This window comes from Myxococcus sp. CA051A, assembly GCF_013336705.1.
Lineage (GTDB): Bacteria > Myxococcota > Myxococcia > Myxococcales > Myxococcaceae > Myxococcus > Myxococcus llanfairpwllgwyngyllgogerychwyrndrobwllllantysiliogogogochensis.
In genome coordinates, this window is record NZ_JABUMS010000032.1 from 1 (window position 1) to 53,563 (window position 53,563).

Annotated in this window: 41 protein-coding genes; 25 read left to right on the forward strand and 16 right to left on the reverse strand. The window is 69.0% G+C overall.

Annotated elements, in window-relative coordinates; genetic code table 11:
- Positions 1 to 1,571: 1,571 nt before the first annotated feature.
- From HUA74_RS43150 to HUA74_RS43160, 3 genes are read left to right on the forward strand one after another with little or no spacing between them, the layout of a single operon-like run.
- A complete protein-coding gene (locus HUA74_RS43150; protein WP_141645227.1) occupies positions 1,572 to 2,771 on the forward strand; it encodes an HlyD family secretion protein in 1,200 nt (399 codons plus the stop codon).
- A 3-nt stretch (positions 2,772 to 2,774) separates the two neighbouring features.
- Positions 2,775 to 5,474: an ATP-binding cassette domain-containing protein gene (locus HUA74_RS43155; protein WP_174459239.1), complete on the forward strand. Its 2,700-nt coding sequence runs from the start codon at positions 2,775 to 2,777 to the stop codon at positions 5,472 to 5,474.
- On the forward strand, positions 5,471 to 7,660 hold the full coding sequence (locus tag HUA74_RS43160; RefSeq protein ID WP_174459240.1) for an ABC transporter ATP-binding protein: 2,190 nt from the start codon (positions 5,471 to 5,473) through the stop codon (positions 7,658 to 7,660). The genes HUA74_RS43155 and HUA74_RS43160 overlap by 4 nt, the downstream gene beginning before the upstream one ends.
- Positions 7,661 to 8,383: 723 nt before the next feature.
- Here HUA74_RS43160 and HUA74_RS43165 read toward each other — a convergent pair.
- Both HUA74_RS43165 and HUA74_RS43170 read right to left on the reverse strand, forming a co-directional pair.
- A complete protein-coding gene (locus tag HUA74_RS43165) occupies positions 8,384 to 10,183 on the reverse strand; it encodes a hypothetical protein (RefSeq protein WP_174459241.1) in 1,800 nt (599 codons plus the stop codon).
- Positions 10,184 to 10,392: 209 nt separating this feature from the next.
- On the reverse strand, positions 10,393 to 11,982 hold the full coding sequence (locus tag HUA74_RS43170; protein ID WP_174459242.1) for a cytochrome-c peroxidase: 1,590 nt from the start codon (positions 11,980 to 11,982) through the stop codon (positions 10,393 to 10,395).
- 662 nt (positions 11,983 to 12,644) lie between these two features.
- Between HUA74_RS43170 and HUA74_RS43175 the strand changes: the two genes are divergently transcribed.
- Positions 12,645 to 13,472: a hypothetical protein gene (locus tag HUA74_RS43175; RefSeq protein WP_174459243.1), complete on the forward strand. Its 828-nt coding sequence runs from the start codon at positions 12,645 to 12,647 to the stop codon at positions 13,470 to 13,472.
- Between the two features lie 95 nt (positions 13,473 to 13,567).
- The gene (locus HUA74_RS43180) at positions 13,568 to 14,962 is read left to right on the forward strand and encodes a di-heme oxidoredictase family protein (protein ID WP_174459244.1); all 1,395 of its coding nucleotides are present in this window, start codon (positions 13,568 to 13,570) and stop codon (positions 14,960 to 14,962) included.
- Positions 14,963 to 14,980: 18 nt separating this feature from the next.
- Here HUA74_RS43180 and HUA74_RS43185 read toward each other — a convergent pair whose 3' ends face one another.
- The 5 genes from HUA74_RS43185 to HUA74_RS43205 form a co-directional block, all read right to left on the reverse strand.
- Entirely contained in the window at positions 14,981 to 16,000 is a 1,020-nt protein-coding gene (locus HUA74_RS43185; RefSeq protein WP_174459245.1) for a hypothetical protein, read from the reverse strand.
- An 87-nt stretch (positions 16,001 to 16,087) separates the two neighbouring features.
- On the reverse strand, positions 16,088 to 17,125 hold the full coding sequence (locus HUA74_RS43190; RefSeq protein WP_174459246.1) for a hypothetical protein: 1,038 nt from the start codon (positions 17,123 to 17,125) through the stop codon (positions 16,088 to 16,090).
- A gap of 94 nt (positions 17,126 to 17,219) precedes the next feature.
- Positions 17,220 to 18,530: a hypothetical protein gene (locus HUA74_RS43195; protein ID WP_174459247.1), complete on the reverse strand. Its 1,311-nt coding sequence runs from the start codon at positions 18,528 to 18,530 to the stop codon at positions 17,220 to 17,222.
- A gap of 99 nt (positions 18,531 to 18,629) precedes the next feature.
- Positions 18,630 to 19,133, reverse strand: a complete 504-nt coding sequence (locus HUA74_RS43200) for a hypothetical protein (protein ID WP_371817403.1) — start codon at positions 19,131 to 19,133, stop codon at positions 18,630 to 18,632.
- A 3-nt stretch (positions 19,134 to 19,136) separates the two neighbouring features.
- Positions 19,137 to 19,748 carry a hypothetical protein gene (locus HUA74_RS43205; RefSeq protein ID WP_174459248.1) on the reverse strand — a complete coding sequence of 204 codons (612 nt, stop codon included), beginning with the start codon at positions 19,746 to 19,748 and terminating at the stop codon, positions 19,137 to 19,139.
- 202 nt (positions 19,749 to 19,950) lie between these two features.
- On the opposite strand from HUA74_RS43205, the gene HUA74_RS43210 reads away from it, so the two are divergent.
- On the forward strand, positions 19,951 to 20,715 hold the full coding sequence (locus HUA74_RS43210; RefSeq protein WP_141645216.1) for an RNase H family protein: 765 nt from the start codon (positions 19,951 to 19,953) through the stop codon (positions 20,713 to 20,715).
- Here the strand turns inward: HUA74_RS43210 and HUA74_RS43215 are convergent.
- Positions 20,700 to 21,677, reverse strand: coding sequence for a bifunctional 2-polyprenyl-6-hydroxyphenol methylase/3-demethylubiquinol 3-O-methyltransferase UbiG (locus tag HUA74_RS43215; protein ID WP_174459249.1), 978 nt, complete (start codon positions 21,675 to 21,677; stop codon positions 20,700 to 20,702). The two genes, HUA74_RS43210 and HUA74_RS43215, sit on opposite strands and share 16 nt — an antisense overlap.
- 254 nt (positions 21,678 to 21,931) lie before the next feature.
- Between HUA74_RS43215 and HUA74_RS43220 the strand changes: the two genes are divergently transcribed.
- Complete coding sequence (locus HUA74_RS43220) at positions 21,932 to 22,813, forward strand: hypothetical protein (protein ID WP_141644689.1); 882 nt, start codon at positions 21,932 to 21,934, stop codon at positions 22,811 to 22,813.
- A 33-nt stretch (positions 22,814 to 22,846) separates the two neighbouring features.
- On the opposite strand, the gene HUA74_RS43225 is transcribed toward HUA74_RS43220, so the two are convergent.
- Positions 22,847 to 23,743, reverse strand: coding sequence for a DMT family transporter (locus HUA74_RS43225; RefSeq protein WP_174459250.1), 897 nt, complete (start codon positions 23,741 to 23,743; stop codon positions 22,847 to 22,849).
- 128 nt (positions 23,744 to 23,871) lie between these two features.
- Here HUA74_RS43225 and HUA74_RS43230 point away from each other — a divergent pair, with 128 nt between their 5' ends.
- From HUA74_RS43230 to HUA74_RS43250, 5 genes are all read left to right on the forward strand, one after another.
- A complete protein-coding gene (locus HUA74_RS43230) occupies positions 23,872 to 24,795 on the forward strand; it encodes a LysR substrate-binding domain-containing protein (protein ID WP_174459251.1) in 924 nt (307 codons plus the stop codon).
- 10 nt (positions 24,796 to 24,805) lie between these two features.
- Entirely contained in the window at positions 24,806 to 26,338 is a 1,533-nt protein-coding gene (locus HUA74_RS43235; protein ID WP_174459252.1) for an aldehyde dehydrogenase family protein, read from the forward strand.
- A gap of 85 nt (positions 26,339 to 26,423) precedes the next feature.
- Positions 26,424 to 27,038: a PH domain-containing protein gene (locus tag HUA74_RS43240; protein ID WP_141644685.1), complete on the forward strand. Its 615-nt coding sequence runs from the start codon at positions 26,424 to 26,426 to the stop codon at positions 27,036 to 27,038.
- 266 nt (positions 27,039 to 27,304) lie between these two features.
- On the forward strand, positions 27,305 to 27,523 hold the full coding sequence (locus HUA74_RS43245) for a hypothetical protein (RefSeq protein ID WP_141644684.1): 219 nt from the start codon (positions 27,305 to 27,307) through the stop codon (positions 27,521 to 27,523).
- The gene (locus tag HUA74_RS43250) at positions 27,520 to 28,407 is read left to right on the forward strand and encodes a hypothetical protein (protein ID WP_174459253.1); all 888 of its coding nucleotides are present in this window, start codon (positions 27,520 to 27,522) and stop codon (positions 28,405 to 28,407) included. Before HUA74_RS43245 ends, HUA74_RS43250 begins: the two co-directional genes overlap by 4 nt.
- 49 nt (positions 28,408 to 28,456) lie before the next feature.
- Here HUA74_RS43250 and HUA74_RS43255 read toward each other — a convergent pair whose 3' ends face one another.
- The 4 genes from HUA74_RS43255 to HUA74_RS43270 all read right to left on the reverse strand — a co-directional run bounded on the left by HUA74_RS43255 (position 28,457) and on the right by HUA74_RS43270 (position 33,505).
- A complete protein-coding gene (locus HUA74_RS43255) occupies positions 28,457 to 29,890 on the reverse strand; it encodes a glycoside hydrolase family 43 protein (protein WP_174459273.1) in 1,434 nt (477 codons plus the stop codon).
- A 100-nt stretch (positions 29,891 to 29,990) separates the two neighbouring features.
- The gene (locus HUA74_RS43260) at positions 29,991 to 30,263 is read right to left on the reverse strand and encodes a DUF2277 domain-containing protein (protein ID WP_174459254.1); all 273 of its coding nucleotides are present in this window, start codon (positions 30,261 to 30,263) and stop codon (positions 29,991 to 29,993) included.
- Between the two features lie 257 nt (positions 30,264 to 30,520).
- On the reverse strand, positions 30,521 to 31,792 hold the full coding sequence (locus tag HUA74_RS43265) for an RNA polymerase sigma factor (RefSeq protein WP_174459255.1): 1,272 nt from the start codon (positions 31,790 to 31,792) through the stop codon (positions 30,521 to 30,523).
- A gap of 378 nt (positions 31,793 to 32,170) precedes the next feature.
- Positions 32,171 to 33,505, reverse strand: coding sequence for a replication-associated recombination protein A (locus HUA74_RS43270; protein WP_141644678.1), 1,335 nt, complete (start codon positions 33,503 to 33,505; stop codon positions 32,171 to 32,173).
- A 265-nt stretch (positions 33,506 to 33,770) separates the two neighbouring features.
- Here HUA74_RS43270 and HUA74_RS43275 point away from each other — a divergent pair, with 265 nt between their 5' ends.
- The 3 genes from HUA74_RS43275 (at position 33,771) to poxB (ending at position 37,291) form a co-directional block, all read left to right on the forward strand.
- A complete protein-coding gene (locus HUA74_RS43275; protein WP_174459256.1) occupies positions 33,771 to 34,127 on the forward strand; it encodes a YciI family protein in 357 nt (118 codons plus the stop codon).
- Positions 34,128 to 34,387: 260 nt separating this feature from the next.
- Positions 34,388 to 35,452: a hypothetical protein gene (locus HUA74_RS43280; RefSeq protein WP_174459257.1), complete on the forward strand. Its 1,065-nt coding sequence runs from the start codon at positions 34,388 to 34,390 to the stop codon at positions 35,450 to 35,452.
- 111 nt (positions 35,453 to 35,563) lie between these two features.
- The gene (poxB, locus tag HUA74_RS43285; protein WP_174459258.1) at positions 35,564 to 37,291 is read left to right on the forward strand and encodes a ubiquinone-dependent pyruvate dehydrogenase; all 1,728 of its coding nucleotides are present in this window, start codon (positions 35,564 to 35,566) and stop codon (positions 37,289 to 37,291) included.
- Between the two features lie 5 nt (positions 37,292 to 37,296).
- Here the strand turns inward: poxB and HUA74_RS43290 are convergent, their stop codons facing one another.
- Positions 37,297 to 37,761 (reverse strand): 2,4'-dihydroxyacetophenone dioxygenase family protein, encoded by a 465-nt coding sequence (locus tag HUA74_RS43290; protein WP_174459259.1) that lies wholly within the window; start codon positions 37,759 to 37,761, stop codon positions 37,297 to 37,299.
- A 110-nt stretch (positions 37,762 to 37,871) separates the two neighbouring features.
- Here HUA74_RS43290 and HUA74_RS43295 point away from each other — a divergent pair, with 110 nt between their 5' ends.
- Positions 37,872 to 39,299: a PLP-dependent aminotransferase family protein gene (locus HUA74_RS43295; protein WP_174459260.1), complete on the forward strand. Its 1,428-nt coding sequence runs from the start codon at positions 37,872 to 37,874 to the stop codon at positions 39,297 to 39,299.
- Positions 39,300 to 39,456: 157 nt separating this feature from the next.
- Here the strand turns inward: HUA74_RS43295 and HUA74_RS43300 are convergent, their stop codons facing one another.
- On the reverse strand, positions 39,457 to 39,840 hold the full coding sequence (locus HUA74_RS43300; protein ID WP_174459261.1) for a VOC family protein: 384 nt from the start codon (positions 39,838 to 39,840) through the stop codon (positions 39,457 to 39,459).
- Positions 39,841 to 39,949: 109 nt separating this feature from the next.
- Between HUA74_RS43300 and HUA74_RS43305 the strand changes: the two genes are divergently transcribed.
- From HUA74_RS43305 to HUA74_RS43320, 4 genes are all read left to right on the forward strand, one after another.
- A complete protein-coding gene (locus tag HUA74_RS43305; protein WP_174459262.1) occupies positions 39,950 to 40,549 on the forward strand; it encodes a DUF998 domain-containing protein in 600 nt (199 codons plus the stop codon).
- Between the two features lie 184 nt (positions 40,550 to 40,733).
- Positions 40,734 to 42,077: a hydroxymethylglutaryl-CoA reductase, degradative gene (locus tag HUA74_RS43310; protein WP_174459263.1), complete on the forward strand. Its 1,344-nt coding sequence runs from the start codon at positions 40,734 to 40,736 to the stop codon at positions 42,075 to 42,077.
- A complete protein-coding gene (locus tag HUA74_RS43315; RefSeq protein WP_174459264.1) occupies positions 42,074 to 44,329 on the forward strand; it encodes an MMPL family transporter in 2,256 nt (751 codons plus the stop codon). The genes HUA74_RS43310 and HUA74_RS43315 overlap by 4 nt, the downstream gene beginning before the upstream one ends.
- On the forward strand, positions 44,326 to 45,525 hold the full coding sequence (locus HUA74_RS43320; RefSeq protein ID WP_174459265.1) for a glycosyltransferase: 1,200 nt from the start codon (positions 44,326 to 44,328) through the stop codon (positions 45,523 to 45,525). Before HUA74_RS43315 ends, HUA74_RS43320 begins: the two co-directional genes overlap by 4 nt.
- Here HUA74_RS43320 and HUA74_RS43325 read toward each other — a convergent pair.
- A complete protein-coding gene (locus HUA74_RS43325) occupies positions 45,468 to 46,874 on the reverse strand; it encodes an NAD(P)/FAD-dependent oxidoreductase (protein ID WP_174459266.1) in 1,407 nt (468 codons plus the stop codon). The genes HUA74_RS43320 and HUA74_RS43325 overlap by 58 nt on opposite strands.
- 62 nt (positions 46,875 to 46,936) lie before the next feature.
- Here HUA74_RS43325 and HUA74_RS43330 point away from each other — a divergent pair, with 62 nt between their 5' ends.
- The 5 genes from HUA74_RS43330 (at position 46,937) to HUA74_RS43350 (ending at position 53,133) form a co-directional block, all read left to right on the forward strand.
- Positions 46,937 to 47,983: a squalene/phytoene synthase family protein gene (locus HUA74_RS43330; RefSeq protein WP_174459267.1), complete on the forward strand. Its 1,047-nt coding sequence runs from the start codon at positions 46,937 to 46,939 to the stop codon at positions 47,981 to 47,983.
- Entirely contained in the window at positions 47,980 to 49,953 is a 1,974-nt protein-coding gene (locus tag HUA74_RS43335) for a 2,3-oxidosqualene cyclase (protein ID WP_174459268.1), read from the forward strand. The genes HUA74_RS43330 and HUA74_RS43335 overlap by 4 nt, the downstream gene beginning before the upstream one ends.
- Before the next feature lie 144 nt (positions 49,954 to 50,097).
- Positions 50,098 to 51,006 carry a DUF6310 domain-containing protein gene (locus tag HUA74_RS43340; protein WP_174459269.1) on the forward strand — a complete coding sequence of 303 codons (909 nt, stop codon included), beginning with the start codon at positions 50,098 to 50,100 and terminating at the stop codon, positions 51,004 to 51,006.
- A gap of 1 nt (position 51,007) precedes the next feature.
- Complete coding sequence (locus tag HUA74_RS43345; RefSeq protein WP_174459270.1) at positions 51,008 to 51,766, forward strand: DUF5953 family protein; 759 nt, start codon at positions 51,008 to 51,010, stop codon at positions 51,764 to 51,766.
- Between the two features lie 713 nt (positions 51,767 to 52,479).
- Positions 52,480 to 53,133 (forward strand): restriction endonuclease, encoded by a 654-nt coding sequence (locus tag HUA74_RS43350; RefSeq protein WP_174459271.1) that lies wholly within the window; start codon positions 52,480 to 52,482, stop codon positions 53,131 to 53,133.
- Positions 53,134 to 53,563: the final 430 nt, after the last annotated feature.

Below are 53,563 nucleotides of genomic sequence, written 5' to 3' on the forward strand. Positions count from 1 at the left end.
ATTCTCCGAGTGAAACGGGTGGAGTGAACGACTACGCCAGCACGTCGGTGCTCAGCACGGGGATCTGACCGCCACCGCCGCAACCACGAGGACCGCCACGAACCTTGGTCTTGATCTGCATGATGTGTGCTCCTGGTGAGAGATCTTGAGGAAGGTACAGCCGGAATCGTCTGGCGACCGCCAGCGACGACTACGGGATCTGCGTACGAACCGTGCCGGTCACCACGGGCAGGGAACCGCCGCAACCACGGGGACCGCCACGAACCTTGGTCTTGATCTGCATGATGTGCTCCTGGTGAGAGTACTGCGTTGCTCCAGACAACCTGGAGAGTGGGAAAGGCAGAGACAACTACGGAATCTGGGTGCCGGGACGAGTCGGGAGAACGACCGTGCCGCCACCACAACCACGGGGACCGCCACGAACCTTGGTCTTGATCTGCATGTGCTTGCTCCTTCCAGCGAGCAGAACAATCAAGCACACCCCTCTGACATCCGAGCCGTTGAGACACTCGCTGTCTAAACGCCGCCACCTGATTCTCGTCGCGCTCGCGGGCTCGACCATCCCCTCAACCTGCCGCCCGTCTCGCTATTCCCAGACCACCTGGAACCTACGCCGTGCCTCGCTCGCCATTGCCTTCGCTTCGAGACACCAGATTCGCGCCGGAACTGGAATCATTAAAGACGGGCGTAATCGGTCAGTCAAGCCATGCCGTAAAGATTGCGGAGAAAGTCATTGTAACTTCTGGCGCTACAACCAATCTCAAACTTCGCGAAACACGAAAATACATGACGCGTGGCGCTGCAGTGGAAATCGCCGGCGGACGATGCGCTTCCCGCTGACGAATCCGAGCCACATCCGGGCAAATACAGCCCAGGTGAAGACCACGGGGCCTGCGTCAGCGCGTCGTACGCAACCAGTGGTCAGTGCCATTGGCGCCGCAGCTCCGGGGGCCGCCACGAACCTTGGTCTTGATCTTCATGATGTCTACTCCCTGATGGAGGACAGCGAAGTTCCGGGTGGCGAGGGGCGAGCCCATACACACCCTGAGTAGAATCATTAAAAATCGATGGAAAATGGGAGTCAAGCCTTCAACAGAAAAACCCGTCATCCCTTTTAAATCCGCAGACTTGGATATTTCGCCCAATTTACCAAAACGCGAGAATGACCCAGGATCCTGAAATCCACCAGGTCTGCCTCTCGCATCCATGCTGGCGCGCGCCGCGCCGTGAGACGCGCCAAGCCCTGCTCACGGTTCCATCTACGTGGAGACCGCATCGCGCCATGCGTCGCAATACCTTTAAAACATGTTTTCACGCACAAGCGCGCCCGCTCCAATAAATAGGATTCGCTTGGACAACCCTTGACTGGGGATGCCCGGGCGGTCACGGCCCTGGCCCCCGAGCCGGACAGGCAGCGCATGCGCGGCGTGAAGACACCGCATCCCGCGCCCCCGGAGCCAGTCCCCCGAGTCCACGGTGCCGGTGCGGCGTCAGTCCATTGGGCGAGAATGCGGGGAGTCGGTCGGACAACGGCGATGAGGTAGGCTTCATCCATGCGAGTTGGTGAAGGAATGTTCCCGCGCACCATGCGCGCGCTGGTGCGGGGACGAGGGCGCTCGGCGCTCTGGTTGTTGCCGGTGGGGCTGTTCGCCGTGTGGGGCGGCTGGTTCGTCCGGGCGCGCATCACCGTGTACGAGCCCAGCGTGCAGGCGCGGCTGGAGGTCCACCGGGAGGTCTACGCCGTCGACGCCCCGGTGGAGGGGCGGCTGGTGAAGACGCGGGTGGAGCTGCACCGTCAGGTGACCGCGGGCGAGGTGCTCTTCGAGCTGGCGCATGAGCAGGAGGCGCGGCTGCTCGCGGAGGCGGAGGCCCTGCTGCAGGGCGTGGGGCCGCAGCTGGTGGCGGCGCGCGCGGAGCTGGACGCGGAGCAGAGCGCGCTGGTGGCCCAGCAGGAGCGCGGCGCGGCGGGCGTGGACGAGGCCCGCGCCCGGCTCGCCGAGGCCGAGGCGCTGGCCCGCCGGGCACTGGAGGAGAAGACGAGCACCGAGCAGCTCTGGACGCGGCAGCTGGTGAGCGAGTCGGAGTGGAACCGGGTGCGCACGGAGCTGGAGCGGGCGCAGGCGGTGGAGCAGGCCTCTCGCGCGGGGCTCGCGCGCGTGAAGATGGACGGCACCATGCAGACCACCGAGCGGCGCATCCGCGTCGCGGCGCTGCGGCGGGAAATCGCGGAGCTCGAGTCCGGGGAGAACGTGGCGCGCGCCTCCGTGGAGCGGCTGCGCGACGAGTTGGAGCGCCGGGTGGTGAAGGCGCCCGCGGACGGCATCCTCGGGGAGACGAGTTCGGTGCGAGTGGGCGCGCAGGTGCGAGCCGGAGACCGCATCGCCACCGTCGTCGCGGGCGGTGACGTGCGCATCGTCGCGCAGCTGTCCCCCGCCACGGCCCTGGGCCGCGTGCGCGCCGGACAGCGGGCCCGGATGAAGCTGGAGGGCTTCTCCTGGACGGAGTTCGGCATGGTGCAGGCCACGGTGGTCGCGGTGGCGAGCGAGGCCCGCGACGGGATGGTGCGCGCGGAGCTGTCCGTGGACGAGATGCCGGTGGGCATTCCCCTGGAGCATGGCCTGCCGGGCACCGTGGACATCGCCGTGGAGGAGGCCACGCCCCTGCGGCTGGTGCTGCGGGCGCTGGGACGGGGCATGGAGGCGCCCGCGCGGGCACGGCCGCTGCCGCCGCGCACGCCCCGGGAGCTGGAGATGTCGCGGGGGGGAGGCTGAGTCATGGCGGGCACACGACGACTGCTCATTCCCGAAGTCATCCAGACGTCCGCCATGGACTGCGGTCCGGCGGCCCTCAAGGCCCTCTTCGACGGCTTCAACCTCCCCGTCAGCTACGGCCGTCTGCGCGAGGCCTGCCAGACGGACATCGACGGGACGTCCATCGACGTGCTGGAGGAGCTGGCCGGCAAGCTGGGCATGGACGCCGTCCAGGTCGTCCTGCCCCTGGACCAGGTGCTCATGCCGGAGACGAAGGCGCTGCCCGCGCTCGCGGTGGTGCGCCTGGCGGACAGCAACCTGCACTTCATCGTCATCTGGCGGCGGTGGGGCAACATGGTGCAGATCATGGACCCCGCGCTGGGACGGCGCTGGGTGTCCGTGACGGAGCTGATGGAGCGGCTCTACGTCCACGCCCTGCCCGTCCCCGCCGAGGGCTTCCGCGCGTGGGCCAGCACGGAGGAGTTCCTCGCGGGCATGCGCCTGCGGCTGGGCGCGCTGGCCGACAAGCCGCTCGCGGAGCGGCTGCTCGCGGAGGCGCTCGCGGACGAGACGTGGAAGAGCGTGGCCTGCCTGGACGCGGCGGCGCGGCTGGTGCAGACGCTGGTGGACGGGGGCGGCGTCGAGCGGGGCGAGTCCTCCGAGCGCTTCCTGGAGCAGCTGCTGCGCGAGGTGCGCGCCGCGCTCGCGGAGGGGCGGGCCGAGCAGGTCATCCCCGCCTCCTACTGGACGGCGGTGGGCCCTCCCGACGCGGAGGAAGTCACGCTGCGCGGCGTGGTGGCCATCCTGGCCCGGGGCCTGCGCACGGAGCGCGCCGAGGGAGAGCCGCCGCTGTCCGCGGAGCTCCTGGCGGCCCTGAAGGAGCCTCCCACCCGGCCCCTGCGGGAGCTGGTGGCGCTGATGCGCCGGGACGGCGTGCTGGCGCCCTCGGTCCTCGCGGCCATCGCCCTGACGGCCGCGGTGGGCGGCTTCCTGGAGGCCCTGCTCCTGCGCGGCATCATCGACGCGGGGCGCTACCTCACCACCCAGGAGCAGCGACTGGCGGGCATCGTGACGCTGCTGGCGCTGATGGGCATGATCTTCTCGCTGGAGTTCCCCCTGTCGCTGGGGACCCTGCGGCTGGGCCGGCGGCTGGAGCTGCGCCTGCGACTGGCGTTCCTCGACAAGATACCCCGCCTGGGAGACCGCTACTTCAAGAGCCGGCTGGTCTCCGACATGGCGCAGCGCTGCCACGGCATCCACCAGGTGCGCTCCGTGCCGACCATGGCGGTGGGCGTGCTGCGCGCCTCCGCGGAGATGCTCGTCACGCTGGCCGGCCTGACGTGGCTGGCCCCTGGCAGCGCCCCGCTCATCATCATCGGCGGAGGACTGGCGCTCGCCGTCCCCCTGCTCGCCCAGCGCTCGCTGCTGGAGGCGGACCGGCGGATGCGCGACTTCGACGGCGTGCTGTCGCGCTTCTACCTGGACGCCATGCGCGGGGCGGTGGCGCTGCGGGCCCACCGCGCGGAGCTGACGCTGCGGCGTGCCCATGAGGAGCCGCTGCACGAGTTCGTCCGCGCCGCGCGCACGCTGCTCAGCCGCGGCATCCTCACCGACACGCTCGCCACCATGGTCGCCACGGGCGGCTCGGTGGCCATCGTCCTGCATGCCGTGTCCCAGGGGATTCAGCCTGGCGCCGTGCTGCTGCTCGTCTACTGGGCGCTCGCCCTGGCCACCCTGGGCAAGCAGCTGGCGGACGCGCTGCGCCAGTACCCGGCCGCCTCGTCGCTCACCGCGCGGATGATGGAGCCGCTCCTCACGCCCGACGAGGTGGGCGCGGGGCTGGAGACGGCCGACGACGTGGACGCCCGGGCCGAGACGGGTGGCGTGGGCTTCACGCTCAAGCAGGTGGAGGTCAAGGCCGCGGGCTTCACCGTGCTGCAGGGCATCGACATGGCGGTGCGCCCCGGAGAGCACGTGGCCATCGTCGGCCCCTCGGGCGCCGGCAAGTCCTCGCTCGTGGGCATCCTGCTGGGCTGGCACCGGCCGTCGTCCGGGAGCGTGGAGGTGGATGGCGCGCCGCTGGCGGGACAGGTGCTCGCCCGGCTGAGGCGGCAGACGGCCTGGGTGGAGCCGGAGGTGACGCTGTGGAACAAGTCCCTCGTCGACAACCTGGCCTACGGCGTGGAGGCGACGGACGTGTTGCCGCGCGTGGGGCAGGCGCTGCGCTCGGCGGACCTCATCGAGTTCCTCGACAAGCTCCCCCTCGGCCTGCAGACGCGGCTGGGCGAGGGAGGCAGCCTGCTGTCCGGCGGTCAGGGGCAGCGGGTGCGCCTGGGGCGGGCGCTGCTGCGTCCCGGGGTGCGGCTGGCCATCTTCGACGAGCCGTTCCGGGGACTGGAGCGGGACAGGCGCGCGGCGCTGCTGGAGCGCTCACGCGCCGAGCTCTCCGGCGCCACGCTGCTGTGCATCATGCATGACATCGCGGAGACGCTGACGTTCGACCGCGTCCTCGTCATCAAGGGCGGCCAGCTGGTGGAGGACGACAACCCGAAGCGGCTCGCCCAGCGCGAGGACTCCGTGTACCGCGCGCTGCTCGACGAGGAGGAGCAGATGCGCCGTGACCTGACGGGCCACGGGGGGTGGCGGCGGATGGTGCTGGACCACGGGCTGCTCAGCGAGCATCCCGCGGAAGACACGAAGCCGATGCGGGAGGGGGCGGCGTGACGACCCTGGCGAACGAGCTGAAGCCGAGGGCGGCCGGGCCGCTTTCGGGCCTGGCGTGGCAGCCGAGGCGGGCCGCGGAGGCACTGGAGGCGCTGGCGCTCCGGGCAGGGCTGCCGCTGCCGCGCACCTCCGGACGGGTGGTGGGTGGATTGCCGGAAGACCCGAACCGGCTGGGCGAGTGGCTGGACGCGGTGGCCCAGTCCCAGGGGCTGGAGCTGGACCTGCTCTACACGCGCCACGGCGAGGTGGAGAAGGCCATCCAGCGCGCCGCCCCTGCCCTGCTGGACGTCGTCGGTGACGGAGGCGTGCAGGTCGTCGCGCTCCTGCGCGTGTCCCCGTCCGGGAGGACGGCGCGCGTGCTCGCCCCCGACGAGACGGTCCGCGACGTGCCCGTGTCCGAGCTGACCGCCGCCGTACAGGCGCTCGTCGAGTTCCAGCAGGTGGACACCGTGGACCGGGTGCTCGCGGGGACCGCGCTGCGCGAGCCGCAACGAACCCTGGCTCGCCGCGCGCTGATGGGCGCGCAGTTGGCCAACACCCACCTGGTCGCCGCGCGCACCCTGCGCCTGCCCCCCGGTGCCCGGCTCATCCACCACCTGAAGGCGCTGTCGGCGGCCCCCCGGCTGATGCTGGTGCTGCTGCTGGCGGTGCTCATCCAGGTCTGCGTGCTCGCGGCCTGGTGGTTGATTGGCCGGGGCGCCTTCGAGGGCCAGCTGGACCAGGGCTGGCTCTGGGCCTGGGCGCTGATGGGCCTGACGGCGGTGCCGCTGCAGGCCGCGCTGGCGTGGACGCAAGGCACGCTGGCGCTGGACCTCTCCGCGCTGCTGCGCCGACGGCTGCTGGCGGGAGCGCTCTCGCTGCCCGTGGACGAGGCGCGCCGCGGAGGCATTGGCGAGTACGTGGGGCGGACGTTCGAAAGCGCGGGCATGGAGCAGATGGTGCTCGCGGGCAGCTTCACCAGCATGCTCGCGGTGGTGGACCTGACGCTGGCGGCCAGCGTGACGCTGTCGGGGCCTGCGGGCTGGCTCGGGCTGGGGGCGTTGGCGGCCTGCTGCGCGGTGCTGGGGGTGCTCGTCGCCCGGCAGGCCGTGCTCTTCCGGGGCTGGACGGAGGCGCGCGTGGTGATGACGCACGCGCTCATCGAGCGGATGCTCGGCCACCGCACCCGGCTGGCGCAGGAGCAGCCGTCGCGCTGGCACGAGGAGGAGGACCAGGAGCTGGCGCGCTACTCGGACGCCGCCGAGCGCTGGGACGCGGGCACCGCGCGCATCATGACGCTCGCGCGCCGGGGCATCCTTCCGGTGGCCATCATCGCCACGCTCCCGAGCGTGCTGGCGGGAAGCTCCACGGCGACCATCGCGGTGGGCGTGGGCGCGGCGCTGCTGGGCGCCCGCGCGGTGACGTCCATGACGGTGGGCGCGCTGGCGCTCATCGGCTCGCGCGTGCTGTTCGACGGCGTGCGCCCCATGCTGGAAGCGGCCCGGCTCGCCCGCGCCGTGGGCGCGACGAAGGAGGATGAAGATGGCGTGCCCCAGGTGGCGCCGCTCACCTCCAGCGAGGCGCCGTCCAGGAACCAGGCGCTGCTCGAGGTGCGCGACGTGTACTTCAAGCACCCGGCCTCGCCGCGCGCGGTGCTGGAGGGGGCTTCGCTGTCCATCCGCCCCGGCGAGCGCGTGCTCCTGGAAGGGCCTTCCGGCTCGGGCAAGTCCACCCTCGCCTCCATCCTCACGGGCCTGCGGCGCCAGGGCTCCGGCGTGGTGCTGCTGCGCGGCCTGGACATGTCGACGTGGACGTCGGACGGCTGGGGCGCGCAGATCGCCGGCGCACCCCAGTTCCATGAGAACCACGTCGTCTCCGGCACGCTGGCCATGAACCTGCTGCTGGGCCGCGCCTGGCCGCATACGCAGGACGACATGAAGCTGGCGCGGGAGCTGTGCGAGGAGCTGGGGCTGGGCGACCTGCTGCAGCGCATGCCCGCGGGAATCCTGCAGATGGTGGGCGAGCGCGGCTGGCAGCTCTCCCACGGCGAGCAGAGCCGCATCTTCGTCGCGCGCGCCCTGCTTCAGCGCGTCCAGGTCGTCGTGTTGGACGAGGCGTTCGGCGCGCTGGACCCGGTGACGATGCGCAAGGTGATGAACTGCGTCAACGCTCGCGCGCCCACGCTCATCGTCATCGCCCACCCGTGACGGGAAGGCCGCACCCTGAAAAACAACAACGGTCGCCAGCAGGCGGAAGCTCCGCCTGCCGACGACCGAAGGACAAGCCATCAAACGTGAGTCAAACGCGTGCCGTGACTCCGGCACGTCGTCGCCGCGACTGCTACCGCTTCAGCGACAACACGACTCAGACCGCAATGACGCCGCCACAGGCGCGGGGACCGCCACGAACCTTGGTCTTGATCTGCATGGTGAGCTCCTGGGTGAGAGGTTCCGACTGCAGACGACAGGCACGACTCAGACGGTGATGACGCCGCCGCACGCACGGGGACCGCCACGAACCTTGGTCTTGATCTGCATGTGCTTGCTCCTGGTCAGAGGTTGAGACAGCAGACGACAGGCACGACTCAGACGGTGATGACGCCGCCGCAGGCACGGGGACCGCCACGAACCTTGGTCTTGATCTGCATGGTCTTGCTCCTGGTCAGAGGTTCCGACTTCGGACTACGGCACGACTCAGACAGCCTTGACGACGACGGTGCCACCACAGCCACGGGGACCGCCACGAACCTTGGTCTTGATCTGCATGTGCTCGCTCCTGGTTTTCGGGACAGCGACACCATCCACGACAGTCCTGACAACCGTCGCAATTGGCGCTCTCCGATATAAGTCGGTGAAACAGGTCAGTCAAGCTTCCCAGGCCTGAAACACAAGCTGATGCATCCAGGCCTGGGAGTGAAACATTGCGTCAATTCAAGCAGCAGCGGCGGAGGGCGCCCCCGGCGTGATTTTGACGTCCGCCACGTGGCTTTCGATGCCCACGCCCAGCTCTTCGCGGAAGACATCCAGCAGGTAGGGCAGCACGCCGATGGTGGCGAACCGCAGCCGGTGGTGGATGGACAGGTCCAGGTTGGTGAAGGGCCGGTCCGGGTGCTGGCGTTGCAGCAGCGCGTTCACCTCGCGCTGCACGGTCTCCAGCGTGCCCAGCGCGGAGCGTTCGATGGTGAGGTAGTCGGCCAGCGCCTCGGCCACCGCGTCGATGAGCTCGGGGCGCGCGCCGTCGGGCACGGGGGCACGCTCGCGGAACAGCTTGCGCAGCGCCTCCGCCGCCTGGGCGTGCACGGCGTCCTTCGGCGGGGAGAAGACGTCGCTGATGTTCTGGAGCTTCTCCTCGCTGAAGCCGCGCAGGCCGCGCTGCGCGCGGTCATACATCTCCACGTAGCGGGCCTTGGCCCACTCGCGCTGGACCGACGTGTTCTGTCGGGTTGGCAGGATGACCTTCCAGTCCTTCTCGATGCGTTGACGCAGCCGGCCCCAGCCGCTGTCCGCCGGCCCTTCGGCCTGCAGCACCGCGTCACGAATGCGCTCGTAGGTGTGGCACATGTGGGCCCACAGGGTGAACTGGAGCGAGTAGAGCTGCAGGCCGCGCAGGCCGTAGTCGATGGCGGCGGGAATCTCCGCGAGCCACGACGGCTCCGGCAGGGGCTCACCCGCCATGGGCTTGCCATCCAGCATCGTCGCGAAGAACTCGTCGACCATGTGCGGCGGGCCCGCGCACACGCCACGGGTGGACAGGAAGTGGTTGTCGCGCTCCGTCAGGTGCAGCAGCGACGCCGGGTTGATGGGCGTCTCATACGGCATCGGCTGCTCGGGCAGGAACATCAGGTAGATGCTCACCATGCGCACGCCGTCGGTGACGCGGAACACCGACGACAGCACCGGGTCCAACGTCCCGTTGGGGATGGGGTCCTTGCCGCGCAGGAGCATCAGCGACGGCACCGCCAGCACCGCGCAGCTGAAGGCATGCAGGTCACCGAGGCGCCACTGTCCATCCGCCAGCAGCGGATAGCGCTTCAGGAACGCCTCGCGCAGGATGAGCAGCGCCTGGAGCGTGGGCTTCCAGTGTTTGGACATGGACTTCAGCGCCGTCACGTTCATCAGCGCGTCGTCCTTGAAGCGGCTTCCCGGATACGGACACATGCGCCACTCGGTCTCCATCCGCATGCGCATGGAGTCCGGGAAGACGTTGTTCTCGCCGATGTGCCGCCCCTCGGCATCCAGCGCCGCGTGCGCCGCGCGGTGCACGGGCAGCATCGCCTCCAGGAAGCCGACCTCCATCGGCCGGCCCACCAGCTGCTGCAGCACCCCTTCCGTGTCGGGGTTCCACCACATGGGCTCCGAGGGCGCGGGCCGCCGGGCCTCCGACGCCATCACCATCTTGTGGTAGTCCGTCTCCGGCGAAAGCTTCGGCGCCTCGCGCGACAGGATGTTCTCCGCGAGCAGCTGCTCGAGCAGCTCCTTCACGCGCTCCCAGGCATAGGGTTCGCCGTTGCTCCAGCGCGTGGCCATCGCCGCCATGAACTGGTCTTGCTTGAGCAGGTTCTCCCCGAAGGAGTGCAGGTCCGCCTCCTCGATGGAGATCTCCTTGAGCCCGTAATAGATGCGCAGCTCGTTCGTGCCCTCGGGTGTCTGGACGTACTCACTCATGAAGCGGCGCCTCATGGGCAGATACAGCGTCTCATGCGGGTCGATGGGCACGGCTTCCTGACTCATGCGACAACTCCTGGGAGAAACCTGTTGTTCAGACCTGACGCGAAGGTCAGGAACTCTTCCACGAGGTCCCCGGAGCATCAAGCAAGCCCCGGGAGCCGAGACTCCGCCCATTCTCGCGCTGGCCCTGACATCCCGCGCAAAAAGGGCAAAGCCACCCAGGGGCCTGAAGCCCCCTGGGTGGCTCACTCTCATCGCAAGCGAAACCGAGCCTAGCGGCAGGCGCCCCGACCGCCGCGGCCCGTGACGGGCAGCGTCTCGCGGTTCGGGAACGGCAGCTCCGGGTGGTCGAACGGCGCGCGGTACGTGTACACGCGGCAGTCGGTCAGCGCGTTGGAGAGGAAGTCCACCAGCGCGGAGCGGTCGCTCGCGCTGAAGGTGCGCGGCTTGATGTCGAGCGACTTCTCCGGGTTGTTGAAGTCACCGCCTCGGGCATAGAAGTCGACCACGTCGTCGAGCGTGGGGTAGCCGCCGTTGTGGAAGTACGGCGCCGTCAGGCCGACGTTGCGCAGGGTGGGCGTCTTGAACGCGCCCATGTCGAACGGAGACAGGCTGACGGAGTTGGGCTCGCCGCCGAAGATGCCCAGGTCACCGCGGGCCAGGTCGTCGTCCGTGGGACGCACGCCGATGTTGTGGAAGCCCGTGTCGCCGCCGTCGCGGTTGAGGGGGCCGGCGATTTCGTACCAGCTCATCGTCGCGTCGGACAGCATGGCGCCGGTGTGGCAGTTGATGCACTCACCCTTGCCCACGAAGACGTTGAGGCCCTTGAGCTGCTTGGGGGTGAGCGCGTTCAGGTTGCCCGACAGGAAGCTGTCGAAGGGCGTCTGGTCCGGGATGAGCGTGGCCTGGTAGGCCTGGAGCGCCTCGCCCCAGATGAGCGAGAAGACGTTGACGGAGATGTTGGCCAGCGCGTCGCCGAAGGCCTCGCGGATGAGCTGGTCATAGGTGCACGGCGCGCCGTTGCAGATGAGGCCCGGGCCCGTGGGGTTGGCCAGCGTGCCCAGCACGCTGTCGGAGGTGGAGACGCGCTGGTGCCGCAGCGGCTGGCGCACGGCCAGCTTGGCGCCCAGGCTGCCCGGACCGAGCAGCTGGCGACCGGAGCACGACTGCTCGGAGAAGTTCGTCACGGGGCCGGTGGCCTGGGACGCGAGCGACGCGTTCTCGATGCGCAGGAGGAAGCCCTGGGTGTTGTTTTCGGTGAAGCCCCAGATGTTCACGCCGTTGAAGGTCGCGTTGGCTTCGCCGCCCCAGAACTGGTTGCGGTAGAAGCCCGAGCCGAGGACGGACGGGCTGTGACGCGGGCCCACCAGCCGGTGCTCGTTGAACGGAGCGGCGGGCAGCACTTCACAGGAATCCGCGGCGACGGTGGGGTCCGGGTTCAGCCCCAGGAACTGCGCGCGCAGCGGGCCCTGCGAGCCGATGCGGTCATCGCTGGTGATCTTCGCGAGCGTGAACGTCTCGCCGGGACCCGCGATGCTGTCGAAGACGTTGTCGAAGCCGGGGTGCACGGTATTGATGCGACGGTCATCCGCGCCACCGGCGAAATGGCAGCTCGCACAGGCCGTCTGGCCGTCGCCGCTCGTCTGGATATCCCAGAAGAAGACCTTGCCCAGACGGATGGCGGCGGCCTTGTTGATGATGCGGCTGCCCACCGGCTGCGGCACCGGCTCATGGGCCAATGGACGCAGCGAGAACACCGCCATGCTGTCCAGCAGCGCCTTCGGGTCCACCCCCAGCTCTTCCGTCTCCGCGGGAGTGGGATTGAGAGGCTCGACCTGAGCCGCCGGCTCACATGCCGACAACGATACCGCCAGAGCCGACGAGAAAAGGCCGCGATTGAAAAGACGCACACCGCGGGACAACGACGAACGAGCCATAGGGAATGCCCCCTTCTCAGAGCGTCATGACTTGTATGAGGTTGGCGGAATCACCAGTGTCACCAGTCTGACGAATGGTTTTATACCGGTTCCGCATTATTCCTGTCCAGGCGGCCTCGACCCAGGGCGCACCTTCCAGTCTCAGCGTAAAAGCAGAGTTGCTCCTGCTTCGCTCGTATAAATGACCTGACAGGAAGGACTCGCTAAACAGGATGACGCAACCTGTCCAGATTCGCGGTTTCCAACATTTTGACAATGATTCTTGGAATCGGAATCGCCCCCATACCCAGACAGCGTCTGCGCGCACCACACGCATGGAACGGGTCAATGTCACGCTCGGCGAATGGCGTGTGGCAGGGCGCGATACATTCAACGCGAGGCTGTAACAACACACGCTACAGCCACGACGCCCTGGAGGCTCAATTCCTCACTGATACAGAGGAGGTGAAACATGCCGGTGAGCGCTGGCCTGCGGGGTGCAAGGGGATGGCTCGCCGCCACATGGAGCATTCGGGCTGGGCCGGCACCGGATGCAGCACTCTCCTGGCGGTGCAGATCCTCCCCCTATTGAAGAGGTAGGTAATTCCATGCAGCTGAAGATGATGGGCCGTTTGTTCGCAGCGGCGCTCCTGAGCGTCATGTCGGGTTGTCAGGGCGAAGAGCCCACGGCGGCGGACGGCGATGTGGCCACGCAGGAAGCCGGCGCGGAGTCGAAGTGCACGCAGCGGTTCGACGGCATCAACAGCTGCGCGCTGGGTAACGCGCAGCTGGCGTCGACGGAGCAGGGCCTGGCCGTCACCGGTCTGCGCAGCGTGAAGACGGACGGTGTCGCCAGCAGCTTCGCTCGGGCGGCCAGCTGGACGCAGGCGACGGAAATCAAGTTCGGCAGCACCTCGGGCGTGCTGCAGCTGGACGCGCGCTCGGGCGACCAGGTGGTCAGCACGCTGCGCGTGACGCCGGGCCGTGAGGCGAACAGCGCGTTCATCACCCCGACGTTCAGCGGCGCGCCGGGCGGCTCCAACTACCGGATGAACGTCTACCGCGAGGGCGTGCTCCAGGGCACGTCCACCAACACCGCCAACCGGATGATCATCTTCACCAACTGGCGGGACTTCATCCGCTTCCTGATGGCGTACGCCGACTTCTTCGAGCTGGACATCATCTGGGGGAAGAACGGCGAGCAGCCCACCGCTCCGGCCAACGTGGGCGCGTGCGGCTGGCGCCTGCGCACCAACGGCACCACCTTCTCGGTGGCGCTGGATGACGGCAAGGTGCTCACCGGTGACTCCGTGGAGTTCATCGAGGAGATCGAGGACGGGCACTACCCGTACAACGGCTTCACGGGCATCGACGTGAAGGCGACCGCGCAGGGGATGAACATCCTGAGCGAGTCCTTCAAGCCGGCGGCGAAGTAGTCGTCCCGCCCGTGCCCCGCGCACGGGCCCCACGCCGGGCGGGAGTCGTGCATCCCGCCCGGCGTGTCGTTTCCCGCGTTCCCGGAGGCACCTCGATGAGCCGGCGGCTGTACCTGTTGGGCATCCCTCTTGGAGCGCTGGTGCTCACCGCCGTGTGGGCGCAGGCGGGGCGTCGTCCCCTGCCCCCGCCCCTGGTGCTGGGACAGTTGGCCCTCGCGCTGGAGCCGGGCGAGGAGCTGCCGGGTGGCGCCGCCACCGTGACGGAGGCGGGGCGCAATGCCTTCGGTCGCTCGCCGCCGAACATGGACCGCGCGCGCTGGCCGGAGTTCCACCTGGGCAAGCGCGTCTTCGACCGCGACTGGAGCGACCCCGGCCATGGCCCCGGACTGGGCCCCCTCTTCAGCTCCAACTCCTGCATGGGGTGCCACGTGAAGGACGGGCGCGGGCGCCCTCCCCTCTCGCCCTCCGAGCCCCTGGTGTCGCTGGCCTTCCAGCTCGGCTCTCCCACCGGCCCCGGACCCCATCCCGTGTACGGCGAGCAGTTGGACCTCCACCACCTCGGCCAGGCCCGCGGTGAGGGCAGCGTCGAGGTGGGCCATGAGGAGCTCACCGGCACGTTCGCCACGGGCGAGCCCTACTCCCTGCTGCGCCCCGTCTACCTCTTCAAGGACCTCACGCGTGGACCGCTGGAGGACGGCACGCCCTTCTCGCCTCGCGTGTCGCCGGCCAACTTCGGCCTCGGACTGCTGGAGGCCATTCCCGAAGAGACACTGCTGGCGCTGGCGGACCCGGAGGACCGGGATGGCGACGGCATCTCCGGACGCCCCAACCAGGTGGAGGACGTGAAGGAGCGCCGCACCCGGATGGGCCGCTTCGGATGGAAGGCCAACCAGCCCACCCTGTTGCAACAGGTGACGCACGCGCTGGTCGCGGACATGGGGCTGACGAACGAGCTGTACCCTCGCGCCCAGGAGCCCGAGGGCGTCCCCGCCGCCGCCACGCCCGACGTGAAGGACTACGACCTGGAGCGGCTCGTCTTCTACACGCGGCTGCTGGCGGTGCCGCAGCGGCGGGACTGGGACGCGCCCGGCGTGCTGCGTGGCAAGGCGGTGTTCCGCGCCATCGGCTGCGCGTCCTGCCATGTGGACCGGCCGATGGAGACAGAGGAGGTCGCGGGCTTCCCGGAGCTGTCGCGCCAGCGCATCTTCCCGTACTCGGACCTGCTGCTGCACGACATGGGCGAGGCGCTGGCGGATGGACGTCCGGACGGGCTCGCCACCGGCCAGGAGTGGCGAACCCCGCCCCTGTGGGGAATCGGCCTGACGGCGACGGTGAGCGGCCACACGCGCTTCCTGCACGACGGGCGGGCCCGGAACCTCGAGGAGGCAGTGCTGTGGCATGGCGGAGAGGCCGCGCCCGCGCAGGAGCGCTACACGCGGCTCGTCCTCGAGGACCGGCAGGCCCTGCTGGCGTTCCTCGGCTCGCTCTGACCCGCGGAGGGCCGAGCCTCAGTCCTTCTGAAGCGGGAGGGCCGGATACACGCGCACCTCGCCAGCTCCACGCGCGAAGAGCGCGGCGACATTCACGCCGGTGACGTCCAGCGAGGCCTTCGCCACCACGGCGACGTCACCGGAGTCCACGCCCTGCACCTGGCTGTTCGCTCCCAGCACGCCGGTGTCGTAGTTCGCGTAGCCATCGCAGTTGAAGGCATAGCCTCCGCTCCGCGCGACGAGGGAGTCGGCCTTCAACGTCATCCCGCACGACGGCACGAGCTGGAGGTCGATGGGAGGAAGGCCCGAGGCCTTCTTCAGCCGCTGCGCGGCGTGGTCCAGGCAGATTTCCACGCCGAGCGTCAGCTGGTCGCGGACGAACACGGAGTTGCCGTCGTAGCTGGCCACCTGCACCTCGGACGTCGTGCCGTACTCCCGCGTGGGAGGCAGGTAGTGGACTCGCGCTCCGGCGATGCCGCCCCCGCCACCCGACACCGGGATGAAGTCCATCCCCGACTGGCGCCTCTTCAGGACGGCCTCCGCGAACTCGGGGCCCGCGGAGGCGTACGTGAAGCCGCCCTTCTGCACCAGCACGTAGTTGTACGCCTCGATGGGCTTGGACGTGTCGATGACGTACTTCGGTCCGAAGAGGCGCTCGAAGAAGCTCGCGGGCCGCGTCTGGAACGACTTGCCCACGGTGCTGCCGAAGACGAAGAGCCAATGCGCCCAGCGCGCCTCGTCCTTCACACGCGACTGGAGCGCGGCCACCAGCGCCTGCACGCCGTCCATCGAATAGGCGCCCGTGCTCCCTCGGAAGAAGAACTCGGGCAGCATGAACACCTTCAGCGTCTCCGGGTCGTCGCGCGTCGTCTCCGGACAGTCGCGGGCCGCGTCGAGCGCGCGGGCCACCAGCTCGACGCGGGCCGCGATATCGGCGCTCTCGGTGGAGAGCCCCGCGTACTCCTCCACGCCATCACCCAGCTTCCGGGGCCCGGTGTGGATGCACCAGGCGATGAACTGCACGTTGGAATAACGCATGCGCCGTCTCCTCGTTGAGCGAGGGGAAGGCCCCCGCGTGGTACCCGGAAGACGGCGGCGCCACGCGGGTGTGATTCCGACGCGCCTTCAGTCGAAGGTCTCCAGGAGCACGGCGACGATGAACGGCGGCTCGAACGACGCCGAGGCGCCCGAGAGGCCCACGCTCCCTCCAGCGAAGCCCGGCGACACCCGCACCGGACCTGGCGCCTCGCGGGTGCCACGGAACGAGAAGCCCGCGACCTGGACTTCCTCGGCCGAGGCCAGGTCCTCCGCGTGGCGCTCGAAGAAGGAGGACGCCACCGTCAGCTCGAAGCTCGGCTGATAGGCGACCATCATCTCCGCCACGCGGCCGCTCAACAGGCCCTTGGCGCCGAAGACCTGCTCCGGCGTGTAGCCGCCCTTGAAGGGGCCCTTGCGCCCGAGGATGGGCATGGAGCCGTTGAACCAGTGTCCCGTGTAGAGCGGCACCCGGCCCAGCCCCTCCATGGACACCGTCAGGGACAGGAGCTCTCCGTCCTTCAGCTCCAACGGCTTCAGCGTCCCCTGCTTCGCGCGGACCTTGAGCAACGAGGGTTGCGCATCCATGCGACCCTCCCGCGTCGAGGCCTGGACATCGACGCGGACGGGCCCCGTGGTGAGCCCCCGCGCGGCCATGCCCGCCAGCCATTCATAGGGCGACTTCGCCGGCGTGTAGTCGGCGCCCCACTGGAGGAGGCTCGCCTTGTTCTGGACCTTCGTCCAACCAGGAGGATTGCTGGAGCTGGCCGGCGGCGTGGAGGGCGGCGTCGCGCGCTCCAGGGACTCCTTCAGCTCCTCCACCGGCTCGAAGGACGGCGACAGCACGCGAAGGAAGGTGAGGTAGCGGCCACTGAAGCTCGCGCTCGTGGAGACGAACGGGGCGCCATCCTCGATGGACGCGGGCACCCCGTCATAGAAGTGGTGGGCCACGTCCCCCATCGTCCCGTCCACCGTGGGCACCCAGTCCCAGCGCAGCGCGGGCTCCAGCCATTGCAGGGGCGAGGCCCCGACGTTGGCTGACGCAAGGGAGGACTCGGGGTTCGCGGTCTGCTCGGCCAGCACCTGACGGAGCTCCGCGCGCAAGGCATCTTCGACAGTCGTCTTCATGGAAATCACCCGGAAAGAAAACGGCCCCCTCCACCAGGAGCGGAGAGGGCCGGAATGAATGCGTGAATGAACGAGGAACGGGACGGGGGCGCGACTACGCCTGGTTGAGGCCAGGGAAGGACACCAGCACGCCGATGATGATGGGGTCCTCGGAGGTGGAGCCGCCCTCGAAGGTCGTCTTGCCATCGGTGCTGTGCTCGTAGTTGCTCTCGTGCCCGCCGCTGCCACCGAAGGAGAAGGGTCCGATTCGCAGCGAAAGGCTCGCCTCGAACTTCTCGTAGTGCCGCTCGTACGTCGCCTCGCTCATCTCGATGGAGAAGCGCGGCTGGTACGCCACCACGAGCCCGCTGATGCGCGAGGCCAGGAGGCCATGCTGGCCGAACAGCGACGAGCTGCCCTCTCCGCCCTTCGCCACCCAGGGGTTGAGGATTTCGTAGCCGCCGCCCTTGCCGCGCGCGACGTCCGCCATGAAGCCGCCGTCGTACCAGGCACCCGGCGTGACGGGGACGATGGTGGACGACTTGACGGCGATGGTGGCCGTGACGTTCTTGTCCGTCGCGGTGAGGTCCATCTTCTCCCAGCTGCCGCTGGCCGACACACCCCAGAAGGGCTTGTCGTAGCTGGCGGTGGCCTGGGCCCAACTGCGCGAGTAGTCCACCGTCTGGTCCGACGCCTTGAGCGTCACGGAGAAGGAGCCGATGGAGCCCTTCTTGAGCTCCTCGCGCCACGTGTCGCCATCCGTCCCGACGATGTAGTCGGGCTGATAGCGCAGCACGCCCGAGCCGTCCTGCACCTTCGTCCAGCCGCGCGGAGCCGGCCCGCTGCCCGGGCTCCCGGAGGGCAGCTTGATGGCGTCGATGGACGACTGGAGCGACGCGGGCATGCCCGCCATCTCCAGCTCGAACACCAACTGGGACGCGCGCCGGAAGGCCAGGTTCGCGTTGTCGCAGATCTGCGCGTAGGTCTTCCCCGGCCCCAGGTCCACCCAGGTATCCACGTCCGGGTACTTGCGCTCGAAGTAGGCGCCACCGTTCTGCCGCTGGCTCAGGTACGCCTGGTTCAGGTTGGTGATGGCCTGCGACATCTCGTTCTCGCGCAGGGTGACCTGGATGCGCAGCGCGTTCAGGTCCTTCTGGCGCTCCGGGCTGACCTTGAAGGAGATGTGGTGGAGCGCCTGCCGGTAGGAGTCCGCGAAGGAGGCGTCCAGGGTGCTGTACGCGCCGAGCGGGGACCACCGCGGCATGCCGCTGATGACCTGGTACGCGTGCGAGTTGAGCTCACCCTGGGGCGCCGGCGCCCAGTTGAACGCCATGGGCGTCCCGAGCATCTGGAAGTTCGGCGCGTCGCCGCCCAGCGCACCGTTGATGATTTGGTTGTACGACTGACTGAAGAGGTTCTCGTTCACGACTGCTCCCTCGGGGAGACGGCTCCTGAAGCGAAGCCGTGCGTTCGCGGGTGACGAGCGTCATGCCCGTCGTGCCCGCATCCCTGAGACGAGCCGCGCTCAGCGCGTGTGATTCACGCGCCGCGACCCCAGCCACAGCGAGACCGCCAGCGCGGGCAGCGCCAGCAGGTCCGTGACATCCATCGTATGGGCCACCGGCGCCACGCCTGGAATCGAGCGCCCCGACAGCCACGCCCACGCGGCGCGCACGGGCCACTGCAAGGTGCCAAGCCCCCAGCGCCAGCAGTCACCGGCGGGCTCGAACACCTTGATGGCGGTGAAGACCAGCGCCGTCAGCACCAGGCACGTGGTCAGCACCGCGCGAGAGGGCTGGAAGGCGCGGGCCCCGCGCTCGCACGACTGCTCCCAGAGCCCCTGAAGCAGGAGCGGGAACATGGCCAGCCCCGCGACGTCCGACAGCTTCCCCGTCCACCACGACGGCCAGCGGGCCTTCAACACATGGTCATTGAGCACGAGCACCAGCACCGCGCCGAACACGAGCGGGTGCAGGAGCGTGTCGCCCGGCGTGGGGTTCACCTGGGCCGTGGGGACGGAGGCACGCACGTCTCAGCGAGGCCCCACCAGGACCTCGAACCCATCCGGCGCCGAGTCCTCCGTGTCGTCGATGCCCACCTCCACCACCATGCGCCACTCCACGTCCACGGTGCCCTGGAGGGTCGCGTCCTGAAGCGACAGCTCGAGCGCCGCTTCCCACTCACACGGCTGCTCGAGCTGGCAGACATCGCCATCCGACAAGGCCTCGAAGCGCACCGCGCCGGCGTCTCCCGCCGTCACGGGCGCGGAGGAGCTCTCCTTGACCGGGCGAGGACCGAAGACCAGCTTTGCCTTGACGATGGGTTGCGCCTCGTCGCCCGGCGCATCCGGCGTCCACTTCACGAAGAGCGGCGCGCGCATCGTCGCCCAGACCGTCTGCTTGGAGCCATTGGGGACGAACATCCTCACCGGCAGGGCCACGCGGGCGGTGGGAGACGTCGGCGACAGCGACAGCACCCCCGGCTCGGACTCGACGATGACCGGAGGCGGGCCCGACATGGAGGTGGCCACCGAGGCGACGCTCGCCACCAGCAGGGCCACGCGCGCGGCCCAGGCGCGGGCACGCGAGGGATGGAGCCAGGAGGAACTCAGGGGGCGTGGAGCGGCGGGATGCTCGGTCTGCATGTCGATGACTGGCTTTCCCTCGGACACCCGCGACCCATGGGCCCGAGCGTGGGAGGCCGAGAGCAAGCCACGTACCAGAAGGAAGCTCCAGGGAGGGAGTCTTCCGGCTGTGCATGGAATCACGACTTCCGTGTCAGCCCGAGGACGCCCGCGGCGCGAGTCTTCCTGGCAGGGCGAACCCGGGGCCGCCTAGGGTTGCGGCATGAAGAGCCACGCCACGTTCGTCTTCGCCGACGGAGCCTGCTCCGGCAACCCCGGCCCGGGAGGCTGGGGCACCCTCATCGCCACGCCCGACGGGCAGGTGACGGAGCTGGGCGGCCACGAGCCGGAGACGACCAACAACCGGATGGAGCTGACGGCGGTGGGCAAGGCGCTGCGCCACCTGGAGGCGACGCCGGGGCCGCTGCACATCCACACGGACTCCACCTATGTGATTCAGGGCGCCACCCGCTGGGCGTTCGGCTGGAGCAAGCGCGGCTGGAAGACGGCCGACGGCAAGGAGGTGGCCAACACGCTCTACTGGAAGCGGTTGATGGCGCTCCTGGCCCAGCGCAAGCAGACGCATTCGGGCGAGGCCGCCGCCGTGGAGTGGCACTACGTCCGCGGGCACGTGGGCGTGCCGGGCAACGAGCGGGTGGACGCCATCGCCGTCTCGTTCTCACGCGGCAAGGGCATGCGGCTCTACACCGGCTCGCTCGTGGGCTACGACGTGGACGTGTACGACGTGCCCGAGGACACGTCCCTGCCTCCAGAGAAGCCCCGCGAGGAGAAGGGAAAGACCAAGGCGCACTCCTACCTGAGCCAGGTGGGCCGCAGCGTGAAGCGCCACTCGACGTGGGCCGCGTGCGAGCGACGGGTGAAGGGCGTGTCCGATGCCCGCTTCAAGAAGACGAAGAGCGAAGAGGACGAAGCGCAGGTGCTGGCGGACTGGGGCGTCAAGCCCGAGGACGTTCAGGCCGAGGACTGACCCGGGCCGCGCACCGCCGTGAGCAGCAGGTCATACTTGCCACCAAGGAACGTGCGGAAGCCGTGCTGGTGCAGGTAGCGGCGGTAGAAGGACAGGTCCTTCACGAGCAGGGAGAGGTCGGGCTCGCGCAGGTTTCGCACCCGGGCGCCGTAGACGACCTCGCCATCGCGGAAGCGGGAGTTGGGAAAGCCGAGCACGAGCGTGGCCTCGGGCTCCAGGTGCTCCTGCACCAGCGTGCGCAGGAGCGCGTGGTCATCCACGCCGGGGCTCTGCAGCGTGCCCACGGAGACCACGAGGTGGAAGCGGCCCAGCCCTTCCGGCAGGGCGTTGAGGTCGGCGACAAGGAAGGAGTGACGCGCGTCTGGAAAGCGGGCCCGCGCCTCCGCGAGCGCACTGGCGCTGTGGTCCACACCCACGAAGGTGACGTCCGGCGCGCCCTCCAGCCAGGCGAAGGCGGCGAGCTCGTCTCCCCGATTGACGCCCAGGTCTAGCACCCGTGCCCCTTCGGGCAGGTGAACCCGGCCGAGCGCCTCCAGCCAGGGACACAGGAAGCCCGCGTCCTCCAGCTTGCGCACGCGGGAGAAGGCGGAGTCCGCGCCGTAACGCTCCTGGGGCGACGTCGCGTCGTCCGGCCCCGAGCCGCCCGCGTGCCAGGGCGCCTCGGGGCCCAGGGGCTCGAAGGTGAGCGAGACGTGCGTGTCGTCCACGCCGCGCGGCGTGAGCAGGCGGCAGGCCAGTCCCTCCGCCAAATCACACCAGCTCCGCAGCGGCCGATGCACCAGCCCGCCCCCCGGCCCCACCCGCTCTCCCGGATAGCAGCCCCGGCCCAGGTCCGGGTCCGGCACCTCGATGCGCACCGCGCCTGCTCCGTCGAGCGTCGCCTTCAGGTGGCGGAGGATGAGGACGAGCGGCTCGTCATGGAAGCGGCGCGGGGGAACGGAGACGTCAGTGGGGCGGGCCATCGCGCCGCGCAGACTACCCCCAAGCCCCAGACCCCAGGTGGACTCCGTGGGAGTCGCCAACGCCGGGCCAATGACAGGCCGACGCACGGCGCTCTCGCCGCAATCCCTCACAACGAGCCGTGTCGAGTCCCGGGCCGTCGAAACACCTCGGGGCCTGTCCACTGTCTGACTTCTCCGCGCCGCCACACGCACTGCCTGTGCTCGACGAAGCGCGCATTGACGACGACAAGGTATTTCAACTAGTTCCTGTAAATATGCGAAAACTGCTTTTGACGAGTCTGACCTTCCTCCTGTCGACGACCACCGCCTGCGGAGGCGCATCCCCCGCGGAGGGCATCGAGGCGGAGGGAGACCTGTCGACGCGGGAGCAGGCGGCCTTCGCCGGGGTGAACGGCGACTACTGCCTGGTGAGCCCCTACAACTGCAAGTTGCAGGTGAACGGTGGCAACCGCGTCCCCACCAATGACCCGGCGGACGACAACTGGGGGCTTTCGACGGGGGTCCCCATCCGGGACGGCAACGGCACCGTGGTGGGGACGAACACGCGCACCAGCGCCGCCTTCAATTATGGGCAGACGCGCACGTTCGCGGGAGAGCTGTATGCGTTCGCGGTCTCCACGTCCAACTCCAGCGCCGGGTGGCTGCCCATCTCCAGCATCCTGGGGCGCACGTCCTTCGAGCAGAAGGTCGGCCATGTCTCGGCGCTCGGCGCGGGGCTGAACAAGCTGGGCTGCTACGCCGTGCGCAACTCGCATGACCCGGTGCTGGAGCTCAAGAAGGTCGTCTACGACAGCGAGGCAACGCACGAGCGCGCTGGGGACTACCTGCCGCTGGTTCGCGCCAACGGTCTGCGCTCGGTCAACCTCATCTTCAACGTCCCGGGCATGGCGCTGGGCGGACCGGCCGTGGACCACTTCCCCGCGGGCACGAAGTTCCAGCGCCTGGACGTGCCCACGGAGTCTGGCATTCCCTCCATCGACATCCCCCTCTGGGTCCAGGACAGCGCCGGCCGCTATCGCCAGCAGTCCGGGGAGATGAAGTTCCTGTATGGCTATGTCATCGCGGCCACCACCGGGACCAAGCGCAACGGGTGGATGGCCTATGACTCGCTCCAGGTCAGCTCCGGCTGTCCTTGAGCCAGTGCCAGCCGGGCCGGCGGCGGGCTTCCGTCAGGAAGACTGTCGCTGGCTCAGCGCGACGCTGCCCAGGATGAGCGCGCCCGCGGCGACCATGGTGAGCGTCACCGGCTCGTCCAGCAGCAGCCACGCCCAGGCCACGCCGAACAGCGGCAGCAGGTACGTGACGGTGACGGCGCGAGGCGCGCCGACGCGCTGGATGAGGCGGTAGTACAGCGCATAACCCATCCCCGTGCAGAGCACGCCGAGCGTCACCGCCGACAGCCAGGACACGCCCCGGATGGGCTGGGTGGGCCAGGAGGCCACGGCGAAAGGCAACGTCAGGAGCGCCGCGAAGCCCAGCGTGGCCGCCGCGACAGCGCCCGCCGGCAGGCCCGTGAGGTGACGGCGCACCAGGTTCGCCGCGACGCCGTACAGGAAGGCCGCGGACACGCCCGCCGCCACCGCGAGGCCCGGGCTGGCTCCGGCGATCTTCCCGCTGGCCAGCACCACCACGCCGGTGAAGCCCATGATGAGCGCCACCGCCCGCCGCCCGCCGATGCGCTCGCCGTAGAAGAGGAAGGCCACCAGCGCGGTGAAGAGCACCGTCATGCTGTTGGCGATGGCGCTGATGCCCGCCGGCGCGCGCTGGGCGGCCCAGGCGAAGAGCGCGAAGGGCACCGCCGCGTTGAGCGCGCCCACCAGCGCCAGCTTCGGCCAGTGCGAGCGGGTGAAGACCGCCCGGTGGCGCACGAGGAACGGCATCAGCACCAGCGACCCCAGCACCAGTCGCACCGAGACGAGCGGAAGCGCCCCGAAGTCCGGCGCGGCGATGCGCATGAACATGAAGGAGGAGCCCCAGATGGCCCCCAGCAACCCCAGCTCCAACGGGGTGAGCCAGGCACCGGACAGGGCGGGAACGGCGGGACGGGCAAGCGTGGAAGAATTCATGGGGCGTTCCATAGGAGGGTGACGGCGAGGCGCGAATCTGGCTCCGGTCACCCTCTTTCTGCGCCCGCGCCCCTCTACCTGCAACCTCATGGTTTTGAGGGCAGCCACAAGTGTGATTTGAGGCTCGCATGCCCCTTCCCACGGCCTGGCTGCCGGCCCTGGCCGCCTTCGAGGCGGCCGCGCGCCACCAGAACTTCGCCCATGCGGCGGAGGAGCTCCACCTGACGGCCAGCGCGGTCAGCCACCATGTGCGCAAGCTGGAGGGACTGCTCGGCGTCACCCTCTTCCAGCGGCATGCGCGCGGCGTGTCCTTGACGATAGAGGGACGTCAGCTCTCCGACGCCGCGCAGAGCGCGCTGGCGGACATCGACGACGTGATGCGAGACCTGGGCGACACCCGGGAAGAGCGCCACCGCGTGCGCATCACCACCATGCTCTCGCTGGCCCACACCTGGCTGCTGCCGCGCCTGCCAGACTTCACCTCGGCCCACCCGCACGTGCGGGTGCGCATCGACACGGAGATGGCGCTGACGAGCTTCGACGAGGGAGGCCCCGACCTGGGCATCCGCTATGGCCTGGGTCATTGGCCGGGGATGACGGCCCACCACCTGATGCCAGACGCCATGTTCCCAGTGGCCTCCCCGGACCTGCCCGGCGTCGAGCACGTGTCGGCCCCGGCGGACATCCAGAAGCTGCCGCTCGTCGGGGACCACGCGCGGCAGTCCTGGCAGGACTGGTTCCGCGCCGCCGAGGTGCACGGCGCGCGCATCGACGTCCGTTACTCGTTCAGCGACACCACCAACGCGCTGCTCGCCGCCGCGCGGGGGCTGGGCGCGGCGCTCGCGCGGGACAAGGTCTCCGAGCCCTTTCTCTCCAACGGAAGCCTCGTCCGACTGCCCGGTCCCTCGCTGCCCACGCGCTACTCCTACTTCGTGGTGTATCCCTCCCACCGCCGGCTCCGGGCAGCGGCGCGGACCTTCGTCGACTGGGTCCTCACGCAGCCGGGCCGCGCGCCTCCGCCGCCGGTCGCCAGGAAGCCACCGACGTTGTAGGAAGACGCCCATGCTCCACCCCATCCTCGACGCGCTCGGCCTGACCGAGCACAACCCTGGCAGCTATCTCGGTCACGGCGAGTGGACCGGCTCCTCCTCCGAGCCGGCCCTGGAGGTCTTCAATCCCTCCAATGGCCAGCGCCTGGCGACCGTGTCGTCCGCGAGCGCGGAGGACCACGAGAAGCTGATGCACGCCGCCGCCCAGGCCTTCGTGGCGTGGCGCGCGCTGCCCGCTCCCCGTCGGGGTGAGGCCATCCGGCTGTGTGGCGAGGCCCTGCGCCGGAACAAGGACGCGCTCGGCTCGCTCGTCGCGCTGGAGATGGGCAAGGTGAAGGCCGAGGGCGACGGCGAGGTGCAGGAGATGATCGACATCGCCGACTTCGCGGTAGGCCAGTCGCGCATGCTCTATGGCCTGACGATGCACTCCGAGCGCCCGGGCCATCGGATGTATGAGCAATGGCATCCCCTGGGCCTGGTCGGCATCATCAGCGCCTTCAACTTCCCCGTGGCCGTCTGGGCCTGGAACGCGTTCATCGCCGCCGTGTGCGGCGACGTGTCCATCTGGAAGCCCTCGCCCAAGACGCCACTGACGGCCATCGCGGCGACGCGCATCTGCAACGACGCGCTGAAGGCCGGCGGCTTCCCGGAGGTCTTCTTCCTGCTCAACGCCTCGGGCACCGAGCGCGCCGAGCGACTGGTGGAGGACCCGCGCGTGGCGCTGGTGAGCTTCACCGGCTCGTCCGCCGTCGGGCGGCAGGTGGGCGTGCGCGTGGCGCAACGACTGGGGCGGAGCCTGCTGGAGCTGGGTGGCAACAACGCCATCATCGTGGACGCCACCGCGAACCTGAAGCTGGCGATTCCCGCCATCGTCTTCGGCGCGGTGGGCACCGCGGGCCAGCGCTGCACCACCACCCGGAGGCTCTTCGTCCACGAGTCCATCCTCGACGACGTGGTGGGCCGACTCGCCGCCGCCTACGCCCAGGTGGAGAAGCGCATCGGCGACCCGCTGGAGCCGGGCACGCTGATGGGTCCCCTCATCGACCGGGCCGCCGTGCAACACTTCGAGGCCACCGTCGCCCAGGCCCGCGCGGCCGGGGCCCGCATCGTCAGCGGGGGCAAGGCGCTGGAGCGCGACGGCCACTTCGTGCAGCCCACGCTCATCACCGGCGTGCAGCCCACGGATGCGTGGGTCCAGGCGGAGACCTTCGCGCCCATCCTCTACGTCATGCCGTTCCGGACGCTGGACGAGGCCATCACCTTCCAGAACGGCGTGCCCCAGGGCCTCTCGTCGTCCGTGTTCACCCGCGACTTCCAGAGCGCGGAGAAGTTCCTGTCCGCCGCCGGCTCCGACTGCGGCATCGCCAACGTCAACATCGGCACCTCCGGCGCGGAGATTGGCGGCGCCTTCGGAGGCGAAAAGGACACCGGCGGAGGCCGCGAGTCCGGCTCCGACGCGTGGAAGGCGTACATGCGGCGGCAGACCAACACGCTGAACTACTCCGACGCGCTGCCCCTGGCGCAGGGCATTCGCTTCGACCTGTGACGGGGTCGTCTCCTATGCTCGCGCGGGGCTCGACACGGCCCACGCGGTTCCACCTCGATACAGCTGACACACAGGGAGATTTGACATGTTCGGGAAGCTCGCCGCAGACGCGCTCGGCCTCAGTGACATCGGCTCCGTCATCACCTCGGCGGACTACGACAAGGTGGACTCCGACGACTATGTGATGCACGAGGACCAGGAGAAGATCTTCTTCCTCATCAAGTCCAAGTCCGACGAGTACTGTTTCACCAACAAGGCGCTCGTCCACCTCGACGGCACCAGCGCCGCGAGCAAGAAGCGCATGCTGCGCCGCTACACGTACAGCGCCAACCCCGTCTCCCACGTCATGCTCGAGACGGCGGGAAACATCGACATGGACGTCGAAATCAAGTTCCGCCTGGGCGCGCGTGACTTCTCCATCGACGTGCACAAGAAGCACCTGGAGCAGGTGAAGGACCTCTACAAGGCCCTGTTCCGCATCTCCGAGCTGATGCACGAGAACGAAGTCTCCCTGAGCCACGCGAAGACGAGCCTGGAGGTCGCCTCCACCACGCTCGGCCGCGGCCAGGCGGGCGCCACGCCCATCGTCGAGTCCTTCAAGGAACTCAACCAGGCCGCCTTCGCCTGGCTCGCTGGAGCGCAGCAGAAGTACTGGGTGAAGGACTTCGGCTTCGTCTTCGAGCGATACATCAAGGCCTGAACCCTCCCACATCCACCGCCGGATGCCTGCTCGTGCATCCGGCGGCCGGGCTCAGCACGCGCGGTCCTCACCCGCTACACCTGTTGTCGCTCTCAAGACGGGCTCTCCCTGCAATCCAGGTGCAGCTGGACTCAATCGACGGGAGGCGCGGACGGGCCGCTCGTATGTCTTCGGGATTCGCTCTACCCTGGAAGTCCTCACCAGGAGCGTTCGCGATTATCACCTCGTCCTCCCAGACCGCCCCCGCTGGCTGGCACGACATTCTCGTGCGTCACCTCGAACCCCTGCTCGGAGGCTTCACCGCCAAGATGGCCATCCACACGGCGGCGTTGCGCGCGCTGAAGCGCCCGCCGGAGCAGGTCACGCTCCAGGAACTCCCGCAACTGCTCGAAGGCCTCAAGCCGATGCTCAACACCTTCATTGGCGCGCTGCACGCCAAGGTCATCCTCGCGGAAATCGCCACCTCGCTGGAGAAGGCGCGATGAGCCCCGCTTTCGCTTCCAGTCGCTCCGCCTCCGTCGCGCCGTGGTTCGGCGCCGTGGTGGTGCTCCAGTTCGCCCACCTCTTCGCCGTCGCGACGGCGGCGCCCGAGCGGCTGGCGTTGGTGCATGACGTCGCGGGCTGGGTGAGCGGACTGCTCGCCGTCGCCGGCACGTTCGCCGCGGCGAGCGCGTTCGTCTCCGGGGACTACCTGCGCAAGGTGTGGGGCGGACTCACGGCGGGGGCAGCCCTGTCCCTGGTCAGCGCGGCGCTGCGCAGCTACTGGCTGCACACGGTGCCGGACGTCGCCTTCACGGCCTCGCCGCTGCTGCCCTACCGCATGGTCGCCGTGGTGTTGGCCAACATCGCCACAACCTACGCGCTGGTCCTCCTGGCGATGACCTACCGGCAGTCGGGCCTCCAGCCTCCGTCCAGCCCTCGCACGAAGGCGCTGTGGGCGGTGACGGCCATCGCCGCGCTGGCGGTGGGCATCCCCTCGCTCGTCACGGAGGTGCGCAACCTCTCCTCCGGCGTCAACTCCGCGCCCTCGGCGGTCATCAGCCTGGCGTCGACGCTGGCGGACATGACGACCATCTTCCTGGTCGCCCCCATCCTGAGCGTCGCGTACATGCTGCGCGGTGGACGGCTCGCCTGGGTGTGGTGGGCCATGGGCCTGTCCGGCGCCACGTGGCTGCTGTACGACGCGCGCGTGTGGCTGGCCCCGCTGCTCCCCGGCGACGCGGCGCATGGCGCGGAGCTGCTGCGCACGCTGCGGACATCCGGACTCGTGCTGCTCGGGCTCGCGGGCTGGCTGCAGCGCTCCGCCCTGGGGCCCCAGAAGGTCGAGGCCCCCGAGGCCTCGCTCAACACCTCCGCCGGGATGTCCTGACGCCGGAAGGGGGCACGGCGCACCGTGCCCCCCCCGGGTTTTCCCAAGGCTACGGCCGGGGACGCGAGCCCACTGAGGGCGCCTCCGGCACCGCGGGCCAGCCGTTGGGCCAGGTGATGGCGTCCACGAGCATGACCCGCGCGGTGTGAGCGCTGTTCCACGCGTGGTAGACCATGTACGTGTCGCCGCCCGGTCCGTTCACCACGGAGTTGTGGCCCGGCCCCACCCAGCCGCCTCCCGTCGTGAGGATGGGCGCGCCCGCCTTGGTGTACGGCCCCAGCGGACTGGTGGCCCGGGCGACTCCCACGGCGTAGGTGCTGTTGTAGTACGCGTTACCACTGTAAAAGAGATAGTAGTAGCCGCCGCGCACGACGACCCAGGGCGCCTCCACCACGCCGCCTTCCCAGGCGAGGTTGTTGGTCATGAGCGTGCGCCGGGTTCCCACGAGCGACAGTCCGTCCGCGGAGAGCGCCTGGCCGTAGAGGGGCGTCGGCTGGCCCACCGCGTTCCCATCCGCCTTCCACACGAGGTACCCCGTCCCGGCGGTGTCCGTGAAGAACGTCGCGTCAATCATCCCCATGCCCGCGTCGTGGATGAGGGGCCGGCCCAGGTCCGTGAACGGCCCGGTGGCGCTGGTGGACGTGGCCGCGCCAATGGACAGCTTTCCGTCCGAATGCCGCGCGGTGAAGTACGCGATGAAGCGTCCGCCCACCCGGTGGATTTCCGGCGCCCAGAAGTCACCGGTCGCCCACGACGGCCGACTCCCGGCGGGGAAGATGGAGCCCGCGCCCGTCCACGTCACCAGGTCCGTGGAGACGCGCAGCGGGAAGGCGCTCGCGGCGCCCCCAGAGGTGCACGCGGCCACGTAGCGAGTGCCGTCATGGATGACGCCCGGGTCCGCGCAGTCCGAGGCGACGACGGGGTTCTGGTACAGGCCGCCGCAGCCCGTGTAGCGCATGGACATGCCGCAGGCATTCGCTCCGCTGAAGTAGGGCCCCCAGCCGTTCGACAGCACGGCGTAGGAGTTGGGGGCCGCATTCACACAAGCCCTGTCCCAGAACACGCGCCCGCCTACGTCGTCGTATTGCGCGGGGTGATTCGCCGGGTGCATCCACGCGGCGCCATAGGTCACTCGCGTGGCACAAGCGCCCGCGCCAGGACAGGTGGTGTCGAGCGCGAGCACACAGGCGTTGTTGCCCGTGAAGTACGGCTTCCAGCCGTTGGAGAGCACGGCGTAGGAGTTGGTGCCCTCGTTGACGCAGACGCCATCCCACGTCACCAGGTCCGCCGCGACGTCTTCATTCCCGGGGTGGCCCGAGGGATGAATCCAGCGGTCTCCGTAGGTGATCCGCGTGCTGCATGCGAGCGCCCCGGTGGCGGTATTCGCGGGCCCCTCTCCCAGCGAGGTCTCCGGACTCTCACTTCCACAGCCCACTGCGAGCAGCGAGGCGACAGCAACGACAGACCACCACGAGGACCGCATCATCGGACGACCTCCGAGCGCAAGGGCCGGCCTCGGCCCCATGCGCCGTGTGCACTGCGTGGGAACAGTCGGTCAGCGGGCCGGGACTTGTGGGCGGGACTCAGCCGGCGGCTTCGGCCTTCTTGTAGCGAAGCTTCTTCAGGGCCTCGAACCGCACCCGGTCTCTCGGGGGCGTCGTCGCCACCAACCCGTCCAGCATCAGCTTCGAGCTTCGGAAGATTTCCTCGACGGCGACCTCGAACGCATCCGCGTTCTGCTTCGACGGCTTGCGAGTCCCGGCGATCTTCCGGACGAACTGCAGGGCCGCCGCGCGAATGTCGTCATCCGTGGCGGGAGGCGAGAAGTTGAACAGGGGCTTGATGTTCCGGCACATGCGCGCAGGGTAGTCCAACTCCCACGGCGACAACCCCCGGCGGACCCTCACCCACGCCTGGCGAGGGACGAAGCGAGGGCTTGAGCATGCCCGTCAACGCTTCGGCTCCAGGGGCCGTGAAAGATTTCCACGAGAGTACGTGTGCCGCCGACGGCCCCCCTTGCGTCACCCTCGCGCGGAGCACGTGCTCGCGTCCCGCCACTTCGAGCCTCAGGCGGAGGTCCCGCGTCACGCAGGTGCGAGCGAGCCTGGCGCGACTATGCCTCCTTGCGAGCGCAGGCCGCGGCGCGGTCGAGGAGCAGCGTCTGTTCGCGCGCGTTGCGAGTGAGCGAGGCGGCGCGCTCGAACTCCTTGCGCGCCTCGTCGAAGCGGCCCAGCTTCCGCAGCAGGTCTCCGCGCACGCTGGGCAGAAGGTGGTAGCTGGCGAGCGAAGGCTCCGCGGTCAGCGTGTCGACGACCGCCAACCCGGCGGCGGGGCCGTACGCCATCGACAGAGCCACCGCGCGGTTCAGCTCGATGACGGGCGACGGCGTGAGCCGCACCAGCACCGCGTACAGCGAGGCGATGCGCGCCCAGTCCGTGTCCTCCGGTTGCCGCGCCCGGGCATGACAGGCGGCGAGCGCGGCCTGCAGCGCATACGGCCCCTGCGCCCCGCCCAGCTTCTCCGCGCGCTCCAGCGCCGCGAGCCCACGGCGGATGAGGAGCTGGTCCCACTGCGCGCGGTTCTGCTCGAGCAGCAGCACGGGTTGACCGTTGGGCCCCACGCGGGCCCGCGAGCGCGACGCCTGGATTTCCATCAGCGCGACCAGGCCGTGGACCTCCGGCTCCTGGGGCGCCAGCTCCGCGAGGATGCGTCCCAGCCGCAGCGCGTCCGCGCACAGCTCCGGCCGCATCCAGTCGTCTCCCCCCGTCGCTGAATACCCCTCGTTGAAGACGAGGTAGATGACCTCCAGCACCGACGACAGGCGGACCGCGAGTTCCTCGCCCCGGGGCAACTCGAAAGGCACCTTCTCCTCGGAGAGCGTGCGCTTGGCCCGGACGATGCGCTGGGCGACGGTGGGGGACGGCACCAGGAAGGCGCGCGCGATTTCCTCCGTCGTCAGGCCCCCGAGCAGCCTCAAGGTGAGCGCGACGCGCGCCTCCGTCGAGAGGATGGGATGGCAGGCGATGAACATGAGGCGCAAGAGGTCGTCGCCCACGTCGTTGTCGAGCGCCGCGTCCAGGTCCGGAGCGCCGTGCGCCTGGTCCGACTCCAACTCGTGGCCCAGCTCCTCGTGCTTGCGCTCCAGGCGCTTGCCCCGACGAAGCTCGTCGATGGCGCGTCGCTTGGCGGTGGCCATCAACCACGCACCCGGGTTGTCCGGGATGCCCGCCGTGGGCCAGCGCTCCAGCGCGGCGACCAGCGCGTCCTGGGCGAGCTCCTCGGCGAGCCCGACGTCGCGCACCATGCGCGTCAGGCCGGCGATGAGCCGAGCGGACTCAATCCTCCAGACCGCTTCGATGGCACGATGATTCTCTGGAACTGTCACGCGGCGGAATAGAGCACCCTCGTCCGCCGATGCAAGGACGGCCCGCGCCCGAGCGCGAAAGCCTCTCAAGGCCGACAGGTGTCCAACGGCCACAGTGTGCCGTGGGTTGCGAGGGGCGCCCACACGGGCTAGCTTTTCGTTGACTTCTGCAACCACGCAGCCGGTCCCGACGCAGCGTACGACGTGGTCTCCATTCCGAATGGGGTGTGGTCCTCGCGCGACTCGTCTCCCTGCTGCGAAGCACTCCCCTTCAGGACAAGTGGGTCCGCCTGAGACTCGTCCAACTCATCGGACGCCTCGACACGGCCAGGCACCATCCATCCTTTCTGCGCGCGGTGCTATTTCAAGCCGCGCGCGACAGGAAGGAGTAGCAGGGCCCTACTCGCCCCGGCTGGCCTTGTCCTCGCGCCACCAGTGACTCATGCGCTCGTGGATCTCCGCCTCATAGCCTTCCTTGCTCGGGCGGTAGAAGACGGAGCGCTCCAGCGGCGGGGGCAGGTAGGTCTGCCCCGGGGCGTAGTGGTCCTTGAAGTCCCAGGGCGGGGTGTAGCCCTTGCCGTGCCCCAGCTCCTTCATCAAGTCCGTGGGCGCGTTGCGCAGCGGCAGCGGTGGCGCCGCGTTGGGGTGCTCCTCCAGCGCGGCGAGCGCGGCGTTCATCGCCGCATAGGCGCGGTTGCTCTTGCGCGCCGTGGCCAGCGTGACGACGGCATGCGCGACGAACAGCCGACCCTCCGGCATGCCCGTGGAGTGGAAGCTCTCCTCGCACGCGCGGACGATGGTGATGGCCTCCGGCATCGCCATGCCCACGTCCTCCACGGCGATGACCTTGAGCCTGCGCCACAGCGACACCACGTCTCCCGTCTGCAGCAGCTTCGCGGCCCAGAAGATGGCGCCCTGCGCGTTGGACCCCCGACAGGATTTCTGGAGCGCGCTCAGCAGGTCGTAGTGCTGGTCTCCATCCTTGTCGTGCCGCGCGAGCCCCGTGCCCACCGCCTCGCGCGCCGTGTCCACGTTGATTTCGCCACCGTCCGCCGTCAGCCCTGCGGCCATCTCCAGCGCGCCCAGCGCCTTGCGCACGTCCCCTGCCCCGCCCCGCGCCAGCAGCGCGAGCGCGTCTTCGCCCACGGTCAGCTTGCGCTTTCCCAGCCCTCGCTTCTCGTCGGTGAGTGCTCGCTGGAGCGCTCCCTGGATGTCCGCGAGCGTGAGGTCCTGGAGTTGGAATACGCGGCACCGGCTGACGAGCGCGGGTCGCACCTCGAAGCTGACGTTCTCCGTCGTCGCGCCCAGCAGGACGAGCAGGCCGCTCTCCACGTGCGGCAGCGCCTGCTCCTGGACGTTCTTCGCCCAGCGGTGGATTTCGTCCACGAAGAGCACCGTCCGGCGCGAGTACTGGTTGCGCGCGCGCTCCGCCTCCGCGACGACTTCGCGGATGCGGGGAATGCCGTCCGACACGGCCGACAGGATGACCAGCTCCGCGTCGACGCTGGAGGCCAGCATGCGCGCCAGCGTCGTCTTGCCCACGCCAGGCGGGCCCCAGAACAGCGAGGAGACAATCTGCTTGCGCTCCATCAACCGGCGCAGCGGACCTCCCGGGCCAAGCAGATGGGACTGTCCGATGAATTCATCGGGCGTGCGTGGACGCATCCGCTCCGCGAGGGGAGCGAAGCGATTCACATCAACGGAAGCAGAGAACAGGTCGGGGCCGGCACTCATCGCACTGCACGCTCCCCTCTCCGACGCGCGGGGTCAACCACCGAGGCACACCCAGAGTGGCGCGCGGTCTTCTCTCACCCATGGTGCGGCGGCGGTCCACTCCCGTCGGATACCGGACAGGGGAAATGGGCCCGGTCCGCTCGAATGAAAAACGCACCGTGCGACTGGCGGGCAAGCGATGGAGAGCGAGCAACGCACCTTCGGTGGCTCGACGACGTGTCACGGGGCTGGCGTAGAGTCGCGGCTCTCAAAAGGAGGGAGCGCGATGTCATTCATGCTGCTGATGATGGAGGCCCCGGGGAAGCGCCAGGCTCGGCCACTCGATGAAGGCCAGGCCGCCTACGCTCGGATGATGGCCTTCCAGGAGAAGCTCCGGACCAATGGCGTGCTCGTGACGGGCGAGGCGCTCAAGTCCGATGACCACGCGGTGCGCATCGAGAACTACGGAGGCAAGCGCACGGTGAGCGACGGCCCGTTCACCGAGTCGAAGGAAATCATCGGCGGCTTCTTCCTCCTCAACTGCAAGACGCGCGAGGAGGCCCTGGAATATGCCCACGCGTGTCCCGCCAGTGAGTGGGGCATCGTCGAGCTGCGGGAAGTCGCCAGCAGCTGTTACGAGTGAGCTGGAGCATCGTCCAGGTCCGTCGTCCCGTCCCGTGAGTCCCCCAGTGTGCCGCCCCGCTCCACGCTGGAGGCTCACGTACGCCCAGCCCCTCGAACCGACCTTTGTCGCTGACGCATCCCGTCAGGGGCTGGCCGTTCTATCCCGCACCGAGGGTGAGTCAGGAATATCTCAGCCCCCAAGAAACCGTGGAAGTGAGTGACCGATAACTCTTTTGTAGGTCATTTGCTGCTGGCCCCCACACCCCCCAGAGGCCTGTCATGAATTTTAAAGTCCCGAGCTTCCGCGATGTGAAGAGCGCGGTCACCAACACCGCCAAGACCGCGAAGGACGCGGTCGTCGACAAGGCGAAGGACGCGAAGGACGCGGTCGTCGACAAGGCGAAGGACGCGAAGAACACGGTCGTCGACACCTCGAAGGACGTGTTCGAGGTGGTGAAGCACAATCCGGTGACGGACAAGCTGAAGCAGGTGCTCCCGGACCCGAAGGACCTGGCGCGCGACGCGCTCCAGACGGGCCTGCGGGTGGCCTACCAAGGCGCGGACAAGCTGCTGCCGAGCGGCGCGACGGACCTGCTGCTGAGTGGCACCGAGAAGGGCATGGACGTGCTTGCCAAGGGCTCCGAGGTGGTGCTGGGCAAGGACTCCGGCGTGACGGACAAGCTCCAGAAGCTGGCGGACGTGGACCTCAACGGCATCAACCGGACCAAGGACCCCGTGACGGGCCAGGAGCTCAAGGCGGACTGGCCGGGCCTGTGGAGCACGTGGCTGCTGGAGGAGAAGCCCAAGGACCTGGGCACCTGGACCAAGGAGGGCGGCGTCGACGTCGTCACCGTGCGCGACAACGCGTACACGGAGGACCTCGCCGGCCGCCCGCACCAGCAGGCCGTGACGGACGCGTTCTTCGAGAAGTTCCCGAACCCGAAAGTGGGCGACACGTTCTCGCCGAACGACGTGAACCACCCGGACTACAACGCGGGGCTCTACAAGTTCACGGGCCCGGGGACGGCCGAGGAAGGCAGCGAGTCCGCGAAGGACGACAAGCAGGGGGCCTATACGTCGCTGGAGTGGTTCATGGGCTCGTACCACACGCAGGTGAAGTGCACCGGCATCGACGAGAAGACGGGCAAGCCGAACCTGGAGTACACGGTGTCGAACAAGGCCCACTTCCAGTCGGGGACCCGCGTGCCGGACAGCTTCCAGAAGGCGGGCCTGCCGGAGTACCTCGTCCCCAATCACGACCGGGGTGAAGGGGTGGGCATCGGTGGGAACTGGCAGCAGCACTACGTCTGGACCGCCAACGGCGTGGAAGCGCCGAAGAAGTAATCGCGACGCCTGACGCGGGATGCCCTCCCGCGTCCAGGGCGGCCAGCGGAGTGCCTGCTCACCTGCTGACTCGGGTTGCCCGGAAGCCGGGCGCCCCCCAGCTTCACTCGCATGAGTCACTCCAGTGTGGCGGATGCGCTCGTCCAGACGCTCATCGACGCGGGTGCCGAGCGCATCTACGGCGTCGTCGGCGACAGCCTCAATCCCATCACCGACGCCGTGCGCCGCAGCCAGGGGAAGCTGCGGTGGGTCCACGTCCGGCACGAAGAGGCCGGGGCCTTCGCCGCCTCCGCCGAGGCCCAGCTCAGCGGCAAGCTCGCGGTGTGCGCGGGAAGCTGCGGACCGGGCCACCTGCACCTCATCAACGGGCTCTATGACGCCCATCGCAGCTACGCCCCGGTGCTCGCGCTCGTCTCTCACATCCCCAGCGAGCAGATTGGCACCTCGTACTTCCAGGAGACGCACCCGGAGCTGCTCTTCCGCGAGTGCAGCCACTTCTGCGAGATGGTGTCCAACCCCAAGCAGGCCCCGCGCCTGTTCCGGCTCGCCGCGCGGACGGCGCTGGCGAAAGGCGGCGTATCCGCCGTGGTGCTTCCCGGAGACATCGCCGCGCTCGACGCGGGCGAGGACGTCCCCTCCAGCTTCTCCACCGCGCTCCCCGTGGTCCGCCCGGCCGACGCGGAGTTGGACCGGCTGGCCGCGCTGCTCAACTCCGCCTCACGGGTGACGGTGTTCTGCGGCAGCGGCTGCAAGGGTGCCCACGCGGAGGTGCTCGCGCTGGCCAAGGCGCTCCAGTCTCCCGTGGGCCACGCGTACCGCGGCAAGGAGTGGGTGGCGTACGACAACCCCTACGACGTGGGCATGACGGGCCTGCTGGGCTACGGCGCGGCGTACGAAGCCATGCACGCGTGTGATGTCCTCCTGCTGCTGGGCACCGACTTCCCCTACGACGCGTTCATGCCCGTGAAGCCCCACATCGCCCAGGTGGACGTGCGGCCAGAGCACCTGGGCCGCCGCTCGCGCCTGGACCTGGGCGTCTGCGGCGACATCCGGGAGACCTTGCGCGCCCTCCTTCCCCGGCTGGAGCAGAAGGAAGACCGGCGCCATCTGGAGGATGCACTGGAGGAGCTGGCCAAGGCGCGGCACAAGCTGGACACCCACGTGCGCAACGTCGGCTCGCACCGCCCCCTGCATCCGGAGTACGTGGCCGCCCTGCTCGACGAGGTGGCGGCCGACAACGCCGTCTTCACCGTGGACACGGGCATGTGCAACGTGTGGTCCGCCCGCTACCTGCGCGCCACCGCCGAGCGGCGCATCATCGGCTCCTTCACGCACGGCTCCATGGCCAACGCGCTGCCTCAGGCCATTGGCGCGCAGCTGCTGTACCCGGACCGGCAGGTCATCTCCATGTCCGGGGACGGCGGCTTCGCCATGCTGATGGGCGACTTCCTCACGCTGGCGCAGTACGACCTGCCCGTGAAGGTCGTCATCTTCAACAACAGCTCGCTCGGCATGGTGAAGCTGGAGATGCAGGTGTCGGGCTACCCGGACACGGAGACGGACCTGGTGAATCCGGACTTCGCGAAGCTGGCGGAGGCCGTGGGCGTCATGGGGCAGCGCGTGGAGGCTCCCGGGGACGTGCGCGGCGCCTTCGAGCGAGCCCTCTCACACCCGGGGCCCGCCCTCGTCGACGTCGTCACGGACCCGCACGCGCTCTCCATGCCGCCCCGGGTCACCGCGAAGCAGGTGGCGGGCTTCGCCCTGGCGATGACCAAGCTCGTCTTCACCGGCGAGGGCGGCGAGGTGCTGGACACGGTGGAGGCGCAGCTCCACCACTGAGGTCCTCACTCGAGGGTGGCCAGGAACTCCGCGCCGTTCGCCTCGCACCAGCGCCGGTAGGTCGCCAGCCGTTCGGCGGAGCCGACGCTCTTGGTGACGCGGCCCTCGGCGTCCAGGTACTCGATGGCGCCGCGCACGGTGATGAGGATGACGACCGGCTCGTCACCGATGGCCATCCAGCTGTCGGTGTTGCCCGCCGGCTCGTAGACGTAGCCACCGGGTCCCACCACGTCGCCGGTGTCGAGCAGCTTGCGCGTCCCGGAGAGGTTGACGGCATGCACCTCGCCCGTGTGTCGGTGGCGGGGAATCAGGGTGCCGGGCTCCAGCCGGAAGATGTACATCCAGCCCGAGCCATCCCGGAAGAAGCGCAGCGGCTTGAAGGAGAGGCCGGGCGGGCCCATGGGAATCCAGGGCATGCGCGCGGGGTCGACGGGGTGTGGTGACGTGAGGGACTGGGCAGCGGGGCTCATGGGGGCTCCAGGGTTCGGTTGAGAAGTGCCGACAGGGTGCCCCCTCCATGGCCCGCCGACAGGTCCAGGTTTGACGAATCTCATTGGGCCAATCTATGGAGGTCCCTGGCATGGACCTTCACGTCGACCTCAAGGACCGCAGGGACCTGGCGGGGCAGATCTACCGGGGCCTGCGGGCGCAGATTCTCGACGGTCGCCTGCGCGGCGGAGAGCGGGTACCGCCCACGCGCGAGCTGGCCCGGCGGCTGGGCGTGTCACGCAACACGGTGAGCGTCGCCTACGAGTGGCTGGGCGCGGAGGGGCTGCTCGCGGGGCGCAGCCGTGCGGGCAGCATCGTCCAGGAGCCACCTCGGGAGCACGCCCCCCGAGGCAGGGCCTCCGCCGGAGTGAAGCTGCGCCCTCGGGCCATCTGGAGCGAGCTGCCCACCCCTCGCCCGCCCGAGCCCCCCGCGCGCCATGACTTCCGCGTCGGCATCCCGGACGCCGCGCTGTTTCCGTTCGAGACCTGGCGCCGATTGATGGCGAGGCAGTTGCGCGCCTCGGCGATGACGGCGGCCTACATGGACCCGTCCGGACAGCCCGAGCTGAGGGAGGCCGTGGCGCGCCACATCGGCGTGTCGCGCGGCGTGCGCGCCGACGCCACGGACGTGCTCATCACCCACGGTGCCCAGCAGGCGCTCGACCTCATCGGGCGCGTCCTGCTGGAGCCCGGAGACTGCGTCGCCGTCGAGGAGCCGGGCTACCCACCCGCGCGCCTCCTGTTCCAGTCGCTGGGAGCGCGCGTCGTGCCCGTTCCCGTCGACGCGGAAGGACTCGATGTGAGCGCACTGCCGGACGACGCGCGCCTCGTCTACGTCACGCCGTCCCACCAGTTTCCGCTCGGCATCGTGATGTCACCGGCGCGAAGACTCGCGCTGCTCGACTGGGCCCGCCAGCGCGACGCGGTGGTCATCGAGGACGACTACGACAGCGAGTTCCGCTTCGGCGGCAGGCCGCTCGAGACGCTCCATGGCCTGGACCGTTCCGGGCGCGTCCTCTACGTCGGCTCGTTCTCCAAGGTGCTGCTGCCCGGGCTGCGCCTGGGATTCCTCGTCGCGCCGCCGTCACTCCGGCGGGAGCTGCGGCTGGCGAAGCAGGTGGCGGACAGCCACAGCCAGCTCCCCGCTCAGGCGGTCCTCGCGCGCTTCATCGACACCGGCCTGCTGGCCCGTCACCTGCGCAAGACGAGGCGCGAGTACGAGCACCGGCACGCGCGACTCACCGAAGGGCTCACGCGCCACTTTGGCTCCGGGCTCCGCCTGCTGCCCTCCGTCGCGGGCCTGCACCTGTGCGCGACCTTCGCGCGGGGTGGCGCTCGGCTGGAGAAGGCGCTCACGGGGCAGGCACGCGCCGCGGGTGTCGGAGTGGAGGCGCTCTCCCCGTACTTCGCCGGCGCGCCAACGCGCCATGGCTGGGTGCTGGGCTACGGCGCGCTCACGGCGGACGGCATCGACGAGGGGCTCCGCCGCCTGCGCGCCAGTGTGGCCGGAGCGCTCTGATCCCCGAGGCTCACCGCGACGGGACGCGAGTCGCGCCCGGCCGTGCCGCTGCGGCACTCTGAGCCAGAGGTCCACCGCGACGCCAAGCGAGTCGCGCCCAGCCCTGCCGCTCCGTGCCGCTGCGGCACTCTGAGCCCGAGGCCCACCGCGACGGGACTCAGCCCCAGACGGTGGGTGGCGGCCCCTGGTCCGGGTTGTTCATCTTCACGATGCAGAAGCGATGGCCCGTGGGCGCCTCCATCACCCACCAGCGCTTCACCCAGCCGATGCGCCGGGCGCCCAGCGCCTCAAGGCGCACGGCCTCCGCGTCCTGGTCGTCCGCCTCGATGTCCAGGTGGATGCGCGAAGGGTGGGAGACCTTCTGCAGCGCGGCGTGCAGCCCCATTGGAGTGTCCTGGAGGCCCACGTATTCGGCTCCACCCTCGACTTCGTGCTCGCCCACCCGGAGGCCCAGCGCCTGGCCCCAGAAGGTGGCGGCGGACCGCATGTCCCCGGTCTCACAATCGATGATGAAGCCCGAGAGTCGGCTGCGATGCGACATGACGCCCTCCTCATGGCGTAAGCCCCTGCAATCTGACGACACCCCGGGCGCGGGGCTAGCCCCATCGAATCCCCTTTCTCCGGGCCCCCTGCCCCCTTGGAATAAGCGCATGAACCCTGGGGTCTTCCTCGCAGCCCTGCTCGCCACGACGCTTACCGCCCTGCCGCCGTGGTGGTTCGCGCGTCGGCGTCCCGGCTACAGCCACCTGCGCCACACCATCAGCGAGCTGGGCGCGTCGGGGGCTCCCGAGGCGAAGCGGGTCGCGTGGCTCGGCTTCGCGCCCGCGGGGCTCGCCGTCATGGGCTTCTCCGCCGTGCTCAATGCGCGGCTCGCGCCGGAGGGAGACGTCATCACCGGGCTCGCGCTGCTGTCACTGCTGGGCGTCAGCTACGTGGGCGCGGCGGTGTTCCCCTGCGACGAGGGCGCGCCGTTCTGGGGCACCTGGAAGAATCAGATGCACAACCTGGTCGCCGGGCTGGGCTACTTCGGCGCGGGCGGCGGCCTCATCGAACTGCAGCGCGTGTTCGAGGACCTGCCCGCGCTGGCGTCGCTCTCCACGCTGACGGGCGCGGTGGGCAAGCTCGTCCTGCTCGGAATGGTCGCGCTGTCCTTCGAGTCTCCCGTGCGCGGACTCATCCAGCGAACGGTGGAGTCGCTCGTGTTCGGATGGATGCTGCTCGTGGGCGCGTGGCTGATGCTCGCCCACTGAGCACGACGCTCGCACCCGAGGGAGGGGCAGGCACGCGACGCAAAGGCCCAGGTGTCCACAGACGCGGGCCACGCCGTCCGCTCCTGGACCTCACGACGTCCGAAAGCCCCAGGGCCCCTGCCCAACGCCGTCGGTCATCACCAGTTCCCATGGTGATTGACGGGCAGAGCAATGGGGGGCGTCTATGTCGGAAGTGGTGGACGAGGGATTGCCGCAAGTCCAACCGGGCACACTGTCCTCTCGCCTGCCAGGTTTCCACCGCCGCACCGTGGATGAGCGCTGGCGGGAACTGGCATTGCGCGGAGATGTCTCACCGGAGGAGCTGCAGGTGCTCAGGGCGCTGGGCGCGCCGACCTTCGACGTCGTCAACCAGATGATCGAAAACGCGGTGGGCGTGTTCGCCCTGCCGCTGGGCCTGGGGCTGAACCTCACCGTCAACGGGCGCGACCACCTGGTGCCCATGGCCGTGGAGGAGCCGTCCGTCGTCGCCGCGGTGTCCTTCGCCGCGAAGGTGGTGCGTGAGGCCGGTGGGTTCACCGCCGACGCGGACGCCTCGATGATGATTGGCCAGGTGCAGCTCACCCGCTACGGCACGCCCGAGGTCGCTCGCTCGCGGCTGCTGGCGGGGCGGGAGCACCTGCTCGCCCTCGCCAACAGCTTCCACCCCGCGCTCGAGCGGCGAGGCGGTGGCGCGCGCGACGTGCAGGTGCGCATCCTCCCCGCGCCCGAAGGGCCCCAGGGCGAGCCGCTCTTCATCGTCCACCTGCTGGTCGACACGAAGGAGGCCATGGGCGCCAACCTCATCAACACCATGGCGGAGGGTGTCGCGCCGCTCATCGAGCAGCTCACCGGCGGCCGCGTCTTCGTGCGCATCCTGTCCAACCTCGCCGACCAGCGACTGGCGCGGGCCTCCTGTCGCATCCCGCTGGCGGCGCTGGCGGACTTCGGCCTGCCGGGTGAGGACATCGCCGAGGGCATCCTCCAGGCGAGCCGCTTCGCGGAGGCGGACCCCTACCGCGCGGCGACACACAACAAGGGCGTGATGAACGGGATTGATGCGGTGGCCATCGCCACGGGCCAGGACTGGCGGGCCATCGAAGCGGGCGCGCATGCCTATGCGTGCCGAGGAGGCCGCTACGGGCCGCTGTCCCGCTGGACGCTGGAGCAGGGCCACCTGGTGGGCCGCATCGAGTTGCCGCTCGCGCTGGGCATGGTGGGCGGACCCATCAAGGTGCACCCCGGCGCGCAGCTCGGGCTCAAGCTCCTGCGCGTCACCAATGTGCGAGAGCTGGCCATGGTGTTCGCGGCGGTGGGGCTGGCGCAGAACTTCGCGGCGGTGCGCGCGCTGGGCTCGGTGGGCATCCAGAAGGGGCACATGGCGCTGCATGCCCGGTGCGTCGCGGTGACAGCGGGCGCGCGCGGCGTGGACGTGGAGAAGGTGGCGCGACTGCTGGTGGAGCGCGGCAGCGTCAAGGTGGATACGGCGCGCGAAATCCTCGCATCGTTCCAGGAAGTCCCCGCGCCATGAGCGACGCGACAGCGTCACCCACCCTGTTCGCCCGGCTCGCCAGCGGTGTGCATCGGCACCGGAGCCGGGTGTTGGGGGGCGCCGTCGTGTTCCTGGCCCTGGCCATCTGGGTGCTACTCCAGGGAGGGCACCTCACCACCGGCACCATCGACGGCATCGAAGCCGCGAAGGCGGAGGCGCTGGCCCGGCCCGCCGCCGCGGGTTCGACGGACCAGACGCTGGCGGTCATCTTCCACCACGACACCTGGACGGTGGACGAGCCACGCTTCACGAAGGCCGTTACGGACGTCCTCGCGCGAGTACAGCGCCTGCCCGAGGTCGAATCGGTGGTGTCACCGGTGGGCGCCCCGCCGGCGTTGCGCGCCCGCTTCGTGTCGCGCACGGGCCACGACCTGCTGGCCCTGGTGCGGCTCAAGGGTGGCGAGCGCGAGGCCACCGCCGCGTTCCCCGCCGTGCGCGCCGCCGTGGAGGACCCGCGCCTCGACACGACGCTGACCGGCAAGGTGGCCTTCCTCGCCGCTCTCAACCAGTTGTTGGAGCATGACCTGCTGCGCGCGGAGCTCATCTCCTTCCCGCTGGCGCTGCTGGTGTTGCTGTGGGTGTTCCGGACGGTGGTGGCCGCCATGCTGCCGCTGGTGGTGGGCGGGCTCGCCGTCCTCTGTGGCGTGGCGGGCGTGCTGCTGCTCTCGCGCGTCACCAACATGGCGCAGTACACGCTCAACGTCGTCTCGCTCATCGGCTTGGGCGTGGCCATCGACTACTCGCTCTTCATCGTGAGCCGCTTCCGAGGCGAGCTCGCGCAAGGACTGACGACGGAGCAGGCGCTGACGCGCACCCTGGACACCGCGGGACGCGCGGTGGCGTTCTCCGGACTGGCCGTCACGGTGGGACTGGCGGGCCTGCTCTTCTTTCGCGGCTCGTACCTGAGCGCCATGGGTCTGGGCGGCGCGCTCGTCGTGGCCTTCGCGGTGCTCTTCGCGCTCACCGTCCTGCCCGCGCTGCTCTCCTGGCTGGGGCCGAGGGTGGACAAGGGACGGCTGCCCTTCGGCCGTTCCACGGGACGCGGTGGCATGTGGCACGCGCTGGCCACGTGGGTGATGAAACATCCCTGGCTCGTGCTGCTGCCCACGCTCGCGCTCCTGTTGGCCATGGGGCTGCCGTTCCGGCGCCTGGAGTTGGCGGCCACGGACATCACCGCGCTGCCTCCCGACACGGAAGCCCGCCAGGGCGCGGAGACGCTGGCCCGGCTGTTCCCACGCGAGGCCGCGACACGGGTGCTGGTGGCGGTGGAGTTTCCATCGGGCGACCCGTTCACACCGCAGCGGGCCTCCGCCCTCTACGACGCGAGCCGACGGTTCGCGTCGCTGCCTGGAGTCGTGGGCGTGGAGAGCGCGGTGGACCTGTCGCCCGGCATGGACAAGGCCGCCTATCAACAGCTGGCCGCCGCGCCCGCGGAGATGTTGCCCCCGGAGTTGCGCGTCGCGCGGGATGCGTACCTCACGGGCAACGTGGCGGTGCTGCAGGTGCTGACGTCCGCGCCCCCCAGCAGTCGTGAGGCGCGGGAGCTGGTCAAGGCGCTGCGCGCGGACCGCTCGGTGGGAGAGGGACGACTGCTCGTGGGCGGGCAGACGGCCACCGACGTGGACGCGACGGCCTTCGTGCGGCATCACACGCCAGCGGCCGTGGGCTTCGTGATGGGGATGACGTGCATCGTCCTCTTCGTGCTCCTGCGCTCGGTGGTGCTGCCCCTGAAGGCCCTGTTGATGAACCTGCTGTCGCTGGCGGGCTCGTTCGGGGCCCTGGTCTGGATCTTCCAGGAGGGGCACCTGCACCAGTTCTTGCGCTTCGAGCCCGGGCCCATCGAACCATCCCTTCCCATCCTGTTGTTCTGCGCCTTGTTCGGCCTGTCCATGGACTACGAGGTGCTTTTGCTCAGCCGCATCCGAGAGGAGTGGCTGCGCACGGGTGACAACACCCACGCGGTCGCGGAGGGGCTGGAGCAGACCGGCGGGCTCATCACCAGCGCGGCGGCCATCATGGTGGCTGTCTTCGCGGCCTTCGCGTTGGCGTCGGTGGTGGTGGTGAAGGCGATGGGGCTGGGCATGGCCATCGCGGTGGCGCTGGATGCGACGCTGGTCCGGGTGCTCATCGTCCCCGCGATGATGCGGCTGATGGGGGACCTGAACTGGTGGGGGCCTGGCCACCATGGGCATCCGCATGCGCGGAGCGAGGGGACGGAGGTGAGGCCATGAACACGCGAGACATGGCGTGGGTCGCGGCGGGAGCGGCGGCGCTGGGTGTGCTGGTCCATGGGCATCGGGGATTGATGGCCGGCCTGCGACGGCGTCCAGCCCCGTCCCCGAGGAAGTTCGAGCCGCCCTCGGTGACAATCATTCGTCCCATCCGGGGACTGGATGTGGAGGCGCGACAGAACGTCCGCGCGCTGCTGGATTTGGACTACCCCGGTGAGTGGGAGGTGCTCTTCGTCTTCGACAGCGAGGAGGACCCGGCGTTCGCCGTCACCCGGGAGGAGCTCGCCACCTACCCGACGGGCGCGAAGCGGGTGGAGCTGCTCGTGGCGGGAGAGCCGCCCCCCGGACTGACGGGAAAACTCAACGCCATGCAGATGGGCGTGGCGCGCGCGCGGGGCACGCTGCTGGCCTTCAGTGATTCGGATACGCGGCCCGCGCCTGGCGTGCTCACGGCGCTGGTGGGCGCGCTGCTGGAGGATGCACTGACGGGCGCGACGTTCGCCCCCATCTACGCGGCGGCGGAGGAGCCCCTCGCGGGTGACGTGGGTTATGGGCTCCTGGTGAATGCCTGGTACGGCTCGTCGGTCGCGCGCGCGGCGGGGCCTGACGGCGCGCTGCCCTTCATCATGGGGCAGTTGATGGTGTTCCGCCGCGAAGCGCTCGAGGCCATCGGCGGCGTGGGATGTGCCGCCGGTCAGTTCGTGGATGACATGTACCTGGGGCGCAAGCTCCACGAGGTCGGGTGGAAGAACCGCGTCATCCATGCGCCCCTGCGCATCGTCACGGGACAACTGGAGCTGCGCGAGTTCCTGCGCATCTTCCGGCGCTGGGTCCTCTTCTCGGAAGCGGGCCTGCCCTGGAACTTCGCGCGCCCCAACTGGATACGCGGGGTGATGGGCTGGCTCGCATGGGGAGGGCTGGCGGCGGCCGTCACGAGACGGGCCTGGGGACATGCGGCCCTGGCGTCACTGCCGATTGGCTTCTCCGTGTGGAGCCAACTGCGGCTCCAGCGGGCCTTCAACGGGCCTCGAATCGCCCCTCGGCACTACTGGGTGCCCGCGGTGCTGCCGTTACTGGGCGCGGGCGTGGCGCTGTCCGCGCGGCTGTCGCGCGAGGTGGACTGGCGAGGCCGGAGCTATCAGTTGGATGCGAAGGCGCGCCTGGGTGACACCCAGCCCGAGCGGGCCAGCGTGTAGACGGGACGGCGGACGCGGCGATGCCACCAGCTCCCCACCTGCTCCACCGTGCTCGCCACGGCATCCCTCAGGGGCGGTCCGACCGAGCGCAGCAACGGCACGGTGGCTCGGAGGCGGCCCCCCTGACGGCGCGACGAGCGCATCGCCACCAGGCCATGGCCGACGACGCACAGGTACTCGCGCGCCATCACCCGCATGCGCGACTCCTCGGAGGCGAGCAGGGCCATGGAGGCGCTGGCGCCCCTCGGGCTGTGCTCCCAGTAGTGCAACAATCCCAGGCGCAACGCGCGCATGCCTTCGTCCTGACCGGCGCAGGCGTCGTAGAGCGCGGAGGCCAGCGCGACACGGGTGCGCTGGGCCGGCCGCCGCTCTCGTGCATAGCGTTCGAGCGCGCGAGGGAGGTCCTCCGGGTGGCGGCGCATCGCCTCCTGGAGCGCGCGCGCATCGTGAAAGCACGAGGCCATGCCGCTGCCGGTGAGGGGATGACAACACGAAGCGGCGTCGCCCACCAGCACGGCGCTCCCCCTCCGCACCGTCTCCGCGAGCCGGTCGTCATTGGACGCCATGCGCGGAGCCAGTGGCCCCCCCAGCGACTGGAGAATCTCCGAGCGCAGCGCGGGGGGCAGCGTGCGCAGCAGCTCCGGCTGGGCCTTCAACGTCGCGGCGGTGCTGCCCAAGGGAAGGTCCACCATCACCCGCGCCACACCGGGCTGGATGGCGTAGGCCAGCGCGTAGACGGAGCCGCCGACGAACTGATGTCCATGGTCGGGGTGGGGCAGACAGGCGCTGTCCACCGTGACGCCCAGCATGGTGGAGATGCGCGTGAAGCGCTCGGCGATGCCCAGCATCCTCCGGACGGGCGACGCGCGTCCGTCCGCGGCCACCAGCAGTCGGGCGCGCACCGTGTGCTCGACACCGTCGTGGGAGAAGCGAAGGCGCACGCCGCGCGCGTCGTTCTGCTCCACGGCCGTCACGCGAGAGTGGGCCTGAAGGGTGACGCCAGGACGCCGGGCCACCGCCTCCAACAGGGGAACGGTGAGCGTGGCGTGCTCCAGCGACACCCCGGTGGCGCCGTGTCCATAGGGAAGGACGACGGTGCGCTCGGGCGCGGAGAAGAGGACCGCGAAGCCTCGCACGGGTTGCGAGGTCCACGCGTCCACGACGTCACCGAAGCCGAGACTGCGCAAGTCACGCACCCCGGTGGGGTGGAGCAGCTCGCCGGAGAGTTGCTTGTGGCGGTCCACGCCCGCGTCGACCAGCAGGACGGACAACCCCAGCTCGGCGAGCGCCGCCGCCACCGCGCACCCCGCGGGGCCGCCCCCCGCAATCACCACGTCGACGTTCCGCACGCACGCCACCCCCATGACGCAACAACTAGTCATGGACACGACATGACGCAGTGGAGGAAGCCATGGTTGCTCTGGAAGAGTCGTTCTGCCGAACGGTGCTACCCCGGGTCTCCCGGACGTTCGCGCTGAACATCCCCTTGCTGCCCGAGCCCCTGGACCTCGCCGTCACGGTGGCCTACCTGCTGTGCCGCATCGCGGACACGCTGGAGGATGAAGCCCGCCTGCCGTTCCAGGAGGCGCTGTTCGAGGAGCTGGCGAGCCTCGTGGAGCTGAAGCCGGGTTGGGAAGGCCGCGCTCAAGCCTTTGCTCGCCGGGCAGGTGCCGCGCTGCGAGCGTCCGCCCCCGAGGCGGAAGTCGAATTGGTCGCGGGGACGTCCACGGTGCTGAAGACCCTGGCCTCGCTCCCCTCCTGGGTCCATCCCCACGTCGCGCGGTGTGTGCGCATCATGACCGACGGGATGAACCAGATTCAGCGGAGGTACGGAGGCGACGGGCCTGTCGTGGGGTTGCCCGACCTCCAGGCGTCCTTCGCTTATTGCTACTGCGTGGCGGGAGTCGTGGGCGAGATGCTGACCGGACTCTTCATCGCTTACTCGCCGCTCGTCACGCCGCCGCATCAGGCCCTGCTCGAACCGAGGGCCACCGCGTTCGGCAGGGCCCTGCAGCTCACCAACATCTTGAAGGACGTGCGCGAGGACCTGGACCACGGAAGGTGCTGGCTGCCGCTGGACCGGATGGCGGCATACGGACTGGAGCCCGCCACGCTCGCGCTGCCGAGCCACCGCGCGCGAGCGATGGCGCTGCACTCGGAGCTGGTGGCGGTGGCGCGCGGCGAGCTGGATGAAGCGCTCGAGTACTCCCTGGCGATTCCGCCCGAGGAGCCCGGCCTCCGGCTGTTCTGTCTCTATCCCCTCTTCTTCGCGGTGCTGACGCTCAACGTGGTGGAGGGAAATCCCGCGGTGTTCGACCCCACGCCGGTGAAGCTCGGTCGGGATGCGGTGCGCACGCTGATGCTGCTCACGCAGGAGCGAGTGGCGTCGGATTCCGCGCTGCGAGCGCTCTACGTGGACTGCTCGCAAGCCGCTCAGGGGGTGGAGGCGGTGAGATGATTCAGCGGGCCCGCGACGTGCTTGCCCGGACCCAGGAGGCGGATGGCTCCTGGAAGGGAGACTACAGCGGGCCTCTCTTCTTGAGCCCGGTGTATGTGGCCGGGCTGTATGTGATGGGACGTGCTCCGGACACGCGCACCCGCGAGGGTTTGCTCGCCTACCTTCGCCATCACCAGAACGCGGACGGAGGCTGGGGACTGGACGTGGAGTCACCGAGCCTCGTCTTCACGACGGTGCTCAACTACGTGACGCTGCGCCTGTTGGGCATCGACGCCGATGACCCGGGCCTCTTGCGCGCGCGGGACTGGTTCCTCCCTCGCGGTGGGCCGCTGGGCAGCGGCTCCTGGGGCAAGTTCATCCTCGCGCTGTTGGGCCTCTACGAATACGACGGGCTTGCCCCCACGCCGCCGGAGCTGTGGTTGCTGCCGCGCGCGCTGCCGTTCCATCCATCGCGGCTGTGGTGCCACTGCCGCATGGTGTACCTGCCCATGGGCTGGCTCTATGGCCGTCGGGCGCGCGCCACGGAGACGCCCCTGCTGGCCGAGCTGCGTCGCGAGCTGTATCCCCTGCCCTATGCGGACGTGGACTGGAAGGCGGCGCGCAACAGGGTGGCCGTCACCGATTCCTACACTCCGCGCAGTGCGTGGCTGCGCGCCGTGAACCGCGTGCTCGGGATTCATGAGCGGTTTCATTCCAGGCGGCTCCGCGCCCGCGCGATGGAGGAGTCACTGGAGTTGATTCGCGGGGAGGACGAGGCCACGCACTCCATCTGCATCGGGCCCATCAACAAGGTGCTCAACGCCGTGGTCTGGCACATCGCCCGCCCCGATGGACCCGAGGTGCGCGCCCACCTGGAGCAACTGCCGGACTACCTCCAGCGCACGAAGGAAGGCGTGACGTTCAATGGCTACAACTCCTCGCAGCTCTGGGACACCGCGTTCGCGGTCCAGGCGCTGGTGGCGTCGGGTGACGCGCAAGCACGGGACACCCTCGCGCGAGCCGCGCGCTTCCTCGAGTCCGAGCAGGTGCTGGGAGACTCGCCTCGCGCCGCGCGCAACTACCGACACCCGAGCCGGGGTGGATGGCCCTTCAGCACCCGCGCCCATGGCTGGCCCATCAGTGACTGCACCGCGGAAGCACTGAAGGCATGTCTGCTGCTGGAGCCGCTGGGGCTCAACCGCGTGCCTCGCGAGCGACTGGCGCAGGCCGTGGAGTTCATCCTCTCGCTCCAGAATCGCGACGGCGGCTGGGCCACCTATGAACGCATGCGAGGCCCTCGCTGGCTGGAGCGGCTCAATCCCTCGGACGTGTTCGCCGGCATCATGGTGGACGCAAGCTACGTGGAGTGCACCTCCGCCTGTGTCCAGGCCCTTATCGCGTGGCGCCGGGCACACCCCTCGGCGCCTGTGGGTCGAGCCATCACACGAGGCGTGGACTTCCTTCGTCGCACGCAGCGGCCGGACGGAAGCTGGGAGGGCGCTTGGGGAGTGTGCTTCAGCTATGGCACGTGGTTCGCGGTGACGGGCCTCGTGGCCGGTGGCGTCCGGGCTGGAGACACCGCGCTGCGCCGGGCGGTCCGCTTCCTCGAAGACCATCAGCGCGAGGACGGCTCCTGGAGTGAGACCGTCCAGAGCTGTCGCGAGCGTCGCTGGGTGGACGGGCCGACGGGACACGCGGTGACGACCTCGTGGGCACTGCTGTCACTCATGGCCGCCGGAGAGGGCGAATCGGAGGCCACTCGCCGGGGAGTGTCGTGGCTGCGCGCGCGACAGGACGGTGACGGCCGATGGCCACCAGAGTCGCGGGCGGGCGTCTTCAATCGCACCTGCGCCATCCACTACGACGCCTATCTGCGCGTCTTCCCGCTGTGGGCGCTGGCCGTGGCGGGACGCGAGGAGCACCACGTTCTCGCGCCCTTCCAGGAGGGCGCCGCGCGCCGCTACCCGGAGACCAGCAGTTTGACTCCGTAGGCCACCTACTCCGCCGACGGCGCTCTCGAGGACTTCCTCGCCCCTCTGGGGTAGAGAGAGGCCACTCGTCGTTAGCGAGTGCTGGCATACTCCAAGGGACCTTGTTGACCTGCCGCAGCCGGGCCAGCCTGAAAGGACGTAGCCATGCGTCTCATCGCCGGCACCGCACTCCTGCTCTTCTTGTCGGCATGCGCCGCATCGGCGCCAGGTCTGAGAGCGCGCGAGCCCTCGAACTCACGGTTCGCCAACCTGCGGCGAGCAGCACAACTGCCGTGGCGTGACGAGGGCCGGTGCGTCGTCCGTGAGGCCTCCCAGCCTTGGTCCGTCCTGGCGGAGCGGTGCTTTCCAGCCCTCGACCATGACCGGATCCGTTTTAACGACCGAGCAGGAAGATGCGCCGTTGCCTCGGCGGGCACGGTTACCTTGGGAGTCGGCCTCTGTATCTTGGCTGCTCCCGAGATTGTCGTTGGCGCGGTGGTCGTCGTTGGTGTCGTGGTGGTGGGCTTTGCCATCAAGGAAGCGCTGGATGCCTACGAACCGCGGGGGAGCAACGCCGAAGAGCCAGAGGCTGGTCCCCAAGCGAAGCCCACGATACAGGACGCCTCCGGGAATCGAACGCCCAAGCCCGAGACATCAGGACAGGATTGGTTTCCCCCTGTGCCGACCGATCCACGGGAGCGACAGCGCCGCCCTGAGTGCAGGCCGATTCCAGGGCCACCACGCGGAGGCAACGAGCCACATGATGTTTGCGCCAACAAGATTCCAGGCAACAGCTTCCCTGGCCTGAATGTACTCATCAACGGCAAGCACTTCGACGCACTCGTCCTCACCACTCGAACGCTGTGGGAGGTCAAGACGGATGATTTCGAGAGACACTCACCTCACTCCCGGAGGTTCTTCGTCAAGATGAAGCTGGCCGAGATGCAGCGAGAGGCACGACTTGCAAAGGAGTGCGGCTATCACTTCCTCGTTGGAGTTCGCAGCGAGGCTCACAAGGCCGAACTGAGGCTGGCGGATCCTTCTCTCAATGTCGTCATCATGGATTGGTGTTGAAATGGCATCCAGGCAGAATGACCTTGCCCTCATCGTCTACGCACCGTCATTCCTGGGCGACAAAGGCCGTGCGCTGGCCATCATCCATGGAATGGAGCGTGCGCTTCCCGGTCTTCGCTTGGAGTGGACAACCTCTGAACAGGAGGACCTCATCGCTGTGCCCAACCGCGACGAGTGGGTCATGGCCAACAGGGCGGATGGCGGCTTTCTGTTCCTGCGCAACGACAACGACAAGCACCCGGTCACGATTGCGGGGTGGGAAAACCCGAACGGGCTTGCGGCGGAAAGCCCGCCACACTTCGAAGTCCATGTAGACCTTCAACTCGACGCTGCTGGTCCCATTGCCGCCACCGACGTCCTGGAGGCCGTAGCAGAGGGCGCACGTGCGCTGTGGGGGCACGCAACACCGTTCAACTCCGGGGTGGAGATCGCCGAGCAGACGAGCCCCACGCAGGAGGGGCCACCACACCCTCCCCGGGGCCTGCCCGCACTCAAGCTCCCCGACATGATTCGCTCGCCTGAGATTCCGCACCGTCTCGGATGGCTGAACTACTGGTCGGCCGCTACCGCCCGAACAATCGGGTTTCCCGACCCGGCCTTGGATGCGGACCTGCTTTTCCGCGCACGACGCACGGCGACGGGCGGGTGGGTCGTGCGGCTCACGGACGCGCCGCTCGACCTCGGCAACCCCGACCACCTGGCCGCGCTCCTGCGGGCCTATGAGCGCTTCCCTGAAATCGGCGGTCGCTCAGTTCCTTGAATGGTTCGTGCCCCAATGCCATGCGAGTCTTCCAATGCTCACGGATGCGGTGTGTGCAGAGCAGGCCCAATCCCCCTGAACCGGTCTGGCCTAGCAAGGAAGTACATTCCGGAGTCCATTTCGACGGACTTGAGGCGCCGCATTCTCGATGCCTACCTGCGCACGAGGCAACCCGGGAAAATATCGCCCGGCGGTTTCGGATAGCGCGTGACTATTAATCGGCTCGTCGGCCACAGGAAGCGTGCACACTCCATCACACTACTGCGTCACTTCCTTCGGCCTCGCTACCAAACACCGGATACGCTGTTGGCCAAGGCGACGCGGCTACTGGAGGCCAGGCTCGACAGCACGACGCTCAAAATTGCGGATGCATATGCAACCAGCACGCAGAATGCCCGGCCGCCTACCTATAGCATGCCCCCCGTGACACTCACCCCGCCCCATCTAGTTCGACGACTCAATCTCGGAGTTCCACAACAGAGCTGAACCGACTCAACGAAGCCGAAGCAAACCCAGGTTCGCCCCCCACCTCCATGCGAACCAATCCCTACACGATGTAGGATCAGAGAATGAATAAGTCTCGGGCGACTCCGCCGCCATGGCGGGTTTACGAAAGACTCGTGGCACTCCTACAGTCCGACAAAGCGTCTGATGAGCTTACGATTGTGCCTAACGCTCATTTGATAGGGACCATCACAGGCATCGAGCGCCAAGTGGACGTCCTTATCGACGCACGCGTTGCGGAGGACATCTCAAGGCGCGTGATCGTTGACGCCAAGTTCCGCAAACGCAAGATCGACATCAAGGACATCGAGTCTTTCGAAGGCATGATGAAGGATTGTCGAGCACAACGGGGTATCTTGGTCTGCGCGAACGGATTCACTCACGCTGCGCTCCGCCGCGCCCAGAAAGCCATCACCATCAGCCTTGTTCCCGCCGAGGCGATCGAAAGTCTCGACATCGAGTCGTGGTATCCATGCCTCGGAAAGTGTGCGATGGAGAACAGAGGCCGAACTGCGGGGTGGGTACTCTACGATCGGCCGCTCGGCTTAGTTCAACGGGATTCGCCATTAACCATCCTAGCCATCGGCAAGTGCGACGGCTGCAATGATTTTCACGTTTGGTGCTGGGACTGTGGGGCACACTTCGCGTTGCGCGGTGAGGAAGCCGAGCATGCCTGTTCCTGCAGACGACTCTGGTTGACGGAACGTGTAGATGAGGGTTTTGACGAGCGTGGCAATCACTTAGAATCAATTCGCCTCCTTCTAGTGGTGCCTGTGGATGCAACTCCCCTGGAGCATGAGACTGCGACTGAGAGCCCTCTCATTTTCGCGCCCGTGGAGGTAGACCGGCGTCCCCTGAACTAACTGGTGCTCTCGTGAAGTGAGCACGGAATGTACGCGGACAGTGAGCAGCAGCGAAGCCCTGAGTTCTCGGCGGAACTCTAATTCTACCCGGTCAATTCGCCGAGCAGTTTCCAGCAGTGCTCCCATCCCTGCAACCGCCTGTGGATGCGGCTGTGAAGCCAGTGGACCACCTCCGGAGGCGGAACGTCGGATGGAATCAACCCTAGACGCACCCTCTCGACGAGAGCTGGGAGTTCCCCGTCTGGTGCAGCCCAGGCGAGGGGAAGTGCGTCCATCCAGCGCCCCTGCTCGAGGAGCTTGTATCGGTGAGCGTCAAGGTAGATGTCGCGTGAGAGGGTTCAGCCGATGCGCTTCATCTCCTGCACGGCCGGGATGAGGCTGGGCGAGGGGCCCAGGCGGACGGAGCCCGCGGGAGTCCAGTTGCGCGTGA

Coding starts and splice junctions, on each gene's coding strand:
- HUA74_RS43150 (WP_141645227.1), top strand. CDS start 1,572: ATGTTCCCGCGCACCATGCGCGCGCTGGTGCGGGGACGAGGGCGCTCG.
- HUA74_RS43155 (WP_174459239.1), top strand. CDS start 2,775: ATGGCGGGCACACGACGACTGCTCATTCCCGAAGTCATCCAGACGTCC.
- HUA74_RS43165 (WP_174459241.1), bottom strand. CDS start 10,183: ATGAGTCAGGAAGCCGTGCCCATCGACCCGCATGAGACGCTGTATCTG.
- HUA74_RS43175 (WP_174459243.1), top strand. CDS start 12,645: ATGCAGCTGAAGATGATGGGCCGTTTGTTCGCAGCGGCGCTCCTGAGC.
- HUA74_RS43180 (WP_174459244.1), top strand. CDS start 13,568: ATGAGCCGGCGGCTGTACCTGTTGGGCATCCCTCTTGGAGCGCTGGTG.
- HUA74_RS43185 (WP_174459245.1), bottom strand. CDS start 16,000: ATGCGTTATTCCAACGTGCAGTTCATCGCCTGGTGCATCCACACCGGG.
- HUA74_RS43190 (WP_174459246.1), bottom strand. CDS start 17,125: ATGAAGACGACTGTCGAAGATGCCTTGCGCGCGGAGCTCCGTCAGGTG.
- HUA74_RS43205 (WP_174459248.1), bottom strand. CDS start 19,748: ATGCAGACCGAGCATCCCGCCGCTCCACGCCCCCTGAGTTCCTCCTGG.
- HUA74_RS43210 (WP_141645216.1), top strand. CDS start 19,951: ATGAAGAGCCACGCCACGTTCGTCTTCGCCGACGGAGCCTGCTCCGGC.
- HUA74_RS43215 (WP_174459249.1), bottom strand. CDS start 21,677: ATGGCCCGCCCCACTGACGTCTCCGTTCCCCCGCGCCGCTTCCATGAC.
- HUA74_RS43220 (WP_141644689.1), top strand. CDS start 21,932: ATGCGAAAACTGCTTTTGACGAGTCTGACCTTCCTCCTGTCGACGACC.
- HUA74_RS43225 (WP_174459250.1), bottom strand. CDS start 23,743: ATGAATTCTTCCACGCTTGCCCGTCCCGCCGTTCCCGCCCTGTCCGGT.
- HUA74_RS43230 (WP_174459251.1), top strand. CDS start 23,872: ATGCCCCTTCCCACGGCCTGGCTGCCGGCCCTGGCCGCCTTCGAGGCG.
- HUA74_RS43235 (WP_174459252.1), top strand. CDS start 24,806: ATGCTCCACCCCATCCTCGACGCGCTCGGCCTGACCGAGCACAACCCT.
- HUA74_RS43240 (WP_141644685.1), top strand. CDS start 26,424: ATGTTCGGGAAGCTCGCCGCAGACGCGCTCGGCCTCAGTGACATCGGC.
- HUA74_RS43250 (WP_174459253.1), top strand. CDS start 27,520: ATGAGCCCCGCTTTCGCTTCCAGTCGCTCCGCCTCCGTCGCGCCGTGG.
- HUA74_RS43255 (WP_174459273.1), bottom strand. CDS start 29,890: ATGCGGTCCTCGTGGTGGTCTGTCGTTGCTGTCGCCTCGCTGCTCGCA.
- HUA74_RS43260 (WP_174459254.1), bottom strand. CDS start 30,263: ATGTGCCGGAACATCAAGCCCCTGTTCAACTTCTCGCCTCCCGCCACG.
- HUA74_RS43270 (WP_141644678.1), bottom strand. CDS start 33,505: ATGAGTGCCGGCCCCGACCTGTTCTCTGCTTCCGTTGATGTGAATCGC.
- HUA74_RS43275 (WP_174459256.1), top strand. CDS start 33,771: ATGTCATTCATGCTGCTGATGATGGAGGCCCCGGGGAAGCGCCAGGCT.
- HUA74_RS43280 (WP_174459257.1), top strand. CDS start 34,388: ATGAATTTTAAAGTCCCGAGCTTCCGCGATGTGAAGAGCGCGGTCACC.
- poxB (WP_174459258.1), top strand. CDS start 35,564: ATGAGTCACTCCAGTGTGGCGGATGCGCTCGTCCAGACGCTCATCGAC.
- HUA74_RS43290 (WP_174459259.1), bottom strand. CDS start 37,761: ATGAGCCCCGCTGCCCAGTCCCTCACGTCACCACACCCCGTCGACCCC.
- HUA74_RS43295 (WP_174459260.1), top strand. CDS start 37,872: ATGGACCTTCACGTCGACCTCAAGGACCGCAGGGACCTGGCGGGGCAG.
- HUA74_RS43300 (WP_174459261.1), bottom strand. CDS start 39,840: ATGTCGCATCGCAGCCGACTCTCGGGCTTCATCATCGATTGTGAGACC.
- HUA74_RS43305 (WP_174459262.1), top strand. CDS start 39,950: ATGAACCCTGGGGTCTTCCTCGCAGCCCTGCTCGCCACGACGCTTACC.
- HUA74_RS43310 (WP_174459263.1), top strand. CDS start 40,734: ATGTCGGAAGTGGTGGACGAGGGATTGCCGCAAGTCCAACCGGGCACA.
- HUA74_RS43315 (WP_174459264.1), top strand. CDS start 42,074: ATGAGCGACGCGACAGCGTCACCCACCCTGTTCGCCCGGCTCGCCAGC.
- HUA74_RS43320 (WP_174459265.1), top strand. CDS start 44,326: ATGAACACGCGAGACATGGCGTGGGTCGCGGCGGGAGCGGCGGCGCTG.
- HUA74_RS43330 (WP_174459267.1), top strand. CDS start 46,937: ATGGTTGCTCTGGAAGAGTCGTTCTGCCGAACGGTGCTACCCCGGGTC.
- HUA74_RS43335 (WP_174459268.1), top strand. CDS start 47,980: ATGATTCAGCGGGCCCGCGACGTGCTTGCCCGGACCCAGGAGGCGGAT.
- HUA74_RS43340 (WP_174459269.1), top strand. CDS start 50,098: ATGCGTCTCATCGCCGGCACCGCACTCCTGCTCTTCTTGTCGGCATGC.
- HUA74_RS43345 (WP_174459270.1), top strand. CDS start 51,008: ATGGCATCCAGGCAGAATGACCTTGCCCTCATCGTCTACGCACCGTCA.